Annotated in this window: 46 protein-coding genes and 8 pseudogenes (2 of these 54 cut by a window edge); 27 read left to right on the top strand and 27 right to left on the bottom strand. The window is 59.7% G+C overall.

Going from position 1 to position 57,671, the window contains the following annotated elements:
* The 4 genes in view from KI609_RS07310 to KI609_RS07295 are tightly spaced (each overlapping or abutting the next) and all read left to right on the top strand, a layout consistent with a single transcriptional unit that may run on beyond the window.
* Positions 1 to 1,287: the 3' portion of a DegT/DnrJ/EryC1/StrS family aminotransferase gene (locus KI609_RS07310; protein WP_226448588.1), read on the top strand. The gene continues 24 nt to the left of window position 1, outside the view; only the last 1,287 of its 1,311 coding nucleotides appear in the window; the start codon falls outside the window, past its left edge; it ends in the stop codon at positions 1,285 to 1,287.
* On the top strand, positions 1,284 to 2,255 hold the full coding sequence (locus tag KI609_RS07305; RefSeq protein ID WP_226448586.1) for a GNAT family N-acetyltransferase: 972 nt from the start codon (positions 1,284 to 1,286) through the stop codon (positions 2,253 to 2,255). The genes KI609_RS07310 and KI609_RS07305 overlap by 4 nt, the downstream gene beginning before the upstream one ends.
* Positions 2,252 to 3,166, top strand: coding sequence for a hypothetical protein (locus tag KI609_RS07300; protein WP_226448584.1), 915 nt, complete (start codon positions 2,252 to 2,254; stop codon positions 3,164 to 3,166). The genes KI609_RS07305 and KI609_RS07300 overlap by 4 nt, the downstream gene beginning before the upstream one ends.
* Complete coding sequence (locus KI609_RS07295; RefSeq protein WP_226448582.1) at positions 3,103 to 3,765, top strand: class I SAM-dependent methyltransferase; 663 nt, start codon at positions 3,103 to 3,105, stop codon at positions 3,763 to 3,765. The genes KI609_RS07300 and KI609_RS07295 overlap by 64 nt, the downstream gene beginning before the upstream one ends.
* 6 nt (positions 3,766 to 3,771) lie before the next feature.
* Here KI609_RS07295 and KI609_RS07290 read toward each other — a convergent pair whose 3' ends face one another.
* The 8 genes from KI609_RS07290 to KI609_RS07255 all read right to left on the bottom strand — a co-directional run bounded on the left by KI609_RS07290 (position 3,772) and on the right by KI609_RS07255 (position 14,025).
* A complete protein-coding gene (locus KI609_RS07290) occupies positions 3,772 to 5,028 on the bottom strand; it encodes a hypothetical protein (protein WP_226448580.1) in 1,257 nt (418 codons plus the stop codon).
* The gene (gene glnT, locus KI609_RS07285; protein ID WP_226448578.1) at positions 5,028 to 6,335 is read right to left on the bottom strand and encodes a type III glutamate--ammonia ligase; all 1,308 of its coding nucleotides are present in this window, start codon (positions 6,333 to 6,335) and stop codon (positions 5,028 to 5,030) included. Before glnT ends, KI609_RS07290 begins: the two co-directional genes overlap by 1 nt.
* Before the next feature lie 27 nt (positions 6,336 to 6,362).
* The gene (asnB, locus tag KI609_RS07280) at positions 6,363 to 8,117 is read right to left on the bottom strand and encodes an asparagine synthase (glutamine-hydrolyzing) (protein ID WP_226448576.1); all 1,755 of its coding nucleotides are present in this window, start codon (positions 8,115 to 8,117) and stop codon (positions 6,363 to 6,365) included.
* A 9-nt stretch (positions 8,118 to 8,126) separates the two neighbouring features.
* The gene (gene gcvPB / locus KI609_RS07275) at positions 8,127 to 9,551 is read right to left on the bottom strand and encodes an aminomethyl-transferring glycine dehydrogenase subunit GcvPB (protein WP_226448574.1); all 1,425 of its coding nucleotides are present in this window, start codon (positions 9,549 to 9,551) and stop codon (positions 8,127 to 8,129) included.
* A gap of 1 nt (position 9,552) precedes the next feature.
* Positions 9,553 to 10,953 (bottom strand): aminomethyl-transferring glycine dehydrogenase subunit GcvPA, encoded by a 1,401-nt coding sequence (gene gcvPA / locus KI609_RS07270; RefSeq protein ID WP_226448572.1) that lies wholly within the window; start codon positions 10,951 to 10,953, stop codon positions 9,553 to 9,555.
* A gap of 156 nt (positions 10,954 to 11,109) precedes the next feature.
* Positions 11,110 to 11,664, bottom strand: coding sequence for a sugar transferase (locus KI609_RS07265; RefSeq protein ID WP_226448570.1), 555 nt, complete (start codon positions 11,662 to 11,664; stop codon positions 11,110 to 11,112).
* Positions 11,661 to 12,494 (bottom strand): aldolase/citrate lyase family protein, encoded by an 834-nt coding sequence (locus KI609_RS07260; protein ID WP_226448567.1) that lies wholly within the window; start codon positions 12,492 to 12,494, stop codon positions 11,661 to 11,663. The genes KI609_RS07265 and KI609_RS07260 overlap by 4 nt, the downstream gene beginning before the upstream one ends.
* A 13-nt stretch (positions 12,495 to 12,507) precedes the next feature.
* Positions 12,508 to 14,025, bottom strand: coding sequence for a lipid II flippase MurJ (locus KI609_RS07255; protein WP_226448565.1), 1,518 nt, complete (start codon positions 14,023 to 14,025; stop codon positions 12,508 to 12,510).
* Positions 14,026 to 14,146: 121 nt separating this feature from the next.
* Here KI609_RS07255 and lysS point away from each other — a divergent pair, with 121 nt between their 5' ends.
* From lysS to KI609_RS07235, 4 genes and pseudogenes are all read left to right on the top strand, one after another.
* Positions 14,147 to 15,694, top strand: coding sequence for a lysine--tRNA ligase (gene lysS, locus KI609_RS07250; RefSeq protein ID WP_226448563.1), 1,548 nt, complete (start codon positions 14,147 to 14,149; stop codon positions 15,692 to 15,694).
* An 81-nt stretch (positions 15,695 to 15,775) separates the two neighbouring features.
* Entirely contained in the window at positions 15,776 to 16,810 is a 1,035-nt protein-coding gene (locus KI609_RS07245; RefSeq protein ID WP_226448561.1) for a diguanylate cyclase domain-containing protein, read from the top strand.
* Between the two features lie 83 nt (positions 16,811 to 16,893).
* Positions 16,894 to 17,172, top strand: a pseudogene (locus tag KI609_RS07240) (mechanosensitive ion channel family protein); the annotation flags it as partial.
* A gap of 69 nt (positions 17,173 to 17,241) precedes the next feature.
* A pseudogene (locus tag KI609_RS07235) lies at positions 17,242 to 18,780 on the top strand (IS3 family transposase).
* 88 nt (positions 18,781 to 18,868) lie between these two features.
* Here the strand turns inward: KI609_RS07235 and KI609_RS07230 are convergent.
* Positions 18,869 to 19,060, bottom strand: a pseudogene (locus KI609_RS07230) (DNA/RNA non-specific endonuclease); the annotation flags it as partial.
* A 773-nt stretch (positions 19,061 to 19,833) separates the two neighbouring features.
* On the opposite strand from KI609_RS07230, the pseudogene KI609_RS07225 reads away from it, so the two are divergent.
* Positions 19,834 to 19,992, top strand: a pseudogene (locus KI609_RS07225) (DUF932 domain-containing protein); the annotation flags it as partial.
* A gap of 14 nt (positions 19,993 to 20,006) precedes the next feature.
* Positions 20,007 to 20,246: a hypothetical protein gene (locus tag KI609_RS07220; protein ID WP_413463380.1), complete on the top strand. Its 240-nt coding sequence runs from the start codon at positions 20,007 to 20,009 to the stop codon at positions 20,244 to 20,246.
* Between the two features lie 159 nt (positions 20,247 to 20,405).
* Here KI609_RS07220 and KI609_RS07215 read toward each other — a convergent pair whose 3' ends face one another.
* The 4 genes from KI609_RS07215 to KI609_RS07200 form a co-directional block, all read right to left on the bottom strand.
* Positions 20,406 to 20,750 (bottom strand): H-NS family nucleoid-associated regulatory protein, encoded by a 345-nt coding sequence (locus KI609_RS07215; RefSeq protein ID WP_226448559.1) that lies wholly within the window; start codon positions 20,748 to 20,750, stop codon positions 20,406 to 20,408.
* Between the two features lie 175 nt (positions 20,751 to 20,925).
* Positions 20,926 to 21,213, bottom strand: coding sequence for a YciI family protein (locus KI609_RS07210; protein ID WP_226448557.1), 288 nt, complete (start codon positions 21,211 to 21,213; stop codon positions 20,926 to 20,928).
* A gap of 46 nt (positions 21,214 to 21,259) precedes the next feature.
* A complete protein-coding gene (locus KI609_RS07205) occupies positions 21,260 to 21,853 on the bottom strand; it encodes a TetR/AcrR family transcriptional regulator (protein ID WP_226448555.1) in 594 nt (197 codons plus the stop codon).
* A complete protein-coding gene (locus tag KI609_RS07200; protein ID WP_226448553.1) occupies positions 21,850 to 22,947 on the bottom strand; it encodes an alkene reductase in 1,098 nt (365 codons plus the stop codon). Before KI609_RS07200 ends, KI609_RS07205 begins: the two co-directional genes overlap by 4 nt.
* Positions 22,948 to 23,530: 583 nt before the next feature.
* Here KI609_RS07200 and KI609_RS07195 point away from each other — a divergent pair.
* A complete protein-coding gene (locus tag KI609_RS07195; RefSeq protein ID WP_226448551.1) occupies positions 23,531 to 23,698 on the top strand; it encodes a hypothetical protein in 168 nt (55 codons plus the stop codon).
* Positions 23,699 to 23,784: 86 nt separating this feature from the next.
* Positions 23,785 to 24,117 carry a BON domain-containing protein gene (locus KI609_RS07190; protein WP_226448549.1) on the top strand — a complete coding sequence of 111 codons (333 nt, stop codon included), beginning with the start codon at positions 23,785 to 23,787 and terminating at the stop codon, positions 24,115 to 24,117.
* A 106-nt stretch (positions 24,118 to 24,223) separates the two neighbouring features.
* On the opposite strand, the pseudogene KI609_RS07185 reads toward KI609_RS07190, so the two are convergent.
* Positions 24,224 to 24,355 (bottom strand): annotated as a pseudogene (locus KI609_RS07185) (IS3 family transposase); the annotation flags it as partial.
* On the opposite strand from KI609_RS07185, the pseudogene KI609_RS07180 reads away from it, so the two are divergent.
* The 3 genes and pseudogenes from KI609_RS07180 to KI609_RS07165 form a co-directional block, all read left to right on the top strand.
* Positions 24,351 to 24,818: pseudogene (locus KI609_RS07180) on the top strand (TolC family protein); the annotation flags it as partial. The pseudogenes KI609_RS07185 and KI609_RS07180 sit on opposite strands and share 5 nt — an antisense overlap.
* Positions 24,819 to 25,215: 397 nt before the next feature.
* Positions 25,216 to 25,932 (top strand): annotated as a pseudogene (locus tag KI609_RS07170) (IS5 family transposase); the annotation flags it as partial.
* A gap of 391 nt (positions 25,933 to 26,323) precedes the next feature.
* A complete protein-coding gene (locus KI609_RS07165) occupies positions 26,324 to 28,198 on the top strand; it encodes a potassium transporter Kup (RefSeq protein ID WP_226448547.1) in 1,875 nt (624 codons plus the stop codon).
* Between the two features lie 220 nt (positions 28,199 to 28,418).
* On the opposite strand, the gene KI609_RS07160 is transcribed toward KI609_RS07165, so the two are convergent.
* The gene (locus KI609_RS07160) at positions 28,419 to 29,129 is read right to left on the bottom strand and encodes a TorF family putative porin (protein WP_226448545.1); all 711 of its coding nucleotides are present in this window, start codon (positions 29,127 to 29,129) and stop codon (positions 28,419 to 28,421) included.
* A gap of 182 nt (positions 29,130 to 29,311) precedes the next feature.
* On the opposite strand from KI609_RS07160, the gene KI609_RS07155 reads away from it, so the two are divergent.
* From KI609_RS07155 to KI609_RS07105, 11 genes and pseudogenes are all read left to right on the top strand, one after another.
* A complete protein-coding gene (locus tag KI609_RS07155; RefSeq protein ID WP_226448543.1) occupies positions 29,312 to 30,286 on the top strand; it encodes a magnesium and cobalt transport protein CorA in 975 nt (324 codons plus the stop codon).
* A gap of 333 nt (positions 30,287 to 30,619) precedes the next feature.
* On the top strand, positions 30,620 to 30,718 hold the full coding sequence (gene kdpF, locus KI609_RS07150) for a K(+)-transporting ATPase subunit F (RefSeq protein ID WP_007858021.1): 99 nt from the start codon (positions 30,620 to 30,622) through the stop codon (positions 30,716 to 30,718).
* A 1-nt stretch (position 30,719) separates the two neighbouring features.
* Positions 30,720 to 32,525: a potassium-transporting ATPase subunit KdpA gene (kdpA, locus tag KI609_RS07145; RefSeq protein ID WP_226448541.1), complete on the top strand. Its 1,806-nt coding sequence runs from the start codon at positions 30,720 to 30,722 to the stop codon at positions 32,523 to 32,525.
* Between the two features lie 10 nt (positions 32,526 to 32,535).
* Entirely contained in the window at positions 32,536 to 34,629 is a 2,094-nt protein-coding gene (gene kdpB, locus KI609_RS07140; RefSeq protein ID WP_226448539.1) for a potassium-transporting ATPase subunit KdpB, read from the top strand.
* A gap of 10 nt (positions 34,630 to 34,639) precedes the next feature.
* On the top strand, positions 34,640 to 35,212 hold the full coding sequence (gene kdpC, locus KI609_RS07135; protein ID WP_226448537.1) for a potassium-transporting ATPase subunit KdpC: 573 nt from the start codon (positions 34,640 to 34,642) through the stop codon (positions 35,210 to 35,212).
* Between the two features lie 65 nt (positions 35,213 to 35,277).
* Positions 35,278 to 38,040 carry a DUF4118 domain-containing protein gene (locus KI609_RS07130; protein ID WP_226448535.1) on the top strand — a complete coding sequence of 921 codons (2,763 nt, stop codon included), beginning with the start codon at positions 35,278 to 35,280 and terminating at the stop codon, positions 38,038 to 38,040.
* A gap of 4 nt (positions 38,041 to 38,044) precedes the next feature.
* Positions 38,045 to 38,749 (top strand): two-component system response regulator KdpE, encoded by a 705-nt coding sequence (kdpE, locus tag KI609_RS07125; protein ID WP_319003132.1) that lies wholly within the window; start codon positions 38,045 to 38,047, stop codon positions 38,747 to 38,749.
* A gap of 728 nt (positions 38,750 to 39,477) precedes the next feature.
* Positions 39,478 to 40,590: a GNAT family N-acetyltransferase/peptidase C39 family protein gene (locus tag KI609_RS07120; protein WP_226448533.1), complete on the top strand. Its 1,113-nt coding sequence runs from the start codon at positions 39,478 to 39,480 to the stop codon at positions 40,588 to 40,590.
* Positions 40,541 to 42,121, top strand: coding sequence for a RimK family protein (locus KI609_RS07115; RefSeq protein WP_226448530.1), 1,581 nt, complete (start codon positions 40,541 to 40,543; stop codon positions 42,119 to 42,121). The genes KI609_RS07120 and KI609_RS07115 overlap by 50 nt, the downstream gene beginning before the upstream one ends.
* A gap of 688 nt (positions 42,122 to 42,809) precedes the next feature.
* A complete protein-coding gene (locus tag KI609_RS07110; protein ID WP_226448528.1) occupies positions 42,810 to 44,120 on the top strand; it encodes a hypothetical protein in 1,311 nt (436 codons plus the stop codon).
* Positions 44,012 to 45,550, top strand: a pseudogene (locus KI609_RS07105) (IS3 family transposase). Before KI609_RS07110 ends, KI609_RS07105 begins: the two are co-directional and overlap by 109 nt.
* A 118-nt stretch (positions 45,551 to 45,668) precedes the next feature.
* Here the strand turns inward: KI609_RS07105 and nagZ are convergent.
* The 9 genes from nagZ to lepA form a co-directional block, all read right to left on the bottom strand.
* Positions 45,669 to 46,760 carry a beta-N-acetylhexosaminidase gene (nagZ, locus tag KI609_RS07100; protein ID WP_226448526.1) on the bottom strand — a complete coding sequence of 364 codons (1,092 nt, stop codon included), beginning with the start codon at positions 46,758 to 46,760 and terminating at the stop codon, positions 45,669 to 45,671.
* Positions 46,761 to 46,836: 76 nt separating this feature from the next.
* Positions 46,837 to 47,229, bottom strand: a complete 393-nt coding sequence (gene acpS / locus KI609_RS07095; protein WP_226448524.1) for a holo-ACP synthase — start codon at positions 47,227 to 47,229, stop codon at positions 46,837 to 46,839.
* A 58-nt stretch (positions 47,230 to 47,287) separates the two neighbouring features.
* The gene (locus KI609_RS07090) at positions 47,288 to 48,076 is read right to left on the bottom strand and encodes a pyridoxine 5'-phosphate synthase (protein ID WP_226448522.1); all 789 of its coding nucleotides are present in this window, start codon (positions 48,074 to 48,076) and stop codon (positions 47,288 to 47,290) included.
* Positions 48,073 to 48,837: a DNA repair protein RecO gene (gene recO, locus KI609_RS07085; RefSeq protein ID WP_226448520.1), complete on the bottom strand. Its 765-nt coding sequence runs from the start codon at positions 48,835 to 48,837 to the stop codon at positions 48,073 to 48,075. The genes KI609_RS07090 and recO overlap by 4 nt, the downstream gene beginning before the upstream one ends.
* 91 nt (positions 48,838 to 48,928) lie before the next feature.
* The gene (era, locus tag KI609_RS07080) at positions 48,929 to 49,942 is read right to left on the bottom strand and encodes a GTPase Era (protein WP_226448518.1); all 1,014 of its coding nucleotides are present in this window, start codon (positions 49,940 to 49,942) and stop codon (positions 48,929 to 48,931) included.
* Positions 49,939 to 50,622 (bottom strand): ribonuclease III, encoded by a 684-nt coding sequence (gene rnc, locus KI609_RS07075; RefSeq protein ID WP_226448516.1) that lies wholly within the window; start codon positions 50,620 to 50,622, stop codon positions 49,939 to 49,941. Before rnc ends, era begins: the two co-directional genes overlap by 4 nt.
* Entirely contained in the window at positions 50,623 to 50,985 is a 363-nt protein-coding gene (locus KI609_RS07070; protein ID WP_226448514.1) for a DUF4845 domain-containing protein, read from the bottom strand.
* Positions 50,986 to 51,020: 35 nt separating this feature from the next.
* Entirely contained in the window at positions 51,021 to 51,995 is a 975-nt protein-coding gene (lepB, locus tag KI609_RS07065) for a signal peptidase I (RefSeq protein ID WP_226448511.1), read from the bottom strand.
* Positions 51,995 to 53,803, bottom strand: coding sequence for a translation elongation factor 4 (lepA, locus tag KI609_RS07060; RefSeq protein ID WP_226448510.1), 1,809 nt, complete (start codon positions 53,801 to 53,803; stop codon positions 51,995 to 51,997). Before lepA ends, lepB begins: the two co-directional genes overlap by 1 nt.
* 162 nt (positions 53,804 to 53,965) lie before the next feature.
* Between lepA and KI609_RS07055 the strand changes: the two genes are divergently transcribed.
* On the top strand, positions 53,966 to 54,130 hold the full coding sequence (locus KI609_RS07055) for a hypothetical protein (RefSeq protein WP_226448509.1): 165 nt from the start codon (positions 53,966 to 53,968) through the stop codon (positions 54,128 to 54,130).
* Positions 54,131 to 54,337: 207 nt separating this feature from the next.
* Here the strand turns inward: KI609_RS07055 and KI609_RS07050 are convergent, their stop codons facing one another.
* The 3 genes from KI609_RS07050 to KI609_RS07040 all read right to left on the bottom strand — a co-directional run.
* The gene (locus KI609_RS07050) at positions 54,338 to 55,810 is read right to left on the bottom strand and encodes a DegQ family serine endoprotease (protein ID WP_226448508.1); all 1,473 of its coding nucleotides are present in this window, start codon (positions 55,808 to 55,810) and stop codon (positions 54,338 to 54,340) included.
* A gap of 234 nt (positions 55,811 to 56,044) precedes the next feature.
* On the bottom strand, positions 56,045 to 56,995 hold the full coding sequence (locus KI609_RS07045; protein ID WP_226448507.1) for a MucB/RseB C-terminal domain-containing protein: 951 nt from the start codon (positions 56,993 to 56,995) through the stop codon (positions 56,045 to 56,047).
* A 186-nt stretch (positions 56,996 to 57,181) separates the two neighbouring features.
* Positions 57,182 to 57,671, bottom strand: partial view of a sigma-E factor negative regulatory protein gene (locus KI609_RS07040; protein ID WP_226448506.1) — the 3' portion only. It continues 131 nt past the right edge of the window; 490 of the gene's 621 nt are visible here — the last part of the coding sequence; the start codon falls outside the window, past its right edge — the gene reads right to left on this strand; the stop codon is at positions 57,182 to 57,184.

Raw genomic sequence — 57,671 nt, 5'->3', positions numbered from 1 at the left:
CTGGGCGGCCAGCCGGTCATCAGTAACCAACTCGCCCCGTTCCAGGCCATTGGCGAAGACGACATCGCAGCCGTCACCGACGTCATGCGCACCGGCGTGCTGTCGGCCTACATCGGTGCAGCAGGCGCGGCGTTCATGGGCGGGCCGAGGGTGCAACAGTTCGAAGCGGATGCCGCAGCCTACTTCGGCGTGCGTCACGCCATCGCAGTGAACTCTTGGACCTCGGGCCTTGAAGCCGCCGTCGGAGCAATCGGCATAGAACCAGGCGACGAAGTCATCACCACGCCCTGGACCATGGCTGCCACGGCGACCTGCATCCTGCACTGGAACGGCATCCCCGTGTTTGCGGACATCGACCGAGCCACCTTCAACATCGACCCCGCCAGCGTCGAGCGCTGCATCACGCCACGCACGCGCGCCGTGGTGGCTGTCGATATCTTCGGCCAGTCGGCCGACATGACGGCGCTACGCGCAGTGTGCAATCGGCATGATCTGAAACTCGTCGTCGACACAGCCCAGGCCCCAGGCGCCAAGATCGGAGAGTACTTCGCCGGCACACTGGGCGATATCGGCGGCTACAGCCTCAACTATCACAAGCACATCCACTGCGGCGAGGGCGGCGTCATCGTCACCCATGACGACGACTTGGCGCGCCGCATGCGCCTGATCCGCAACCACGCCGAGGCCGTCGTTAACAGCGATGATCCCGCCCAGCTGTGCAACATGCTGGGGCACAACTTCCGCATGGGCGAGATCGAGGCAGCCATCGCGTCTGGACAATTGCGCAAGCTCGCCGGCCGCGTCGCCAGCCGCCAACTGGCCGCCAAACAACTGAACGATGGCCTGCGCGGCCTGGCCCACCTGCAAACGCCGGTGGTATCGCCGGGCTGCACACATGCCTACTACGTTTATGGCATGACGCTGGACACCCAGGGCCTGGGCGTGGGCCGCGACCGCCTCGTGGAAGCCCTGCGCGCCGAGGGCGTGCCTGGCGTCATGGCGGGCTACCAGAACATCCACCTACTGCCCGCATTCCGCAACCGCATCGCCTACGGCACGCAAGGCTTTCCATGGACATCACCGCACGCATCCCGCCAAGTGACCTACGGCCCCGGTACCTGCCCGGTGGCCGAGGAACTGCATTCGCAGAGCTTTCTGGGGCTGGCGCTGTGCATTTGCGAGTTCACGCCGGCTGACATCGCGCAAGTGGTGATGGCGTTCCGCAAGGTGTGGTCGCAACTCGACACACTGAAGACCCTGGCACCTGCATCGTCCACGACAGCATGAAGGCCGGCGCGCTGCAACTCGCAGAAACCGACGATCTGACCGCGTGGGATGCCTGGGTCGAGCAGAGTCCTCAAGGAACGGTGTTTTGCAAGTCAACCTTTCTGCAATCGCTAAATGCCCGTTTCCGACTCTTCGCCGTGATGGCCAACACCCAGGTCGTAGCGCTGCTGCCGCTGCTCGAAGATGACGCAGGCCAAGTGGTCCGCTACCCCTTCACGCCTTATCAGGGCATCCTCTTTTTGCCAAAAATATCGACAGTACAGCATCGCCGCGTGGTCGATGAATTTCGCATCACCGAATTTCTTGTCAACGAACTGACGGCGCGCTACCAGCGCATCGATCTCCCGCTATCGTGGCAGTTTGCCGACCTTCGCCCCTTTCTTTGGCACAACCACGGCGTGGCCGATGCGCCGCACTTCGTAGCCCAGCCGCGCTACACGGCACTGCTCGACCTGCGCTCGCTGGATGCATCGAGCTACCCGCAGGCAATGCGCGCCTGCCGTCGGCAGGAGTTACGCAAGGCGGCCAGCCTGCAGGTCTCAGAGCACGCTGACCTAGACGCTTTCAGCGTGCTCTACGCCAGCACGTTCTCGCGCCAAGGCATCGACGTAGGGACGCAGCGCCTACAACTGGTTCGCAGCATCGCCACCAGCGCCATCCGCTACGGCTACGGCCGGCTGTCGGCGTGCACCACTGCAGACGGTGTCGGCGCGATGAACCTCTTCGTCTACGACAGCAAGCGCGCCTACTACCTTTTTGCGGCCAACGACCCGGCCTTGCGCAACACGGGCGCATCGACCCGATTGATGTTTGACAGCATCCTTGAGGCGAAGCGACGCGGCCTGGACGAGCTGGATTTCGTGGGCGTCAACTCCCCGGCACGCGGCGACTTCAAGCTCAGTTTCAACGCCCGGCTGCAGCTGTACTTCGAGTTGGGCTACGCGGCCAACGGAACCCGCGCGTCATGAGTGCCGAGTGCGTGGCCGTCGTGGCCCATGACGCCGGAGGTGCAGAAATTCTCAGCAGCTTGGTGCGCCGTGAACGCGCGGCCAATCTACACCAGCATGTTTTCGTGCTGGAAGGCCCGGCGCGGCAAATCTTCGCCGCCAAGCTCGGCATGACGGAAAACCTGCTGCTGGATGAAGCAATCGCCATGTCGTCGTCGGTGCTCTGTGGCACCGGCTGGCAGTCAACGCTGGAGACCGATGCAATCGCCCTAGCCCGTGCACAAGGCAAGCGCTCCGTGGCCTTCCTGGATCATTGGATCAACTACCGCGAGCGGTTCATCTGTCGGGGCGAGTTGGTTCTTCCTGACGAGATCTGGGTTGGTGACGAGATCGCCCGGGACCTGGCGAGCCAGGCTTTCCCTGGGCTACCCGTCACAGACGTTGGTAATGCCTATTTCGACGACATCCGCCAGGGGTTCGCCAAGCAACGCCCTCCCGGTGCCCCGCAGAGCCTCTCGGTACTGTTCGTCGGCGAGGCGATCCGCGAGCATGCGCTGCGCGCGCATGGGGACCCTTTGCATTGGGGCTACACCCAGCAGCAGGCGCTGGCCTACCTGCTCGATCACCTAGACACACTGGGCGCACCGGTAGCGCAGGTTGTCGTTCGCCAGCACCCAGCAGAAGACCCAGCCAACTACGACGAAGTCATGAAAAAACACCCGCACACAGTGCGCCTGTCACAAGGACATGACCTGTTCGACGACATCGCAGCCAGCGACTGGGTCGTCGGCTGCAACACCATGGCCATGATTGTGGGACTCATCGCAGGCCGGCAGGTGCTGTGCTGCATTCCACCTGGCGGACGACCGTGTATGCTGCCGCAGCCGCAGATCGTTCACTTGCAATCCATGGCCGCAGCGGGAGCAGTATGATCGAAAAACTAAAGCGTGCCTGGTTCTCGCTGGAAGATCGGCTGTTCGACCTGCGCCACGGAATCGACACCCGGCACCGCGCGGCCGACCGCGCGGCCGTGCCTGCGGAAACCGCCACCGTGGCCCATGCAACCAGCTATCAAGCCGTATGGACGCGCAACCTGCGCGTGCTAATTCGCGCCGCCCGCCGCCACGCTGAACTCCAGGTTTTCGTAGACGTGGGCGCAGGCAAAGGCAAAGCCTGCATCTACGCGTCGCCGCTTTTTGCAAAGGTGATCGGCGTGGAATATTCGGCCGATCTGGTGCACGAGGCGCGAATTAATTGCGAACGTGCAGGTCGTCGCAACATCATCTTGCTGTTGGCCGATGCCTGTGAATACGACCTGCCCGCGCAAGCGTGCCTCGTATTCCTATTCAACCCTTTCGACGCTGTGGTGCTGCGCCAATTTGCGCACCGCAACCTCGAGCGCCTGCGTGCGCATGGCAGCCTCATTGCCTACGCCAATGATGTGCAGCGCGACACGCTCGCGCAGCTCGGGCTCCAGTGCCTTTTTCGAGACCCGGCGCGCAACATTTCACTATGGCGCGTTGCGCCCTGATACCGCTCAGTCACGTCCGCGCGCAATGGCGAGTATCTCGTCCACTACGCGTGGTGTTGCTGCCCCTGCTGGCGGGCGACTCCCGATGTCTTCGAATTCCTGGTTCGGCTGATCGAGCTCAGCCTCCAAAGCATCCAGCGTGGGAACAGACTGCGCTAGACCCAGCTTGGAAAAGTCGTATTCAGTGTGAATGACCGTTGGCGAGAACGCGAGATTCAACACGCGTTTGCCAAGCAAGGCCGCTTCGAACCCCACGGTGCTGGTCTGCACCAGCACCGTGTCAGCGGCATGCAGTTGCGGGCCAAGACCATCCTGCGCTGAGTTACTCACGTACACCCGCTCTTGCGAACCTTGGTCGGGAAACAGGTGGTACTGCGTGGGGTGGTAGCGCACGATGAGGGCAACGTCCGGGCGTGAGCGCAACCACTGCCGCAGCCGCTGCTCCACCAGCACGCAAAGGCCCGGGCCGGCATACTCAGGCAAAGCTGGCGGCGAAGGCAACTCTAACGAACCGCACCACAGCACTATGTGTTTTCCTTCCCAGCCGTGCATCTGCCGAAAGGCCACACCCTCGGCCGGGCCTGCAGGATCCTGGAGATAGTCATAGGCCGGGCAGCCCGTCACCCGCACGCGCCCATGGTCTATACCGGCGTCGTGCAACTGGCGCGCCGCCAAGTGAGATGGCGCTGTGATGCGATCGGCATAGACCTTGTGACGCAGATAGGTGTCATGCGGGTTGGCGAATACGTCGAGCATGGTCAGGCTCGGCACCCGCCGCATCACCGCCGCCTCGATGGCCGCCTGCTCCGACCGTGGCGAGCTCGTGCTAACGACCACGGCGGGGTTCAGTGATCCGATAAGCCGCCCCATGAACAGCAGCGGCAAGAAGCTCCGCCGCCCCCCCTTCGCGTACAGCTGCTCCGCCTTTTTCTCACCGTACATTTCTACCCAGTCGAGGTAGTTAACGCCTAAATAACAGATGCTCTCGAACTCATCAACATCAGGGTGCTGGTTTTCGGGCCAGAGCTTGCGGCCGTAGTCAAGCGCCTTGCCAGCGTCGACGAGATGCATGAAATCCTTGTAACCCACGGGTTGAAGTCCTATCCTACGGGCCTGCATAAAGCCCAGCGTCAGCGCTAGGACCCAGCAGCGCACTCCGCACGCCTCCAGCGCCTTGACTACTGGAGCCACCTTGGCGATGTGGCCGTTGCCGTAAGTGACGAAAAGAACACCATCCCTATGCAAGGTTACAGGGAAGCCCATCAGAAGAAATCCACATAGCGCCGAAACTCCGCAGGCGGTACCGAGAGAAGCAGTTCATCGCACTCAGCACGCTTGATCTCGGTGAACGCTGCGACAAAGTCAGCGCCCAAGCCTTCACAAAGCGTTTGGTCAGCCTCCAGCGCGTCGAGTGCATCGGGCAAGCTTACGGGTAGGCGTTTGATGTCGCGTGCAGTAAGTTCGGCCAGACTGAGCTGGTAGAGGTTCTCATTGCATGGCTGGCCCGGGTCGAGCTTTCGCTGTATGCCATCCAGGCCGGCATGAAGAATGGCAGCAGTCAGCAAGTACGGGTTGGCCGATGCGTCCGGCACCCGCAACTCAAGTCGCCCCCCGGGGATGCGCACAAAGGCTGTGCGGTTGTTGTCTCCCCAAGCGATATTGATCGGAGCCCAGGTTGCGCCCGAGCGCGAGCCGCGCGATACCAAGCGACGGTAGGAATTAACACAAGGCGCGGCGATGGCGGTAAGGCCCGGCGCGTGCGCAATCAGCCCGCCCAGAAAGTGGTACGCCATTTGCGACAAGTCCATGCCGCGCGGGTCGGATGCATCCTCGAAAGCGTTATCACCAAACTGCTTGCCAGCCGACATGTGCATATGGAGGCCGCTGCCCGAGCGCTCGGCAAACGGCTTGGGCATGAAAGAGCACAGCAGGCCATGCTTCCTAGCGATCGCCTGCGACGCCATCTTGAAATAAATGAGGTTATCCGCCGTTCGCAGGCCATCAGCGTAGGTGAAGTTCATCTCGAACTGGCCGTTGGCGTCTTCATGGTCGATCTGGTAGACGTCGATACCAGCACTGCCCAATGCGGAACGCAGCTCCATGAGGAAGTCAGATACCGATGACAGATGACGGAAGTCATAGCATGGTTTGTCCAGCGACTCCGATTCAGTTGCAACAACCCAGCTACCAGCCATTGCCCCTGGTTTGAGCAGAAAGAACTCCGGCTCCAGGCCCGTGAAAAACTCTAATCCGGTCGCTTCACGAAAATCGGCCAAAGCCTTCTTGGCGATCACCCGTGAGTCGAATGCATGGGGCTTGCCATCCACATGCCCATCACAGGTGACGCTGGCCGTTGATGTCATCCAGGGCACGGGGCGAATCGAATCACGGTCGCCGATGGCCATAAACTCCCGCCCATGCGGCCCCATGCCCATGCCGGCAATCGCGAACCCAGCAAAACCTGCGCCTGCACCAAAAATCATCTCTTTGTGCTTGCCTGGCACCAGCTTTGCCTTGGGCCTGCCGTGGATATCCACGAACTGCGCGAGATAGTAATCAAATTCGGCCATGGTCCTGATGTCTCCGCCTGATGATTCTTAAACGTTTTCCCGGAAGAACTCTTGCAGCCAGAGCTTGGCCATAAGCACGGTGCGCAGTTGCTTGGTGTGGTTGTGCAGACCACTGCGGTGCTCCTCCAGCATGACCTGCAGTTCATTACGGTCAAAACGCCCGCCATCCGGCAGAGCAAGGACCTCCCGCGCCCATTGATAGAGTGGACCTTTGATCCATTCGCCGATGGGCAGCGTTGGCATGGTCTTGGGTCGGAACACAAAATCGCGGTCGTAGTAGCTCTCTGCCGCTTTCTTGAGGAAGTGTTTACCAGCACCTTGATAGAACTTGGAGGTGATGGGCAAGCGTGCGAACAACTCGCTCACCCGATGGTCCAGGAAAGGCGCCCGCCCTTCAATAGACCAGCAAGCGCCCATGCGATCACCCTTGACTGTGTTGTTACCGGGCATGAGCGACGTCAACTCATAGGCGGCCACTTGCTCCATCGGTTCCAGGTCACGAAATGGCTCGATGATGCTCATAAACTTTTCGAGCGCGCCTTCGGTATGGGGCAGAAAAGACGGGCTCATCATGCGCTTGCGGTCTTTTTCGGTGCTGTAACTGATAAGGTCGAAATAGCTACGCATCGAAAAATTGGCACGCGTCATCTCCAAGAAGAACTGCTCGTTATGGCGAAAGCCCAGCATGACCTCGTCGGGGCCATCTCCGGTGAACATGACAATCTTGCCCATCTCGTGCGCCTTGCGCGACAGCAGGTAGAACAGGAAGAAGGAAAAATCCCCGTGTGGTTGCTCCGCGTGCTTGACCACCGAGCGCGCAATCTCCGGAATGTCAGAAGGCTGGATATCCAGCGCGCTCAGGTTGATATTCAGGTCTGCCGCCACGCGTTCGGCGTAGGCGTACTCAGAAAACCCCTTGTCCTCGATGCGCAGGCCAAAGGCATCCAGCTGGGGCCGATTCCATTGAGGAACCAACCGGTTGGCAATGACCGCCGAATCCACCCCTCCCGATAAAAAGAGGCCTCCATCCACATCAAACCGCATCTGCAGTTTGACGGCTTCGTCCAGGGCACGTTCCAGATCGTCCTGCGACGCGTCAACCCGCTCGCCGTCGAGTGGCCAGCTCCAGTAGCGCACGGGCTCGGAACAACTTCCGTTGCTAAAGCGCATGAAGGTGCCAGGCATCAGGTGGCGGATACCTTCAAAGCAGGTCTCTGGTGGTGGACAGTAGTTGAAAGTGAACACGTTGCCCAAAGCCGCTTCATTCACCTTGCGCTCAAACTTCGGCAGCGCAAGGATGGCCTTCATCTCGCTGGCAAATGTAATACCACCTTGATACGGCGCATAAAAGCAGGGCTTGATACCCTGGCGATCGCGGGCCAACATGCCGGTCTGTGTTCGCTGGTCCCAGATGAAAAAGGCAAACATGCCGACAAGATCGTCGAGCATCTTTTCACCCTTTTCACACCACAAATGCACCAGCACCTCGGTGTCACAACGCGACTTGAACTTGTAACCCCTGGCCTTGAGCTGTTCGCGCAATTCGATGAAGTTGAAGATCTCGCCATTAAAGACGACCCATACCTTGCCATCAGTGCTCGACATGGGCTGCATGCCGTTTTCAGGATCTACCACCGCAAGGCGCACATGCCCCAGAACCGCACCGCCCAGATCTTCGACCCCCTGCTCGTCAACTCCGCGGTATTTGATGCAGTCGATCATCTTCCAGACGTCGTCTTTCGTCACCCCCGCAGCATTGACCACACCCGCAATTCCACACATGGTAAATCCTTAATCTTCTATATCGAGTCGTGCAATCTTGCGGCTCAAAGGGGCGCTTTCGACCAATGCCTCATCCGTAGCATCTTCATCAAAGACGCGCTGGAAGATCTCAACCTGGTAGTCAAGGCTGGCCTTCGTTTCGGTCTCGGTGGGTTCGATCAGCATGGCCGACTTGAGATCGCCCGGAAAGTACACGCAACCAGCACCCACCAGCGTGGGCGGATGGATGCCGTAATCAATAAGCCGCTTGGCAAACTGGCGCGCTGAGGTGTTGAGCCTTTCGCCAGACAACAAGGTTTCGTGCTTGCAGAACTGGTTGTACACCGGTGGCAACATGTGGGCCAGTTGGTGTTGCAAATAGTTGGCGTTGAGCACTGCATTTTCTGAAGCCTCGCGCAAACCCCGCGCGCCCATGGTGCGCAGGTAGCCATATGCGCGCAACAGCACGCCCACATGACCATGAAAGCTTTTCATTCGGCCAATGGACAGCGGGCGATCTCCATCAGGCTGTGCAACACCATTTTTCCGAATTACCACCGGACTAGGAAGGTACGGCGCCAGTGCAGCCTTCACGGCCACAGGGCCCGCCCCCGGGCCGCCGCCGCCATGTGGTGTAGAGAACGTCTTGTGCACATTCACATGCACCACATCAAAACCCATGTCACCAGGGCGCACGATACCCATCAACGCGTTTAGATTGGCGCCGTCGTAATACAACAGTGACCCATTGGCGTGTGCGGCATCGGCAATCTCCACGATCTGGTCTTCAAACAAACCCAGCGTGGACGGATTGGTCAGCATGAAGGCCGCCACATCGGACATCAGCATCTCCCGCAGGGACAACATGTCCACGCGGCCTTTGAGATCCGAAGGCACGATCCGGCACTCGAACCCAGCCATGGCCGCAGACGCGGGGTTCGTGCCATGGGCCGAATCCGGCACCAGCACTACCGAACGAGGGGTTCCCAACTGGGCAAAGTGCTTACGGATCACCAGCAAGCCAGCAAGCTCGCCATGCGCGCCAGCGGCCGGGGCCAGGCAGCAGGCATCCATGCCGGTGACTTCACTCACCATCGCCTGAAGCCGCTCGTACACCTCCCACACGCCGCGCAAAGTGTCTGCATCCTGCATCGGGTGGGCATTCGCAAAACCGGACAAGCGGGCCAACTCGTCGTTGCGCTTGGGGTTGTATTTCATCGTGCACGAACCCAGCGGGTAAGGCCCGTTGTCCACCCCATGGGATTCCTGGCTCAGTCGAGTGAAGTGGCGCACCACATCCACTTCGCTCACTTCGGGCAACCCAATTGCAGTGCGCTGACGGGCAAACGATGGCGGCGTCGGTGGGGCCATAGGAGCCTCACCCGCAAAAACGTCGCTGACAGCACCGGGGCGGTGCAAATCGACAATGGACTGAGAGGGAGACGTGGCAGACATATCAAGACTCCTGCAGGCACGCGCATGCATGTTTCACATACACCTGCAGATCGGCAAGGCTTTTTGTCTCTGTCACAGCGATCAGCAAGCCCCTCTCATGGCCGACCAGCGCCTTGTCGATCGGCACGCCAGCAAAAAAACCGAGATCGCGCATACGGGTACAGAACATGGCCGCATCCATTGGCAGCTCAACCGCAAACTCATTGAAATGGGTACCGCTGCGCAGTAGCTTGACGCCCACCAGCGCAGTGAGCGACTCCCGCAGCTGCGCCGCTTTAGCAGCATTCATTTGAGCGATACGCATGAAGTTGCGTTCGCCTAGACAAGCCAAATAAATTGCCACACGAATGGCATTGAGGGCCTGGTTGGAGCAGATGTGGCTGGTGGCCCGGTCACGCGCCACATGCTGCTCTCGGTCCTCCTTTACCAACGCATAACCGAGCTTCCCATTGAGGTCATGCACGCGGCCGACCAAACGGCCGGGCAGGTAACGCTCAAGGGGTTTGGCGCAGGCGATGATGCCAACGTAGGGCCCCCCGGCGCTCAACGGCAAACCCAGAGGCTGCCCCTCGCACACCACGATATCTGCCCCAAGCGTACCAGGCGCCTCCAGCCAACCGCACAGCAATGGGTTGACACACACGGCAAGCAGCGCATTGTTCGATTGACACACCTGTACAACCGCCTGCACATCCTCAATCACCCCCAGGGCATTCGGACTTTGCAAAACAACACCAGCCACATCCCCTGCCATGACCAGATCCGCAATCGCTGCAGTGTTTGCCATGCCGGTTTGTAAATCCTGCCCCACATAGACCAGCTGCAGGCCACGGGGCAACAGGTAGGTGTCCAGCACTTCACGGTATTGCTGCCAAACCGCTTGAGTAACCACCACACGACGTTTACCGCTGGCAGAGCACATCATCCAGCAAGATTCAGCCAACGCAGTGGCGCCGTCATAGACTGAGCAGTTCACGCACTCCTGCCCCAAAAGACGACCCACCAGCACCTGGAACTCAAACAGTACCTGCAGCAACCCCTGACTCATTTCGGGCTGGTAGGGGGTGTAGGCGGTCAGAAACTCCCCGCGAGAGACCATGGCATCCACCACTGCAGGAATGTAGTGCTCGTAGGCACCACAGCCGAGAAAACTGGAGTGGGTCAGCACCGTGGCGTTCATGTCAGCAATGGCCCGCACGTCGCGCATGAGTTCCCATTCACTGAGCGCAGAAGGTAGGCTGAGCGCACGGCGCAATCGCACCTGAGCGGGGATATCAGCAAACAACTGCTCTACCGAATGAAGGCCCATCGCTTCCAACATGGCCTGGACATCCAAGCCCGTGTGCACGTTAAAGCCGACGGGCGTTCGCTCCGTCACAGAGTCATTCTGTCTTTGGTTCACGGGGATGAAAGCGCCTGGTCAAGGCGCGAGGTTAGGCAACAAAACGGGTGAAAAGATTATAGGCAGGCAGCCATTTCGAAACCCTGAGAACAACAAATCCTGGCCCCTTGGTTTCCAGCGTAGCATGCCCAGCTTGCGTGTTGCCGCATGGCGCGACTAGTTTGCAGCCTTACCTCCAAGCCGCCTGATGGACCAGACCAGTATCCGTAGGTCCAGCCAAATGCTGACTTCGCGGGCGTAGCGTAAATCCGCATTGAGCCGCTGCTCATAGGTCGCCTCGGATCGGTACAGCGCCTGCGCCAGCCCCGTGATGCCGGGGCGCACGCTGCAGCGCAAGGCCCAGTCTGCGGTGGTATAGAGGCTGCGCTGCATCGGCACGTCGGGGCGCGGGCCGACCAGGCTCATGTCGCCGCGCAGCACGTTGATGAGCTGCGGCAGCTCGTCGATACTGGTGCGGCGGATGAAGCAGCCCACGCGGGTGATGCGCGGGTCATTGTCGCTGGTGAAATAGGGGCCGATGCTGGCGGCGTTCTTCACCATGCTGCGGAACTTGAACATGCCGAATTCGCGGCCGTTCAGGCCCACGCGGGTCTGGCGGAAAAGCACTGGCAAACCCGTTTCCACGGCAATCGCCAGCGCAGCAGCCAATAGCAGCGGGCTCAGGGCACACAGCACCACCAAAGACAGCACGATGTCCATGGCGCGCTTCAAGCCGCACCCTCCACGGCGCGCCGCGCCATCAACGCGGCCACCGAGCCGATCACACCGCTGATTCGCAGTCGGTCCGCCGCGACCTGACTGGGCGTGCGCGTAGCCAGGGCCTGCTCGGCCTGCCGCAGGGCGGCTACCTCGGCCTCGAAAGGCTGCACGGCAGCGCCCGGCGCGTCGGGCCGGTGAAAGGTGCGCGACAAGATCACCGCCTGCGAGCCCAGGCGCATATGCTCAGCCAGCACATCGCGCCCCGGCAGCAGCCCCTCATCCAACCGCGCAATGCCGCCAAAGCCAAAGCGCAAGCCGTGCGCCCTTGCCTGGTGGGCCACGCTGTCGAGCAGCTCCTGCGCCAAGGGCTCGAACATGAACTGGAAGCCCAGCGAGAGATGCAGGTCGTTCAGGCCCACAAACACTTCGCTCAGGCCGGGCGTGCCGATCCAGCCATTCACTGAGTGCAGCGCGCCCGCCGTCTCCAGCAGCGCCACGATGGGCGCCCGTCCCGCCACGATGCGGCTGAAGGCGTGCAATTCGTCGGGGGTTTGAAACATGGGCAGCATCACCGAATCGGCGCCCTGGGCCAGCACGGTGTCCAGCTCGGCCGACGTGCCGGGGTGCAAGGGATTCACCCGCACCATGAGGCGCGCGCGCTGCAGCTGCGCCTTGATGCGGCCCACATCCTCGGGCTGATGCGTGCTGATGAAGCTGTTGCGCCCGGCCTGACGCACCGCCTTGCCATGGGTTTCAAGATCGACAAACAGGCGCATGCCCGGCAGCGCATCGCAACGGCGTGCCAGCGCGGGGTCGTTGGTGATCTGCAGCAAATCCATCATGATGTGGCCGCCATTATGACCGCAGGGCCTGGCGCAAGCCGGGACCTGCAAGCCAGCCGATAGCTACCACAAAAATAGCAGAAAGCGCACACCAAACAAGGGCTACAACCTGTTTCAACCCAATAGTGCCGGCGGATGCTGCCAGGCCATCGATGGGGCCCAGCCATTGCGCCAGCGTAGCCAGGGCCAGCAACGCGGCCAGCGGCGCCAGCAGCGCCCGCACCGGCACCCAGCGCCGCACGGCAGACGCGCCCAGCGCCGCCCAGGCCACCAGCGCGGCCATCAGAAAGCCAGCGTTCAAGGCCCACATCAATGCATGCCCCGCCGTCAGGCCCCAAGCCCCCACGGCCAGCAGCAGCGCCAGCGCCAGCGCATAGGCCAGCACAGCAAAACGCATGCGCCCCACCGTGGCCAACACCGTCAAGGCCACGGCCAACAGCGCTTGCGGCAACAAGCCCCAGGCACCCGCACCGCCCCAGGTGGCAATCTGCGCCAGTGCGGGCGCCTGCATGCGGCCCCAGCCAAATAGCAGACTGGCGATTGCGGGAGCGCCCACCAGCAGCGCCGCAGCCGCTGCGCAGGCCAGTGTCCAAGCCAGCACCAGGGCGTTGCGTACGGCGGTCGCCATGGCGTCCATGCCCAGGTCACCCAGGTCCGCTTGCCTTGCATGGGCATGGGCGATGGCCGGGAACGCCAGCGACGCCACCAGCTGGATGGCCAGCACCAGGGGCAGTTCGACCAGCTTCCAGGCGTAGTTGAAGGTGGCTAAGGCCCCCTCGCCCGCCCCCGAGGCGAAGGTTCGGGCCACAAAAGGCAGGGTCAAAGGCAGACCCGCCCCCAGGGCCGCCCACAGCCAGATGCGCCAGTCGGGCAGCGCGGCAACGGCAGATTCTGGCGATAGGCTGCGGCGGCGAAGGTTCCGCAGACGCCACCCCTGCCAAAGCAGCCGCAAGGCCACCGCCGCCAGCAGAAAAACGCCCAGCGTCGGTCCTGCAGCGGCTCCCACCCCTTGCCAGCCCACAAGAGCCAGCGCGGCGATGAGCACGGCGTTGACCACCAGGTTGGCGCTGTACAGGCCGACAAAGTCGCGCTCATGCTGCAGCCGCGTCGCCCAGAGGCCTGCCAGCATGGCAGCCGGCAAGGCCAGCGCGCTCCAGACCATGGCCTGGCGCGCTACGCCCTGCAACGCGGGCGAGACCCCCGGCACCAGCAACGCAACCAGGGGCACCTGGGCGATGCACATCACAGCGGCCAGCACCAGCGCCCCCAGCAGCAAGCGCCTAGCCACGCGGTGTTGTGTGGCATTTTGTTGGGACACCGGCTGCTTCGCCCAATGCGGCAGCAGCACATACGCCAGCGCGCCACTGACTAGAACACCGGCCAGCCAGTCGGGAAGTGTCAGCATAACGATGACCACATCGGCCATGCCAGAGTTTCCAAACGCGGCAGCAAGTGCCGTCTCGCGCAGCACACCCAGCACACGGCTGGCGAGCAACAACATTAGCGAGAGCAGGCCAGCCTTGAGGAACATGCAGCAAATTATCAATGCTCAGGAAGACACAAACCCCACATGACACCAGCAAAAAAACTAAAATCACGGGTTTTGGTCCGAAACAACGCCTCTGAACGCCTCTATTTACGGGCGGCTTTCCATGTCTGACAACAATACATCTCACCCCGCCCCCCAAGACGAAAACCAACTCATCGCCGAGCGCCGTGAAAAGCTGCGTGCCCTGCGTGATGTGCAGGCCAACGGCGGTGGCGTTGCCTTTCCCAACAATTTCAAACCCGCACACAAGGCAGCACAACTGCATCTGGACCACAGCGAGGCCACCAACGAATCGCTGGAGGTGGCGCCCGTCACTGTCAGCGTTGCCGGCCGCATGATGCTCAAACGCGTCATGGGCAAGGCCAGTTTTGCCACAGTGCAGGATGGATCGCTGGGCGAGGTGGGGGGACGGATTCAGCTGTATGTCACCCGTGATGCGCTGGGTGAAGACCTGTATGCAGCTTTCAAGCACTGGGATCTGGGCGACATCGTGGGCGCCGAGGGTACGCTCATGAAGACCAAGACAGGCGAGCTGTCGGTCAAGGTGACCAGCCTGCGCCTGCTGACCAAGAGCCTGCGGCCCCTGCCCGACAAGTTCCACGGCATGGCCGACCAAGAGCAAAAGTACCGCCAGCGCTACGTGGACCTGATCACCGACGAGCAGGCCCGCAAGCGCTTTGTCGCGCGCAGCAAGGCCGTCAGTGGCCTGCGCGAGTTCATGGTCAGCCACGGCTTCCTCGAAGTCGAAACACCCATGCTGCACCCCATCCCGGGCGGTGCCAATGCCAAGCCGTTCGTCACACACCACAACGCGCTGGAGCAGGAGATGTACCTGCGCATCGCCCCCGAGCTGTACTTGAAGCGGCTGATTGTGGGCGGTTTCGAGCGCGTGTTCGAGATCAATCGCAGCTACCGCAATGAAGGCATCTCGGTGCGCCACAACCCCGAGTTCACCATGATGGAGTTCTACGCGGCGTACTGGAACTACCTGGATCTGATGGACTTCACTGAAACGCTGATCCGCGAAGTGGCACTCAAGGCCACTGGGTCGCTGCAAATGACCTACCAGGGTCGCGCTGTGGACCTGACACAACCGTTCGCGCGCCTGACCATTCGCGAAACGATCTTTCAGCACACCGAAGCCGGCGCCCATGTGGACGATGCAGCCTGGCTCATCAGCGCGCTCAAGAAGCTGGGCCTGAACGAAGAAAAGAACAAGCTATCCACCCGCACGCTGGCGAGCCTGCAAGTGCTGTATTTTGAAGAAACGGTGGAAGACAAGCTGTGGCAACCCACCTTCATCATGGAGCACCCCACCGAAATCTCGCCCCTGGCGCGTGCCAACGACACCCGCCCCGAGGTGACTGAGCGCTTCGAGCTTTACATCACCGGCCGCGAATTCGGCAATGGCTTCAGTGAACTGAACGACGCCGAAGACCAGGCCGCGCGCTTTCACGCCCAGGTGGCCGCCAAGGACAGCGGCGACGATGAGGCTATGTTCTTCGACCACGACTTCGTGCGCGCGCTGGAATACGGCATGCCTCCCACCGGGGGTTGCGGCATTGGCATTGACAGGCTCATGATGCTGCTGACCGACAGCCCCAGCATCCGCGACGTGATCCTGTTCCCGGCTCTGCGCCGCGAATCCTGAACAAGCATGGCCCCGCTGCTTATTGGCGGGGCAACAACCTGTCAGGCTGTGTCATTCGTTACACGGGTTCGAGGAGTCATCGTGCCATTCACTTCCAGCTCCACCCCATACCCTGCCGGTGAACCACTGCCCACGGGGGGTGGTTTCTCAGTGCTGATAGTTGAAGACATGGCTTCCGTTCGCGCCGCTCTGGTGGCAGAACTTAGGCGTGCGGGGTTATCGAGCATCTACGAAGCCCCCGATGGCAACACGGCCGTTGCCCTCTTCAAGGCCCACCGGCCTGACCTGGTGCTGCTGGACATCAAGCTGCCGGGCCACGATGGCTACTGGGTGGCCCAGCAAATGCGCGAAAGCGAAGCTGGCGACTGGACACCCATCATCTTCCTGTCGGGCCTCGACAACGAGCTCGATGTGTGGCGCGGCATTGAGGTGGGCGGTGACGACTACCTCGTCAAGCCCGTCAAACCCATCGTGCTCATGGCCAAGCTACGCGCCATGCGGCGCCTGCTGGACATGCGCCGCAGGCTGGTGTCGATGTCGGCAGAGCTGCATGCGGCCAACCAAAAGCTCAACGAGATGGTGGAGATCGATGCCCTGACCGGCCTCGTCAACCGCCGTGGTTTTGATCGCCTGCTTCACAACGAGATTGTTGCGGCACGCCGGGATGGAACGCCGCTCACGCTGATGCTGTGCGACCTCGATCACTTCAAGCTTTTCAACGATGCAAGCGGTCACCTGCAAGGCGACGCCTGCCTGAAAGAGGTGGGGCGATTACTGCGCGAAGTATGTGTGCGCCCGCGCGATGTGGCGTCGCGTTACGGAGGCGAAGAGTTTGCGCTGATTCTGCCCAACACCCCGCGCTCGGGCGCCATGACGTTTGCGCGGGCGCTGGGGCAATTGCTCAGGGTGCGCGCCATCGCCCATGCCGACTCGCCGCTGGGTAACAGCCTCACGCTGTCAGGCGGCATCACCACCTGCATACCCGATGGTGGCACCAACGCCGAAAGCATGATCATGCGGGCCGACCAGGCGCTGTATGCAGCCAAGGCGCAGGGTCGCAACCGATTCTTCAGTTTCGAGATGCAGATGGACACCGTGGAGCAACGGCGCGGGTGAGTTTTTTTGAAATGCTTCTTTTCTTCCTTTTCTTTCTTTTTTTTGCCGACATCTCGCACCGTGCACCCATGGCCACTGCCCACATGCAACTGCTGAAAAACCGCCTGCCCGAGTGGATGCAGGACTGGCTTGACGTCATCGTCCCCGGCGCACAAATCCTGTTAATCGTTGCGATTGCCTGGTTACTACAGCGCACCTTGCGCCGCCTTGTGAGCCGCGCCAGCGCGCACTACCAGCTGCCCAGCGAGCTGGTGAATCCCATCAAGGGCACCATCCGCTGGCTCATCATCGCCAGCGCGCTGCTGCTGGTGCTGGAGCGGATGGGTGTGTCGGCCACGGTGTTGTGGACCGCTTTCACCGGGTGTTAGAGCCGATCCAATCTTGACCAGCTGGGGGTGCGGACAAAAACTTGGACTACCAGGAGGTAGTTCATGTATTCCTACGAAGATCGAATCCGAGCGGTCGAGCTCTACATCAAACTGGGCAAGCGCACCGGTGCCACTATCCGCCAGTTGGGATATCCGACGAAGAACTCGTTGATGAGCTGGCATGAGGAGTACGAGCGGCGCCTGGACCTGCCGTCCGGCTACGCGCGCTCAAAGCCGAAGTATTCTCAAATTCAGAAGAAGAAGGCTGTCGAACACTACGCCGAGCACGGGCGCTGCATCGTCGCCACGGTCAAGGCGCTGGGCTATCCGTGCCGCGATTTGCTGCGTGCCTGGATTGATGAACTGGACCCTGACTCCCGCCAGCGCGTTGTCGGCAGAGCCGTCAGTGCGCCTCGGCTGCCGCAACTGAAGAAGCAGGCAGTCCTCGAGCTGTGCACTCGTGAGGGAAGTGCGCAGGCGGTTGCTCAGAAGCTTGGCGTGAGCAGGCCGACGTTGTACAACTAGAAGAACCAGCTTCTGGGACGTGAGGCACCCGCATCCATGAAACACACCAATCAGTCCCCGCGGGCTCAAGAGCGCGATGAGCTCGAGCGCGAGGTTGAGGCGTTGCGCCGCGAAGTCAGGCAACTGCGCCTTGAGCAGGACCTCTTGAACAAGGCCAATGAACTGCTAAAAAAAGGCCTGGGCGTCGATCTGCAGCTCCTGTCCAACCGGGAGAAGACACTGCTGATTGACGCCCTCAAGGAGCACTATGGTCTGCCAAAGCTCCTTGGACAGTTGGGTCTTGCACGCAGCTCGTACTTCTACCATCGGGTCCGAGCGGCCGCCGGCGACAAGTACCTTGAAGTAAGGCAGTCCATCACCGATATCTTCGAGTCGAACCATCGCTGCTACGGCTACCGCAGGCTGCAGGCCTCGCTGACTAGGCAAGACGTCACAATCTCCGAGAAGGTGGTGCAGCGCCTGATGAAGCAAGAGAGCCTAGTCGTGGCTAAGCCCAAGCGGCGCAGGTATGCGTCCTACCTTGGCGAGATCAGCCCCGCGCCTGAGAACATCATCGACCGAGACTTCCAGGCCGCGGCACCGAACAAGAAGTGGCTCACGGACATCACGGAGTTCCAGATCCCTGCAGGTAAGGTCTACCTGTCGCCGATCATCGACTGCTTCGATGGGATGGTGGTGAGCTGGACCATTGGCACGAGCCCGGATGCTGAGCTGGTCAATACCATGCTGGATGCAGCCATCGAGACGGTGACAGACACCGCTGACCGGCCTGTGGTTCACTTCGACCGCGGGGGGCACTACCGCTGGCCAGGCTGGATATCGAGGATGCGCGATGCCAACTTCACCCGCTCGATGTCTCGCAAGGCATGCTCCCCTGACAACGCAGCCTGCGAGGGGTTCTTCGGTCGGCTGAAGAACGAACTGTTCTATCCTCGGGACTGGAAGAGCGTCACCCTTGCGCAGTTCATTGAGGCAGTCGACGACTACATCCGCTGGTACAACGAGAAGCGGATCAAGATCTCCCTTGGCTCTCTCAGCCCTATTGAATACCGGGCAAGCATTGGACTTGCGACATAAACCAGTCCAATTTTTTGTCCGCACCCCCCAGCTGGTCAGTTTTGGGTTGGCACTAACACGCCAGCGCTGACAACGGGCTTGCAGTCACTCAATGCTGCAGTGCCCTTCTTGTCAAAAATTCCACGCCTGTGCGTTTGACCAACTCCTGGTAGCTGGTCGGCCGCCCCAACGTCTCGCCTTCGCGGTTCTCCTGCCAGTGCTCCCAGGCTCTTTGGGTGGTGGCGTCATAGACCAGCTTGTACAGATAGGTCGCCACCTTCACCCCGTTGGCCCCAATGCGAGGTCTCGCATCCGTGAGCAACTTAGCACGTTCGGCCGCAGGAAGGCTTAGTTACCATAGCCTCCATCGCTGTCGAGGCCCTTCGGGTAGTTCGCCAAGCTGATGTATTTTTTTGAGCGAGTGTTGAGCATCGGTCTTGGGATTGCCGAACCGCCTGCGCAATTCGCGTTCCAGCTCGCTCGTGCGCCATGCCGCGTGCTTCCTTCTCCCCGCGCAGCGCCCGCAGCCGCCATTCACGGGCCTGAGCCGTCAGTTCATCGTCCTGTAGTTCGTGGATTTCCATTACAGGTGCGATTGTGCCTAGGCGAAGAGCAAGTCGCTCTCATCGGGTTATGGCCCCATGCCGTAGGAGTCGGACGCGTGGTCTGTGCGTCTTCGGCCAAGAGGCATGGCCGACCGCGCTGTCGTGCTTGCGCATCGAGCCACCCTTGGCGTCTCGCCCCTTTGGGCTTCCATCGTCCCCTCGCCTTGCTCGGCTGACGCCTTCGGCCCGGTTCGCTGATCCTGGTCTGCGCGCTGCGCTTGCCTCCAGGGGATCGGCTTGCAGCCCATCCCCACCGCGCTGGGCTTGGCGCCCCTCAGATACCGTCGAACCGGCCGCGCCGGATCGGCCTTCGCGCCTGCGGCGCTGCGCGCTTTCGCTTGCGTAGGGTCGGCGTGTAACGGTCCGTTGCCTGTCCAGCCATCTTTCCTGAATCCATCACCTTGCTCGCGACTGTAGCCCGCGGCCGTATGCCGTCAAGGCGCGCAGGGCCGTGTCCTCGGCTGCGCCTGACGGGACCAGCAGCTACCAGATGCTGGCGGGCATGTTCCGCTTCGTCTGCCAGAACGGGCTGGTGTGCGGCGACACCCTGGCCGATGTGCGTGTGCCCCACAAGGGCGATGTGGCGGGGCAAGTCATCGAGGGCGCCTATGAAGTCCTGGTTGGCTTCGGTAAGCGGTACAGGTGTTTGCGCCCGATCAGGTGAACCGGCTCGGCAAGCTCAAGAAGGCCGAAATTGCGAGCGAGGCCGAGCGGCTGGCTGCGGGGACGGGGTGGCTGCCGGTGATGTTCCGGGGGCAGGAAGCGGCTGGCGAAGTCGAAACAGAGGCGGGGCGCGAGGTCGGGGTTGATGCCGATGTCAGCTCCGATGCCAGCGGCAGTGCCGATTCGGAGGTCCACGAGGACGTACACGCTGCAGTGTAAGCATGAAGCCCCGGCTGGTGTGCCGGGGATTTTTGAATGGGCGCGACACGCGCGGCAGGTCTGCCGCGCGCGTTTGGACTTCCGGCACACCAGGTCCGCCGAGCCCGGAGCGGCGCGTTACGCCAGAACTCGCTGCGGTGGGTGGCTTCGCTTTGCGCCTCAGGTCCGCTGCTTTGAAGATGCGGCCGCCATTTCCGCCAGAAATGGGCCCTCGTGAGACGGTCGGCACTCTATCAGGAAATCCGCACGATTCTTGCCTGCGATCCAGGCAGGAGGCTTCCCTCGACCTGTCCAAGTCGCACCACTTTTCTCGTCGCGGTACTTCGGGGTGACTTTTTTGATGGCGGGCTTCCAGGGAAAGACTTGCTGCGCAGTGAAGCCAAACTCGGCCACGAGCTCGTGCACCTTCTTCAACGCTTCTTGTGACTCCTCTTTTCTGGCCCGTGCGATCGCAGCATCCAGCTGCGTACGTTGCGCTAAAAGAGCATTGAGTGTGTTTGTCATTGCAATAGGGTCTAAACCGAACAACCGTGTTTCACGCGATTATCCAGGCGAGTTGCATGTCGGCACGGGAACCATCGCCTTCCACCATGATGTCCAGATCATTCACAGATCTTGCGCCACCTGGCAGTGAGTAGCCGTCGACAGTCCGGTTATCAGGGATGCGATCTAGTGGCCCTCACCCGATGATCTCAGCCAGACCCATAGCCGTGCGCGACGGCGCAATGCTGATGATCTCCGGCTCCACGACTTGGTGCTTCACAAACGGGTCTTTTTCCACCAAGGCTGTGACTTCGGCCTTGGTGAGCTTGACTGCCAGCAGCGCACCACCTTGCGCATTCTCAAGAGAGCCGGCAAGCAGGAACACCCCGTCGCTGATTCCCTTTTCGATCCACTCCTTGTGCCCGGCCATCCACTGCGCGGCTTGCGAACGATTGGGCCCAAACTTGAGCAAGACAATGTGCATGAGAACTCTCTCCTATTGATAGCGATTTCAGAGTTGGAATCCGGATCTACTTTTGCGCGCCTTGACCCGCTGCATCCAGCACCCAGGCCTCGATCTGCTTGACCTCATGGCGAATGAAGGCCTCGTCATGGAAGGCGTTGGCCAAGGAAGCAATGCCTTGGCTTCGCGCCAACAGGTGCATCGCCAGAACATCGGCATCCTTGATGCGTCCCAGTTCGACAAACTGCTGCGCCAGCCAGCGTCTGAACTGGCCAAAGATCATTCCCGCCTCGCCTTGTGAGGGGTGTCCGAGCTTTGCCAGTTCGGCGCACAGTGTTCCCACGGGGCAACCGAAGCGCTGAATGTCCTTGCGGTTGTCGATCAGCATCTGCGCAAAGCATTTCAGCCTCTCGATAGGCATGCGCCCCTTCAGCGCCCAGGCGTCCAGCATCCCCTGCGTCTTGGCCGCTCTGTGAGCGATGACTTCTTTGAGGATGTCGTCCTTGGTTTTGAAGTGGTAGTAGAAGTTGCCGCGTGAGATACCCACTGCATCGGCAATGTCGGCAAACGAGGTGTTCTCAAAGCCGCGCTGGTAGAACAGGAGATCCGCTTTTTCGACGATTTCCTGCCGTGTGCTGGGTTTGGGGACTGCGGATTTCATACTGTGGCCATTGTTGAAAGCGATTGCTCAGTGGCCGTTGGATAGTCCGTGTATCCACGCTCGTCTCCCCCATAGAACGTGGCCGGATCGGAGGGCGCGAGAGGAAGATCTCGACGCAGCCGTGTGACCAAGTCCGGATTGGCAATGAAGGGCTTGCCGAAGGCGATCAAGTCGGCAGAGCCTTGCTCGATCGCGGCCGTGGCTCGGGCTTTGCCGTAACCGTTGTTGGCAATGTAGGTACCGTCAAAGCGCCGCCGCAGTTCGCGATAGTCCACCGCAGGAACAGCGGCCGATATATCCCCCTCCAGCACGTGAAGATATGCCAAGTGCAGTTTGGCAAGCTCTTGGGCGTAGTACCCAAAATGCGCTGCCGGGTCGCTGTCGCGCATGTCGTTGAAGCTGTTTTCTGGACTGAATCGCACACCGATACGCCCCTTCGGCCAGATCTCGCTGACGGCAGCCACGATCTCCAGCAGAAACGTCAACCGACGTGCGGGTGATCCCCCATAACGGTCGCCCCGCTGATTGCTCACGTCTCGTAGAAACTGATCAATCAGGTAGCCATTGGCTGCGTGGATCTCGACACCGTCGAAGCCTGCGGCTTTCGCCACTGCGGCGGCCTTCTTGAACTGGTCCACCACTTGAGGGACCTCCCCAGTGGCCAGCTCTCTCGGCATCAAGAACGGCTGCATTCCACCGTATGTGACTGCCAGGCCTTCGGGCTTGATCGATGAAGGGGCGACAGGCAGTTCCTCGTCCAGCTGAAGACCGGGGTGTGAGATACGACCAAAGTGCTGTAGTTGGGCAAAGATGTGCCCGCCTTTTGCATGGACCGCGTCAGTGACCTTTCGCCATCCCTGTGCCTGTTTGTCCGTGTAAATCCCGGGCGTTCCAGGATATCCACCCCCCCGAGCCGAGACAGAAGCAGATTCGGAGATCACAAGCCCAGCGTCACCGCGCTGTCCGTAGTGAATCGCCATGAGAGAGGACGGCACGCCCGCTGGTGCAGCGCGGTTGCGCGTCATCGGCGCCATGACGATCCGGTTGCCGAGCAATATGTCGCTCAGCATGAAGGGGGCAAAAAGCTCATGCATTCAAGACTCCATAGAGTTAGGTCATTTGTCCTAATACTATAGGACAAATGACCTAATCGTGTCAACGTGCATCTTGGATGCTCGATCAGTTCAAGTCGGTAACCATCAGGGTCTGCAACGAATGCAGTGTTTTCTGGAACCTTGCGTTGCTGGCTTGAGTGCGTCAGGGGCCGGAAGTCAGACTAGCCACTGCCAAGTCGGCATTGAAGGCTTGAGGGCTGCTCCAGGCTGGTTGCGGCCGATGTATTAGCACGGCTGAATATCGGTAGCCGTGGTCACCTGTCATTTGAGGAGGGAAGGGGCGAACGACCGCTGCACCTCCGTCACCGGCAATTCAAAACAGGCCAGCGCTGGGAGCGCTTTGAGAACGAATCGTCGCGCACGGAGTGAGCAGTTGTACCCGCCCCCAATCGAACCAGTGGCACTTTTCGAATTGGACGAGCCACCGCTGACTCCAATGTGAACGTACCTTGTAGGGGCCGTTCAGCAAAGGTTCAGCCACGCGGTCGCAACATGGCTGCAAGGTCTAGAACAGACCCCTGGCCCACAGCCCCTGAAACCTTCAGCCCTCACAGGATCCACCATGAACGCCGATCTCAAGAATTTTCTCCAACCCATCGCACGGGTTGTCGCCGCCACACTATTTATCGTGTTTGCCGTGGCCTTCTTAACAGTGCCCTATGTGCTTCAGCAGCATCCGGGTGATCCCCTGGTTCCGTCGCAGCAGACCGGCGTTCGCCACATGACGTGAAGCCTTCTGCCCAAGTGCTTTTATTCATGCCGAGAAAAGCCGCAGAGCAATGCGGTTTTCTCTCCCACATCCCGCGAAACAAACCCATGAAATCCATCAACCAAGTCTTCCTGTTGGCCGCCTGCTGCACGATGCTGCTGACCGCCTGCAACAATGCAGATAACACGAGCCCGACTCAAGCTCCGACGACCACCGCAATTGCCAACGTCTCAGACGCCGACGTCACGACCCATGTCAAATCTGCACTGAGCAACGAAACTGGTTTGGCTGGGCTGGACATTACAGTCATCACCACCAAGGGTGACGTCCGGCTCACGGGTGTGGTATCAAGCCAAGCGCAGATCGACGCCGCCATCAGCGCCGCACGGTCTGCCGAGGGCGCTCATACCATCCACAACGAATTGACCGTCAAGCAGTGAAACACGGCTCTGTGTTCCGGTCACCATGTCTGACACTGTGGTGTTGAAACCACCTATCTGCCAAACCAATCCTTTTTGGACTTCCACCCGGTTCCGTAGACATATTTCAACTTCCGTTTCGGAGTTGTTCAAATGCCATCGGGCTCAACTGGTCGAGATGGCTGTGCCTGCGAACGCGATTGTAGAAACCCTCAATGTAGTCAAACACGTCTGACCTCGCATCGTCACGGGTTGGATATGCCAGCCCTGCGATGAGCGGACTGTTCGATGGTGGTCAGCGCGCGTGGAGCTTCGCACCGCAGCTCACCGTTCCGCTGTTCTCGGGTGGTCGGCTGCGGTCGGAGCTGCGGCTTGCCGAAGTGCGCAAATCCAGCGCCGTGGCCGAGTATGAGCGGGCCATCCAGACCGCCTTCCGGGAAGTGGCTGATGGGCTGGCTGGGCGTGAGACCTACGCCAGGCAGATTGAGGCGCAGACCCGTGCGGTAGCGAGCGCTGAGCGTCGTGCCGAACTGTCCAGCTTGCGCTATCGCGCTGGAGCCGAGGGTCGGCTGGAATTGCTCGATGCGCAGCGCCAGCTGTATGCGGCCCGGCAGACTCAGTTGGATCTGCGGCGCAGTGAGTTCGGTAGCGCGGTGGCGCTTTACAAGGCGTTGGGCGGAGGCCTGAAGGACACAGATGTCGGCGCAGATCGCACGCCCTGAGGCAGGACCAGGTGTCGGAGCGAGGTGGCAGCTGCGCTTTTGGACGGTTTTCAGCGGGCAGGCACTTTCGCTGGTGGGCTCTGCGCTGACCCAATTCGTGCTGCTCTGGTGGATCACCGATACCACCGGCAGCCTCTCGGCCCTGGCGACGGCCGGGATGGCAGCCTTGCTGCCGCAGGCATTGCTGTCACCTATCGGCGGCATTTTGGCTGATCGCTACAGCCGTCGGCTCCTGATGATCGCGGCCGATGCTGTCAGCGCGATGTGCATGCTGGTGCTCAGCCTTGCTTCCAGCGCTCCCACATCAGCGCCTTCTGGGTATCTGAATAGTAGATTCTTGGTCGCTGTTTCATCTGCAACACTCCTTGCGCCTACGCGGTGGTTAGTGTGTTGCATCGACCGGTTGAATCTGCCCCGCTTTGTGGGCATTGACCTGGGATGTGAGCCAGTCCCCGACGCCACCACGATGCTCAAGTTCCGCCACCTGCTCAATGACAACAAATTGGGTGAAGCGCTGTTTGCGCGTGTGGGCAAGGAGTTGCAGGCTCGCGGCATCAAGGTCAACACCGGCACCATCGTGGACGCCACCATCATCGGCGCGCCCAGCTCCACCAAGAACGCCGACAAGGCCCGAGACCCCGAAATGCACCAAACCAAGAAGGGCCAGCAGTGGTATTTCGGCATGAAGTTGCACATTGGCGTGGATAGCCAAACCGGGCTGACCCACAGTGCGGTGGTCACGGCGGCCAACGTACATGACAAACATCCACTGCCTGATTTGCTGCACGGCAACGAACAGCGAGTCTATGGCGACTCGGCCTATGCCAACCAGAAAGCACTGATAGCGAGCAAGGCACCCAGGGCCAAGGACTTCACCAACCAGCGTACCCGCCGTGCGGGTGAGGTGGACGAAGTACAGCGAGCCAAGAACCGCAACAAGTCACGGGTGCGTGCTCGGGTCGAGCATATCTTTGCGGTGGTCAAGCGCCTGTGGGGATTCAACAGGGTGCGCTACCGCGGGCTGCAAAAGAACGCCACGCGCGCATTCACGGCCTTGGCGCTGGTCAACATCTACCTGTGCCGGGGGCAAATGCTGGGATGGGTGCGTCCGTAACGGCGGGAATTGGGCCTCAAGGCCGCGCGAACTGCCCAAATGGGTAGCACGAGGAGCCAAAACGTCCGAAAAACTGCGTCTCCAGTGCCGCACGGCAAATCACGACGGCTTGTTCAGCGTAGCCTTAAAGGATTTCGCGCTGCTCGGCCATGCACTTGAATTCAGCCCTCGGCTACGGCAGCTCAAGCTTTAGGCGCTACGGCCTTTTGCTCAACTAGATCGTCTCAGACACTGAAATCGCTTGCAGGGATTTAAGATTCGAGCCCAAGTCACTTGCCTGATACTCGGGGTGAGGGCACCATAAGGCGTTGCTGTCCACGTTGCACGCAAGTTCATCGAAACATGATCAGTTAAGGCATCTACGCCTTCGTGATCAAAAAGGAAGTACAGAATGCAACCACCTCGGCAAGGCCTGGGAATTCTCACACTCAGTGCGCTGGGGGTCGTCTATGGCGATATCGGCACGAGCCCTCTCTACACGATGAAAGAGGTTTTCAACCCCGCCCATTCGCTCGCGATTGACGCTGCGAATATTGTTGGGGCGGTCTCAACCATCCTGTGGGCTCTGATGATTGTGGTGACGCTCAAGTACGTGGTGTTGATCCTGCGCGCCAACAACCGGGGTGAAGGTGGGATCATGGCACTGACTGCACTCGCTGCCAAGGCTGCAGGGAGTACGCCCAGGCGCCATACGCTTCTTTTGCTCGTCGGGGTACTTGGTGCTGCGCTCTTCTACGGGGACGCTGTTATCACTCCTGCCATATCCGTCCTGAGTGCCGTTGAGGGCTTGGAGACAATTACCCCCGCACTCAAACCCTATGTGCTGCCCATTTCCACTGCTGTGATCATCGGGCTGTTCCTGGGGCAGCGTTATGGCACCGCTGTCGTCGGCAAGCTGTTCGGCCCGATTGTTATCGTCTGGTTTGCGGTCCTGGCCATCACCGGCGTGGCGCAGATTGTTCAGAATCCAGCCATCCTGGCCGCCCTTAATCCGCTTCGAGCGATTGAATTCGTGCAGGCGCGTGGGTGGCACTTGTTTGTAGTCATGGGATCGATCGTCTTGGCGCTGACCGGTGCCGAGGCGTTGTATGCGGACATGGGGCATTTCGGCAAGAAACCAATTCGACTGGCTTGGAGCACCTTTGTTCTTCCCTCGCTGTCGTTGAACTATATGGGACAGGGGGCCCTGCTCATGAGCGATGCCAACGCGCTCGAGAACCCGTTCTTCCGGCTCTTCCCTCCGTACTGGTTGATTCCTGCCGTGGTGCTTGCGACCTTGGCTTCGGTAATCGCTTCACAGGCCACAATCTCCGGCGCATACTCGTTGACAAAACAGGCGGTTCAGTTGGGACTGCTTCCACGCATGCGAATTTTGCACACTTCAGAAAACGAGGTCGGGCAGATCTATGTTCCTCTCGTTAACTGGGCGGTGATGATTGCTGTGCTGCTGGCAATGGTGGGTTTCGGAAGTTCTTCGGCATTGGCATCTGCCTATGGCATCGCAGTCACGGTCACGATGCTTATCACCACCTTGCTGACTTTCTTCGTAGTTCGGAATGCCTGGGGTTATCCGCTACCCGTCGCCTTGGCAGCGACGGGCGCCTTCTTGTTGGTAGATGCCGTACTGGTGATTTCTTGCGCTCTCAAGTTTTGGCAGGGAGGGTGGTTCCCTATCGTCTTGGGCATCGCCATCTTCGCGGTGATGGCGACTTGGCGACGTGGCCGTGAATTACTGATCGAGCAGATTCGACGCGACGACCCTGAGTTGTTGCCTTTCATCAAGCAGTTGGTTGACGATGAGTATGTGCGACGCACATCCAGGACTGCAATCTATGCCGTCGCCAACCCTGACACGGTGCCCCAGGCGCTGCTGCACAACCTCAAGCACTATCAGGTGCTGCACGAGAAAAACGTGATCCTGACCGTGCGCTTCCATGAGGTGCCGTGGGTATCCGAACAAGAGCGACTGCAAGTGGAGCCTTTGGTGGAAGGCTTCTGGCGTGTCCAGGTGAACTTCGGCTTCAAGGATGAGCCCGACGTACCGCGTGCGCTTCGCTTATGCCAGCAAAAGGGTCTGTTGATCGATGAATCCGCGCTCTCCTATTTCCTGAGCCGGGAGATCGTGATCCCAACACGCGGAGCAGGAATGGCTCACTGGCGCGAGACGCTGTTTGCCACAATGGCGCGTAATGCCAGCAGCGTCGGGGATTTCTTAAGGCTTCCGCACAACGGTGTGGTGGAGTTGGGGACGCGTGTACAAATTTGACGCGATCTTTGGGACCCAAACTTTTGGAGTTCTTCATTCACGATTGCGGCGTCCCTTCTGTAAGTGGCGCATCTGGTGACTATCGGGGGCGCGTATTTGGCGATCACATGGGCATCGCCTACCCTGGATGCCCGGTTTTTCGTGCAATGCAAGTGGTGTGCGAGCGATCATTCTGCGATGCTTGCTCCCAGGTGATCGGCAAATCGCTGCCTGCTGACCTTTAAAGTGCCTTTATTAGCGTGACGATCACGCGAGATTTGTTGACAGGACCGAAAAAGTCCTTCTTGTTGGCGCCCACAACGGCACCACCCAGCGACAGGCCCGAGCCGAAGTCATAGGCCGCGCCCACGCTGTAATCCATGTAATTCGGCGCGGTGATGTCACTCGCAAACCGGGTGAAACCCACCGAGGCCTTCAGCGTGATGCTGGGCGCCACTTCCTGCGCAAACGCAAAGTTCAGATAGCCTGTGTTGCGCCCCTTGAAGCCTGGCCCCGCGTAGGCGAAGTAGTCTTTGGACAACGTGTGCGAATACTTGGCGGTCACGGGGCCGAAGGTGGCTGCGCCATAGGCCTCGGTGGTGTTGCCGTTGCTGTTGCCGGGGTAGATGTACGTCAGCAGACCGACATCCAGATCCGCCCCACCCGCCTTGAATTTGTAGCCGCCATACAGATCGGACTCGATGGAATTGCCCGACAGCCAGTCCACGCTGGAGTTCCAGTTGCCCACGTACCAGCCGGACTCTCCGAAGGCATAGTCAAACCCGCCTTGAATCGCTGGCTTGACGGTCTTGACCTTGGAAGTATCCTGGTCCTGGCCACGGAACTTGTAGTTCGTGGTCAGGCTGATGTTGCCAGTGAGCTGGGCGCTGGCCAGCAGGGGAAGAGCTGCGAAAAACGCAGTGGAAAGCACTTTGGAATAAGAGAATGTCATGAGATCAATCTTGCAAAAACGAGCGAAGGCTTGAGCGTAAAAAAACGAGCGTATAAAGTTCGTAAAGAATGCAGGCAGAGCCGTAAATGTTGCCGCGACCCGACAGACGCTACAGTTCTCCAACAACCCGCAGTTACGCACTGGCAACATCGCCAGCATTTTGTTTTGCTTGAGGTGCTGCGATGTTGATCAACTGCGTTGTGTACGAGGGTGGCACCAAGCTTGCCGATATTCCTGTCAGCGAGATTAGTGAGCACATATTGCTTCCTGGGTGCTTCGTGTGGGTGGCACTGCATGACGCCGCCACGGAGGAGCTTGACGAGTTGCAAACTGAATTCGGACTCCATCCGTTGGCGGTGGAGGATGCCCGCCATGGTCATCAGAGACCAAAGGTCGAGGAATACGGGTCCTCTCTTTTTGTTGTACTCCACCTCTTGGAGTCGAGTGAGGGCAATGAGTCCGTTACGAGCCTAGGTGAACTCAACGTGTTCGTGGGCAAGAACTATGTGGTGTCGGTACGCAATCGCAGTAAGCGAGGCTTTGTGGACGTGCGAGAACGTTGCGAGAGAGAGCCTGGACTCTTGCGTAATGGACCAGGATTCGTTCTCTATGCGCTGATGGACGCGGTAGTTGACCGTTACTTCCCGATCATCGATGCCCTCGAGGTGGAACTTGAAACGATCGAGCAACAGATTTTCACTAAGGGCGCAGCAAGAGCCAGTATCCGCCGGCTCTATGAACTCAAGCAGCGCCTTACCCTGCTCAAGCACGCAGTGGCTCCATTGTTGGAGGGGGCAACCAAACTACATGGCGGCCGGGTGCCTCAAATCTGTGCGGGATCTGAGGAGTACTTCCGAGATGTGGTGGACCACCTTAGCCGAATCAATACCTCCATCGACTCCATTCGCGATACGATCGGGACGGCGATACATGTCAATCTGTCCATGGTCACCATAGAGGATGGGGAGGTGGTCAAGCGTTTGGCGGCATGGGCCAGTTTGTTTGCCGTCTGCACCGCGTTCGCGGGAATCTGGGGCATGAATTTTGAACACATGCCAGAGCTCAAATGGCGCTACGGGTATGCGGGTGCGATCACACTCATCGCCACCACTTGTTGCTATCTCTACTATCGCTTCCGCAAGGCTGGCTGGTTATAGGCAGTACTCGCGTAAAAGACCCTGCGGTCGATCCACAACACATCAAGCCCACGGCTCGCTAGTCATTCTGAGCGGTGCTTCATTTGGTCTGTACAACTACTCCTGCCGATTTTTCAGACCACTATCCGATCAGAATTTTTACGGAATTTTTACGCTCCTCGCAGCAGTCTGTGCACACTTTTTACGGCGACATCTTGAGAATCAAACACACGTTTTGATGCAGGAGTTGTCGATGGACGTCGTATGGATCGCTGCAATTGCGGCAATGTGGATAGTCATGGCAGAGGCCGTGGTTCTGCTGGGCAAGTTTGGCCCGACCAAGGGGGAACGAGCATGATTGGCGTAGAAGTTCTTTATGGCTTTGGGGCACTCGTGGCCATCGCCTTGCTGGCCTACCTCGTGTTCGCGCTGATCTGCGCGGAGGAGTTCTGATATGGACACCTTTGCGTGGGGCCTCCTTGGGCTCTTTCTGGCCGTGCTGGGCCTCTTGGCATGGCCCCTTGGTAAGTTTCTTGCAGCGTTGTGCGACGGCAGGCTTCCGAGGTGGATGCACGCTGTCGAAAAGCCGCTGTACAAGTTGGCCGGCGTAGCTCCGGACCAGTCGATGCACTGGCGTGCCTATGCGCTGGCACTGCTCGCATTCAACGCCATTGGAGCGTTCGTGGTGTATGGCCTGCAGCGCGTTCAACACCTGCTGCCGTTCAACCCTCAGGGGATGGCGGCAGTGACCGCCGACTCCTCGTTCAATACGGCGGTGAGTTTCGTGACCAATACCAATTGGCAGGGCTATGGCGGTGAGTCCACCATGAGCTATCTCACGCAGATGCTGGGCTTGTCGGTACAGAACTTCTTCTCGGCTGCAACCGGCATCGCCGTGGCGTTTGCATTGGCCCGTGGCTTTGCAGCGCGACGCACGGATGGCCAGGGCTTTGTCGGAAACTTTTGGACCGACGTCACGCGCATCACGGCCTGGGTCCTGGTGCCGATCTCCTTTGTGATCGCCGTGGTACTGGTCGGACAAGGTGTCATCCAGAACTTCGACGCCTACAAGGACGTTACGACGCTGGAGCCAACGGCCTACTCCATTCCTAAGCTTGATGAAGCAGGCCAGCCAGTCAATGGTGCTGACGGGACCCCGATCATGGAGGACAAGACCACCACGATCCAGACACTCGCGATGGGACCCGTGGCTTCTCAGGAGGCCATCAAGATGCTGGGTACGAATGGCGGCGGGTTCTTCAACGCCAATTCCGCACACCCCTACGAGAATCCCACAGCACTGACCAACTTCGTGCAGATGCTGGCGATCTTCTTGATCCCTGCTGCTCTGTGTTTCGCGTTTGGGCGAGTTGTTGGCGACAAGCGCCAAGGCATCGCGATCTTGGCTGCGATGACGATCTTGTTTGTCGTTGCTGTCATCGCTGTCGTTTCTGCAGAGCAAGCAGGAAATCCTCAGTGGACGTCACTCGGAGTGAACCAGGCAGCCAGCTCCTTGCAATCGGGCGGCAACATGGAAGGCAAAGAAGTTCGATTTGGTATCACCGCGTCGGCACTTTTTGCTGCGGTCACGACAGCTGCGTCTTGCGGCGCCGTGAACTCTATGCACGACTCATTCACGCCCCTGGGAGGCATGGTCCCGATGGTACTGATGCAACTCGGCGAAGTGGTCTTCGGCGGCGTAGGTACCGGTCTGTATGGGATGCTGGTGTTTGCCATCCTCGCGGTCTTCATGGCAGGCCTCATGATTGGTCGCACGCCCGAGTACCTGGGCAAGAAGATCGAAGTGCGTGAAATGAAGCTCACCTCCGTCGCGATCTTGGTGACTCCGATTCTGGTGCTGGTCGGTACGGCCATCGCCGTCAGTGCGGGTGCCGGCAAGGCGGGTATTGCCAACCCCGGCGCCCACGGGTTCTCCGAAATTCTGTACGCGCTGACATCGGCTGGTAATAACAACGGCAGTGCCTTTGCTGGCTTATCCGCCAACACGCCGTTCTACAACGTACTGCTTGCCTTAGCTATGTGGTTTGGACGCTTCGGTGTGATCGTGCCTGTGCTGGCCATTGCCGGTTCGTTGGCTGCCAAAAAACGGCTGCCGGTCACCGCGGGCACTATGCCCACCCATGGGCCACTGTTTGTGGTCCTGTTGATCGGTACCGTGCTGCTTGTAGGTCTTCTCAACTACGTGCCTTCCCTGGCTCTCGGCCCGGTAATCGAGCATTTGATGCTCTGGGCAAAGTGAGGGTTTTCTGATGATTAGTAAAAAATCTTCTATTTCGTTGCTGGATCCCGCGCTGATAAAAACTGCGCTGTGGGGTGCCCTGGCCAAACTCAGTCCGATGGTGCAGTGGCGCAACCCGGTGATGTTCATCGTCTACATCGGCAGCATCTTCACGACACTGCTGTGGGTGCATGCTCTCAATTCGCCTGAGGATGCGAGCATGCGGCCAGCGTTCGTGCTGGCGATCACTGTGTGGCTGTGGTTCACTGTTCTATTTGCGAACTTCGCAGAAGCCCTGGCCGAAGGTCGCAGCAAGGCGCAAGCCGCATCGCTGCGGGGGTTGCGCAAGGAAACCTGGGCCAAGAAGCTCAAGGAGCCAGTCTATGGCTCCACCTTCCTGCCTGAGCAGGCCACCAATCTGCGCCGCGGCGACGTGGTGCTGGTGGAGACCGGAGACGTCATTCCTTTGGACGGCGAAGTGATCGAGGGCGTAGCCTCCGTCGACGAAAGCGCTATCACCGGCGAATCGGCACCTGTGGTGCGTGAGTCCGGTGGTGACTTCTCCGCGGTCACCGGAGGTACCCGTGTGCTTTCCGACTGGCTGGTGGTGCGCATCTCCGTGAATCCTGGCGAGTCGTTCCTGGACCGGATGATTGGTATGGTCGAAGCTGCCAAGCGCCAGAAGACGCCCAACGAGGTGGCGCTGACCATCTTGCTGGTGGCGTTGACGATAGTGTTCCTTGTCGTCACCGTCACTCTGTTGCCGTTCTCGCTGTTCAGCGTCCAGGCATCGCAGGCGGGCACTGTGGTTTCGTTGACCGCATTGGTTGCCTTGCTGGTATGCCTGATCCCCACCACGATCGGTGGCCTGCTGTCCGCGGTGGGCGTGGCAGGCATGAGCCGCATGATGCAGGCCAACGTCATCGCAACGTCTGGCCGCGCGGTGGAAGCTGCAGGCGACGTGGATGTGTTGTTGCTCGACAAGACCGGGACGATCACTCACGGCAATCGCCAAGCCAGCGCGTTCCTTCCTGCTCCGGGCGTCACTCCGGGCCGCCTGGCTCGCGCAGCACTGCTGGCGTCCCTCGCAGATGAGACGCCTGAAGGTCGCAGCATCGTCGAACTCGCTCGCCGCTCTGGCACTGACGAGAAGAACCCCGAAGGCGTGGTGCTCGTCCCCTTCACTGCGCAAACTCGCATGAGTGGTGTTGACGTGCCTGCAGATGCCGGCTCGGGAAAGCCTGTAACTATGCTGCGCAAAGGTGCGGTGCAAGCGATTGCTCGGCACGTGGAGGCTTTGGGTGGCGCAATGCCCAAAGAAGTTGGCGCAGCTGCCGATCAGGTGGCCCAACGCGGAAGCACGCCATTGGTTGTGACTGAAGGCAATCAAGTCTTGGGCGTCGTGGAGCTCAAGGACGTGGTCAAGGCGGGTATCAAGGAACGTTTCATTGAGCTGCGCCGCATGGGTATCCGTACCGTGATGATCACGGGTGATAACAAACTCACCGCCGCCTACATCGCTGCAGAAGCCGGAGTCGATGACTTTCTGGCCGAAGCAACCCCGGAAGACAAACTGGTACTCATCCGCAAGTACCAGTCCGAAGGGCGCCTGGTCGCCATGACCGGAGATGGCACCAACGATGCTCCTGCGCTGGCCCAGGCCGACGTTGCGGTGGCAATGGGTAGCGGAACCCAGGCCGCCAAGGAAGCAGGCAACATGGTCGACCTTGACTCCAACCCAACCAAGCTTCTGGAGGTTGTCGAAACGGGCAAGGCACTTTTGATGACCCGGGGATCCCTGACGACTTTTTCGATCGCGAACGATGTGGCGAAATACTTCGCCATCATTCCTGCCATATTCGTGTCGACCTACCCGCAATTGTCGGCTCTCAACGTGATGCATTTGGCAAGCCCATCGTCTGCCATCCTCTCGGCCGTGATCTTTAATGCGCTGGTGATCGTTTTCCTGATCCCCCTGGCCCTGCGAGGTGTGCGCTATCGCCCAGTAGGCGCGGCAGCGCTACTGCGTCGCAACCTCGCGATCTATGGCCTGGGAGGTCTTCTTGTGCCCTTCGTCGGTATCAAGTTGATCGATTTGATTCTTGTCGCTGTTGGCCTGATTTGAGGAGCTTGTGATGAAAGACATTCTTCGCCCCGCTATCGTGGTGTTCGCCGCCCTGAGCGTGCTCACCGGGTTGCTTTATCCCCTGGTCGTCACGGGCGCGGCCAAGGCCGTGTTTCCGAACGAAGCTGCTGGTAGCCTAGTGCAACGTAACGGCCAAACAGTAGGATCGTCGTTGATCGGCCAGAATTTCTCCGATCCTGGCCACTTCTGGGGCCGACCATCGGCCACGGCACCCATGCCATACAACGCAACTGCCTCGGGTGGATCCAACCAGGGGCCGCTGAATCCCGCGCTGAATGAAGCCATCAAGGCCCGTGTGGACGCACTGCGCGCAGCAGACCCTGGTAACACTGCCATGGTGCCGGTGGACCTGATCACGACTTCCGCCAGTGGCCTGGACCCCCACATCAGCCCTGCGGCAGCTCAGTACCAAGTGGCACGCGTGGCACTTGTGCGCAATCTGCAGGCAGAGAAATTGACAGCGCTTGTCGAAAAACATACGGAGCGCCCGCTTCTCGGGTTGCTTGGAGAAGCGAGGGTCAATGTTTTGGCATTGAACCTTGCCTTGGAAGATGTGCGTTAGGACGATGCTCTCCCGCAACGGCCTCACACCGGGGCATGAGCTCATTGCAATAAAGAGGGGCTCTCGTGGCTGACGCTCATCGTCCAAATCCCGATGCGTTGATTGCTCAGTTGCGAGCGCAGGAAGAGCAGACCAGCCGTGGCAAGCTTCGCATTTACTTTGGCGCCAATGCCGGCGTAGGGAAGACCTGGGCCATGCTGAGCGCGGCCCAGCGCGAGCGCAGCGCCGGCCGCGATATCCTGATTGGTGTGGTGGAAACACATGGCCGAGCGGAGACGGCGGCGCTGTTGAGTGGGCTGGAGGCATTACCTCTCAGGGAGGTGGAGTACCGTGGCCGGCTCCTTCCTGAATTTGACCTAGATGCGGCCCTTGCACGTAAGCCGGCCATTCTCCTGGTGGATGAGCTCGCTCACTCCAACGTGCAAGGTTCCCGCCATGCTAAGCGCTGGCAGGATGTCCAGGAACTGCTCGCCGCCGGCATCGATGTCTGGACCGCTCTCAACGTGCAGCACCTTGAAAGCCTCAATGGGACCGTGGGTGCGATCACGGGAATCCGAGTGCATGAGACAGTGCCCGACACGGTGCTGGACGATGCGGACGAGGTGGTGCTGGTCGATGCGACACCGGATGAGTTGATCGCCCGGCTGAGTGCCGGCAAGGTCTACGTGCCTCAGCAGGCGGATCGTGCCGCGAGGAGCTTCTTTCGCAAGGGCAACCTGATAGCTCTGCGAGAAATCGCTCTGCGCCGCACGGCCGAGCATGTGGAAGATGACGTGCTCGGCTGGAGAGTCGAGCAATCGGGTGGTGGCGGAGGCGGTGTGGCCGGGGCCTGGAACACTTCGGGCAGCATTCTGGCGTGTGTGGGACCCCATGAAGATGCGGCCCAGACAGTCCGAACGGCTGCACGCCTTGCTGGCCAGCTCAATGTAAAGTGGCATGCAGCGTACGTGGAGACACCTCGACTACAGCGATTGCCTGCGAAACGTCGAGACAAGATTCTGGCGGTGCTGCAGCTAGCTCAAGAGCTTGGGGCCGCGACGGCGGTGCTCACCGGGGACCGGGTGGCACCAGTGCTGGCAGCCCAAGCGCTCCAGCTGAACTGTGCGACAGTAGTGTTGGGGCGGCCCGCCACTCCCGACAACTGGACAAAATGGATTCCTGCAAAGCCTGTGGGAAGAGAGCTTGCCCAGCTGGCGCCCTCGCTTGATATTGTGGAGACCGCGCACGCCAGAAGTTCCAGGCGATTGCCTGAGGCGCTGCGCAGTTCAAGATCAGGCGTGGATGCGCTGGAAACGGATGAAGTTGCCCACGCGCGTTGGCCAGGATTTATGTGGGCTCTGGGGGCGAGCATTGCAGTTACTTTGATTGCGACTCCCTTACACGGGTTACTAGAGCTGACGAACATTGTCATGCTCTACCTCCTTGCCGTCGTCGCGGTGGCCATGCGCTTCGGGAGAGGGCCTGCGGCAATGGCAGCACTACTCAATGTGCTGGCATTCGATTTCTTCTTCGTATCGCCGCGCCTGTCTTTCGCCGTGAGCGATGTGCAGTACGTCGTCACGTTCGCCGTCATGCTGGGAGTCGGCCTGCTGGTGGGGCAACTCACTGCGGGTCTTCGGTTCGCTGCAGGAGTGTCGAACAGCCGGGAGCGGCGGGCTCAATCCCTGTTCGAACTCACACGAGAGCTGTCTGCGGCACTTGAGACAAGCCAAGTCATCAGCATTGGCGCTTCGGCAGTTCAAGAACATTTTGGCGGGCGGGCGGTGGTGGTGGCAATGGACGAGGCGGACAACCTCCACTATCCTGAAGATCTTCCGGTAGGTTTTGACAAAAGCGTGGCTGACTGGACGCTGCGGCAAGGCCAGAGTGCAGGGCTTGCAACAAATACCCTTGCCGCCCATTCTTGGCGCTATGTGCCCTTGAAGGCGCCCATGCGGGTTCGAGGCGTTCTTGCATTGGAGCCGTCGAATCCGAGGTGGCTACTCATTCCTGAACAGGCTCAGCAGCTCGATACTCTGGCCCGGCAGATTGCCATCGCGCTCGAACGTGTGCACTACGTCGACATTGCGCAAAAAGCGGTCCTGGACGTTGAATCCGAACGACTGCGTAATGCATTGCTAGGGGCCGTATCCCACGATGTGCGTACGCCTCTTACTGCGCTCATCACACTGGCCGAATCGCTCAGGGCGGTGCCGCTACACGAGCGTGATTCTGTAGCGCAAGCTATCGTGCACCAGGCGCATCAACTCAACGCGCTCGTTAGCAACCTGCTGGACATGGCTCGGTTGGAAAGCGATGTATCTGGTGAGAGTGTCAGTTTGCGGTGCGACTGGCAATCGGTGGAGGAGGTCGTTGGTGCATCCATTCGGGCGGCTCAAGCCGCGCTTGGCGGCAAGACCGTGCGTACAGACATCCCTACAGATTTGCCCCTGGTGGAGTTTGACGCAGTGCTGATCGAGCGCGTGCTGGTCAACCTCCTGGAGAATGCTGCCAAGTATGGAGCACCACCTATTGTCGTGAAGGCCTCCACAACCAAGAGCAACCTGGTGCTGGAAGTGATGGATCATGGGGCCGGTTTGCCTCTATCTGTTCGAGGGAAAGAGCACACCTTGTTTGATAAGTTCACGCGCGGGCAGGCTGAATCCGCAACACCAGGTGTGGGGCTGGGCCTGGCCATCTGCAAGGCAGTTGTGCACGCCCATGGCGGAACGATATCAGCGGCCAGCGCGCCGGGAGGTGGTGCCCTGTTTACCATCACCATTCCACGCCGAGAGCCCCCACCCGAGCCTGATTTTGATGACATGGAGCGGGGCCCAACTGCCCCCTGATGCAATGCAAATACGTACAGTTTTAGTGGTGGAGGACGAGCCCCAAATTCGGCGTTTCGTTCGCAGTGCGCTGGAGGCAGAAGGCTGGCAGGTAAATGAAGCGGCGACGCTTCGTGAGGGCTTGTCCGCTGCAGGAACGCGCCAGCCGGATCTTCTTGTCCTCGATCTGGGTTTGCCGGATGGAGATGGTATCGATCTGATCCGTGACGTGCGAGGCTGGTCCGCCGTGCCGATCATCGTCTTGTCTGCGCGCACCGATGAGGCGGACAAGATCAACGCGCTGGATGCTGGAGCCGATGACTACCTCACCAAGCCCTTCGGAACCGGAGAACTTCTTGCGCGGGTGCGTGCGAACTTACGCCGTCCGCGTGTGGCTACAGGGAATGGACTGGTAGCCGACGTGGTGGAGCCAGTGTTTCAATTCGGAGACGTTGAGGTAGATCGCGCAGCGCGCGTGGTGCGCAAAGCTGGATTGGAGGTCCACCTGACGCCGACCGAGTACCGCATGCTATCGGTACTCATCACCAATGCGGGACGCGTCATTACCCAGAAGCAGTTGCTTCGCGAGGTTTGGGGGCCGATGCGATCAGACCAGAGCCACTACCTGCGCATCTATATGGGCCACCTACGACAGAAGCTGGAGGCGGATCCTGCTCAGCCTCGCCATTTGCTGACCGAGTCGGGGGTGGGCTACCGATTGTCGGTTTGATGATAGCCGCATTGGGTCAAGTGTGTACACGCCCTTTGTGGGCCCGTCCGAGCAGAGGCCCAGAAATTTATGATGATTTAACGGCAAGGTCATCAGTTTTTACGAAGGATTTACGCCAAACTTTCTAGACTGAATGCATGTTCAAAACCTACCAGTCAAGCCTCCAAAGTAAGGCTCATTCTGGCGAAAAGCATGTTGCAGAGATGCCCGAGCACCTGCCTGCATCGGATACCGGCGCTCCCCCTTTGCGAAGCGGGCACCGATCCGAAGTCATTGGTGGAGCTACCTCTCGTCACGTTTTGCGCCAATGCGCAAAGCTTGCGAATAACACTACATGCAGTGCTCGGATCGTTACTGCGCGGCTACGGATTGGCCTTGGATCCAATTCACCAACTAGCAACTGTCACTCTGCATGTCCATATTGGCGATGTCGAGCAGACGATACGCTGTCTGATGGCCGCACTACCTTCCGCCCGAATTGGACGCATTGTCAAATTCTCTGGGAGCGAGACGCACCGATGCCATTGAAAGCCTGCTTTGCAGGCAGTGAGCCAGCCATTGAGGCTGGTTCCCCTGCATGGCTGCAAGGCGACTTCTCAAGGCATTTCCATGGATGACTGGCTGCACATACTGGTTGCCCTTCTCGTGCTGGTGGTGCCGATTGCAACGGGATGGCTGGTCTTGAAATGGTCTGACCGCAGGGGACGAAAGTCCCGCCAGGGTTTTCGATGAATCGAGAGATCCTGGGCAGAAAGGTCGAATTGGCCAGCATCGAAGACCTGACTAAGCTGGACAACCTAGAGCGCTCTACGTTCGAAAGCGATCGGATTTCGCTGCGAAGCTGGCAGCGGATGCTATCCAGTCCCTCGGCCCGTGTATTGGTCTGCGGGTCCAGGGATGCATTGGACGGTGCCTGCGTGGTGTTGCGCCGCAAAGGCTCTTCGGTGGCGCGCTTGTACTCCATCGCCGTTGCGCCTGCGGCGCGCGGATCAGGTGTCGCTGCGAAATTGTTGACTGCGGCGCTGGGCGATGCGCGAGAAGCAGGCTGTGCGGTTCTCCGGCTCGAAAGCAGACTGGACAATACCGCCGCGCACCGCCTCTTCAAGCGTTATGGGTTTGCACAGTCAGGGCGCAAGGCTACCTACTATGAGGATGGTGAAGATGCCTTGTGCTTTCAGCGAGATCTGTTTGACGGTTCATTGACGCAAGGACCCGTTGCACATCTGGTGCGCCACTATGCGCAAACGCTCGATTTCACCTGCGGCCCTTGCGCCTTGCTGATGGCAATGTCTGCAATGGACCCATCCATTCCCGTGAACCAGGCCGCAGAAATCCGGCTGTGGCGGGAGGCCACAACCGTCTTCATGGCCGCCGGCCACGGAGGGTGCGGCCCATTCGGGTTGGCGCGTTCTGCACTGAAGCGCGGCTTTGATGTGTCGGTGTATGCGGCCGCAGGCGCATCCCTGTTCATGGACAGCGTGCGCGACCAGCACAAGAAGGACGTGATCCAGTTGGTGGAAGACGACTTCCGGTCCGAACTGGTGGAACATGAAGTTCCCATCTACGCGCGGCCTGTGTCGCCCGAGAGCCTGATTGATCACCTGCGCGCGGGGCGTCTGCCCATCGTGCTCATCAGCCTATGGCGACTCCACCGCGAGAAAACGCCCCATTGGGTGGTGATTGTTGGCTTCGATGGAGCCGTGTTCCGCATCCTCGACCCCATGGCGCGCTCCAGCGAGCCGGATGGAGGTATGTCCATCAGCCTGGGTGAATTCAAGAAGATCGCCAGATATGGGCGCCGAAGGCGCACGGCGGCGGTCATCATCTCTGGAAAGAAATAAATTGTCTTCAGAACACGTTATTGTGGTAGAAAAGATTGCCGACTTCCGATGGGAAGATTCGGAACTCAAGGTCATCACCGCTGACCAGTTCGTTGCAGAGGAGCCTGGCGCCCGTGGCCAGCTACGCAAAGTCACGAACCTTTGCCGTACCTATGGCTACCTGAGCATGGGGTACTACTGCTCCCTGCTCGCGGAGGCCCGAGGCGATCGCGTGACCCCGAGCGTGGACACGATACTCAGTCTCCAACGCAAACGCATGCAGCCAGCCGCGCTTGCGCAACTCAACAGGTTGATTGGACCGTTGAAGGAAATTCCACGGTCGGTGAACACCCTGACCCTACATGTGTTCTTCGGCGTTATAGAGGATCCTGCCCTGGCAGCGCTTGCGCGCAAGAGCTTTGAGCTGTTCCGCTGTCCATTGATGGAGATCACACTGGAGCGGCAGGAGCAGTCCCTTAGCTGGCAGATCGGCGACATGCAGGCTTTGGACCTTCGTGATGTGGACATTGCGCGTGATGAGGTGTTCGTGCAGGCGCTGCGCCACTACACACGGCGCAGCTGGCGCCCTATGATCACCATGCCCTTGCCCAGAATGGATCTGGCCGTCCTGTACGACCCAACCGACCCGCTTCCTCCGTCTAACCTCAAGACGCTTAAAAAGCTGGTTGACATTGGGCTGGACATGGGCATCGCTGTCGAGCTCATCGAGAAGAAGGATTTCTCGCGGCTGACCCAGTTCGACGCGCTTTTCATCCGTGAGACCACGGCCGTAACGCACCACACGTTCCAGTTTGCGAAGAAGGCTGTTGCCGAAGGCATGCCGGTCATTGACGACCCGGTGTCCATCCTGCGTTGCACCAACAAGGCCTTCCTTGCCGAGATCCTGCGTGAGAACTCCATCGCGACACCCCTGACTCACATGGCTAGCAGGCGCACCATTGCAGATATGCACAATCGGCTGACCTATCCCCTGGTCGTAAAAGTGCCAGACGGAGCCTTCAGCCGCAGCGTCAAGAAGGCAGACAGCTTTGAGCACCTTCAGGAGATTGCAAAAGACATGCTCAGGGAATCTGAAATCATTCTTCTGCAGGAGTACATGTATACAGACTTCGACTGGCGCATTGGTGTGCTCGCCGGCCAACCAGTTTTTGCTGCAAAGTATTTCATGTGTGACGGCCACTGGCAGATACTCCAGCACACCGACAACGGAAAGTACACCGAGGGCCGGGTACAGGCAGTGCCCCTTGATGAGGTACCGCCCGAGGTGCTGCATGCGGCTGTCAACTCGACGCGCTTGGTGGGCAACAGCTTCTACGGGGTTGATCTGAAGTCCACTGCGTCCGGCGTTTTTGTCATTGAGATCAACGACAATCCCAACCTTGATGTGGGTGTGGAGGACGCTGCCTTGGGTGATGCACTCTACGTGATGCTGCTATCGCACTTTTTGAAGCAGGTGGAGCTTCGATTCAACTCAAGTACGGCACGGCCGATCACCCAAGGCTCACCTTTTCTTGCATTGGCGACTGGGTAGTATCGTCGGGTAGAGCAGCCAGCTGGGCTATACACGCTATGCCCCAAGCCCCAAGCCCCAAGCCCCAAGCCCCAAGCCCCAAGCCCCAAGCCCCAAGCCCCAAGCCCCAATGCTGCCCCGCATCCATCCATCGCCAGGATGGTGATGGATGCCGAATCTCTTCACCATGGCCACGTGCCCTGCTGTACGGAGCGACGGGGCCCAACCACGGTTGCTACTGCGTGCATCATGCATGCAGTCGTGAATGCGCCAAGCCCTCCGTCCAGCCTCGGAACTAGGCGGATGTCTATGCCAAAAAGAACCGCCACCAGCAGGGCGAGCAGTACACCGCGCGAGGTTGAGAAGCGCAAGGGGTCGCACTTCATGGTACGGGCGCTCTCATCATGAACCATCAAGGTGGCTACATCTTCTTCCATGATGAACCCCAGAGCTCGCCAAGGCCAGAGGTTCCAAGACTGGTGTAGGCTGCTCGACTAAGCGTAGGAGGGCCGCTTTCGGAGAGCGCGGTCATCGAGCTTTTCAAACTAAGCGACCGCAACCAGCCTGAACCGGACCGTGATTGATCTCTGTGCGAGCCAATGGTTTGTCGGCTGGAATCCGATCCAGCCAACGGGGACGCTGGTTCGTTACGCCAATATTTGTTGTCCAAATCCGTATTCCGCCTACAGTGCGAGGCAAGGAGGGGCAGATGCAGGTCACAGACAACAAGACGAGGCGCCGTCTTCAGAAATCGTCGCTTTCCATCCGCGCTGTTGCACGCAGCGTCACGCTGGTCGCAGGCGTTTTGGCACTTTCCAGCGCCGCCATTGCCTTCCAGATCGCCCCCATGGGCTCAGCCTTTGAATTCAAGCTGACCAATGAAACAGAAAACTCTCTGGCGACGGTGGCGGGAAAACTGGGCGTTCTGATCAAGGGCCGCGTCCATGAAGAGATTACCCAGATCGGCATGGGTTGTCCGATGGAGCCAGGCGCCCTGGTCCAAGACGTCAGCTGCAGCTCTCAGGATCTGCCCTTTGCCACGTCCTACGTCATCTACGGTGTGCGTTGGAACGATCTGCCTCCATTTAAGCTATCCCCTGACGAGGGCAACTGCACCTACCTCGGCAAGTCTTGCAATGTGTCGCAGACCATCCGGTTTTCAACGCAGCCGTTGTGTTGGTACTGTCTCTTCAAGGATGCAGAGAAGAAGGCTCAGACCCAACAGATCGTTGGGTGCAACAAGACCAAGGGCAGCCTTCACGGCAATGTAATGACCCGATCGCACTTCGGCGACTTACAATTCCTGCATGCCATGGCCAGTGAAGAGGGTGTTCACCCTGGCGCAACCCGGGCCAAAGTGCTGGACTGGCTGGAGTTCGCCTGGAAGGTGTCCTCGCGCGAAATCAAGCCTGACACCTTTCTTCGAGACATCGACAACGCCACGCTGAAGGAGCACTTCGGGTGCACACAGTGGCGGGTCTCGGACCTCTACATCCTCGGGCGTCAGGACAAGCTGCTCCCGTATTTGCACCACGTGGCATTCGGCTCTGTACTCCACACGGTCCAGGATTCGTTTGCCGGAGCCCATGCCTCACGGGAGACCTCACCTCCGGTTGGCATGTGTCAAGACACTCGCCTTGCCCGGCCCAGGCGGATTGCGGAATTCCATACCTATGGCGCGCAGGACGGAAGCCTGCACGACGAACAAGACAGCCGGGAGGCTATGACTCGTGTGAGTGCTGCAGACCGGTGGCCAGATGCCGTGGAGGCCACGCGCAATCTGTCGCGCTTCTATGAAGACCGCGCTCGATGGAGCGAAGTCCAGCCCTACATGCAGTGCCTGTTCGAACTGGCGGACGAACGCAATGACTGGGGGTGCGGACAAAAACTTGGACTACCAGGAGGTAGTTCATGTATTCCTACGAAGATCGAATCCGAGCGGTCGAGCTCTACATCAAACTGGGCAAGCGCACCGGTGCCACTATCCGCCAGTTGGGATATCCGACGAAGAACTCGTTGATGAGCTGGCATGAGGAGTACGAGCGGCGCCTGGACCTGCCGTCCGGCTACGCGCGCTCAAAGCCGAAGTATTCTCAAATTCAGAAGAAGAAGGCTGTCGAACACTACGCCGAGCACGGGCGCTGCATCGTCGCCACGGTCAAGGCGCTGGGCTATCCGTGCCGCGATTTGCTGCGTGCCTGGATTGATGAACTGGACCCTGACTCCCGCCAGCGCGTTGTCGGCAGAGCCGTCAGTGCGCCTCGGCTGCCGCAACTGAAGAAGCAGGCAGTCCTCGAGCTGTGCACTCGTGAGGGAAGTGCGCAGGCGGTTGCTCAGAAGCTTGGCGTGAGCAGGCCGACGTTGTACAACTAGAAGAACCAGCTTCTGGGACGTGAGGCACCCGCATCCATGAAACACACCAATCAGTCCCCGCGGGCTCAAGAGCGCGATGAGCTCGAGCGCGAGGTTGAGGCGTTGCGCCGCGAAGTCAGGCAACTGCGCCTTGAGCAGGACCTCTTGAACAAGGCCAATGAACTGCTAAAAAAAGGCCTGGGCGTCGATCTGCAGCTCCTGTCCAACCGGGAGAAGACACTGCTGATTGACGCCCTCAAGGAGCACTATGGTCTGCCAAAGCTCCTTGGACAGTTGGGTCTTGCACGCAGCTCGTACTTCTACCATCGGGTCCGAGCGGCCGCCGGCGACAAGTACCTTGAAGTAAGGCAGTCCATCACCGATATCTTCGAGTCGAACCATCGCTGCTACGGCTACCGCAGGCTGCAGGCCTCGCTGACTAGGCAAGACGTCACAATCTCCGAGAAGGTGGTGCAGCGCCTGATGAAGCAAGAGAGCCTAGTCGTGGCTAAGCCCAAGCGGCGCAGGTATGCGTCCTACCTTGGCGAGATCAGCCCCGCGCCTGAGAACATCATCGACCGAGACTTCCAGGCCGCGGCACCGAACAAGAAGTGGCTCACGGACATCACGGAGTTCCAGATCCCTGCAGGTAAGGTCTACCTGTCGCCGATCATCGACTGCTTCGATGGGATGGTGGTGAGCTGGACCATTGGCACGAGCCCGGATGCTGAGCTGGTCAATACCATGCTGGATGCAGCCATCGAGACGGTGACAGACACCGCTGACCGGCCTGTGGTTCACTTCGACCGCGGGGGGCACTACCGCTGGCCAGGCTGGATATCGAGGATGCGCGATGCCAACTTCACCCGCTCGATGTCTCGCAAGGCATGCTCCCCTGACAACGCAGCCTGCGAGGGGTTCTTCGGTCGGCTGAAGAACGAACTGTTCTATCCTCGGGACTGGAAGAGCGTCACCCTTGCGCAGTTCATTGAGGCAGTCGACGACTACATCCGCTGGTACAACGAGAAGCGGATCAAGATCTCCCTTGGCTCTCTCAGCCCTATTGAATACCGGGCAAGCATTGGACTTGCGACATAAACCAGTCCAATTTTTTGTCCGCACCCCCCAGCTGGTCAGTTTTGGGTTGGCACTAACACCACGCCACAGTAGCTGAAAAGTTGCCCCGGCGGTGATCCGTAGGGCAACAGGCTCTCAATCAGGGCAACAGATCCAGCGCCTGCAAATAAGCGGGTTGATACATCAGATCGTCCCACGGCTGGGGCAAGGTTTCTGGCAGCAGTGCCAGCCGGCGCGATTCGCTGTCCACGCTGGGTGCCCAGCGGCCTTGGTTGCGGGCGGTGGCCAGGCCGTCGATCAACTCGTCCACCGCCTTGCCGTCGCCCACGCTCTGGTTGCACAGCAGCACCAGGTCGCAACCGGCAGCCAGTGCGGTGATCGCGGCATCGGTGTAGCTGACCAGTGCACCGTCCAGGCGGCGCGCGCCTTCCATGCTGAGGTCGTCGCTGAAGATCGCGCCATCAAAACGCATCTGGCGGCGCAGGATGTCCTGCAGCCAGCGCTGCGAGAAGCCCGCGGGGCGGCTATCGACCTTGGGGTAGATCACATGGGCCGGCATCACGCTGGTGAGCGTGCTGCTGAGCCAGGGGTATGGCGCAGCGTCGTCAGCCAGGATGGCCTTGAGGCTGCGTGTATCCACGGGCACCTCGGTGTGCGAGTCGGCCTTGACAAAACCATGTCCCGGAAAGTGCTTGCCGCAGTTGGCCATGCCCGCCTGCAACAGGCCATGCATGAGGCTCTTGGCCAGCAGCGCCACCACACGCGGGTCGCGGTGGAAGGCGCGGTCGCCAATGACACCACTTTCGCCCCAGTCCAGGTCCAGCACCGGGGTGAAGCTGAAGTCCACACCGCAGGCCCGCAGCTCACTGCCCAACACATAGCCCGCCGCCGTGGCCGCATTGGTGGCCCGCATGGCGCCACTGCCCGGCACGGCCTTGGCACCTTTGCCGTCGTCCATCCACATGTCACCCAGCGCACGCATGGGCGGCAGGTGGGTAAAGCCATCGGTACGAAAGCGCTGCACGCGGCCGCCTTCGTGGTCCACGCAGATCAGCAGGTCATCGCGCACGGCCTTGATGCTGCTGGTGAGCTGCAGCAATTGCGCCCGGTTTTCCCAGTTGCGGGCGAACAGGATGACGCCGCCGGTCAGCGGATGGGCTAGGCGGCGGCGGTCTGCTGCGGTGAGCGCTTTGCCAGCCACGTCAAGGATGATGGGTGCGTGTTCGGTCATGGGTATTCCGTCAGAAATTGCTACACAAATAATAGCTGCTTGTGCTTATGAATAAAGCGCCAGAGGCTTATTTTGCTTATATTTTCTCCACCACACAGAAGCTGGCGGCGTAGTCGGTTTCGTCTGTCACGCTCAGGTGTGCCGACAGGCCCCGGGCCTCGAACCAGTCCTTGATGTCGCCGTGCAACACGATCACCGGCTGGCCTGTGGGCAGTTTGGCCACTTCGCAGTGGCGCCACGTCATGGGCATGCGCATCCCCAGGCCAATCGCTTTGCTGAAGGCTTCCTTGGCGGAAAACCGCGTGGCCAAATAGCGAAGGCCCCGGTCAGGCCAGCGTGTGCTGCGCTCGCGCCACGTCACCAGCTCGCCCTGCGCCAGCACCTTCTCGGCAAAGCGATCGCCATGGCGGTCCAGGCTGGCCGCGATGCGGCGCACGTCGCAGATGTCGGTGCCGATGCCGTAGATCATGGAATTTGAATAAAAATGGCCTCTAGCGCTTTATGGATAAGCGCCAGCAGCTATCAAATCAGGAATTATGTGCCCGAGCGGCCGAATGCCCGTCGTTGATGCACGCCAGATACGCCTGCACGGTGGCGGCATACCCCAGCTCCAGCGCATCGGCAATCAACGCGTGGCCGATCGACACCTCCAGCACACAGGGCACTTCGCGCACAAAGGTCGCGAGGTTGTCGCGGTTGAGATCATGGCCGGCGTTCACACCCAGGCCCGCATCGAGTGCCGCCTGCGCGGCAGCGGCATAGCGCTTGATCTCAGCGGATTGCTGTGGCATGCCCCAGGCTGCAGCGTAGGGCTCGGTGTAAAGCTCGACCCGGTCAGCCCCCACGGCGCGCGCTGCGGCCATCTGCTCAGGCACCGGGTCCATGAACAGGCTCACGCGCACGCCCAGCGCCCTGCACTCGGCCACCAGGGGTGCCAGGCGCTCGGCGTCCTGCGGAAAACTCCAGCCATGGTCGCTGGTGAACTGGTCTTCGCTGTCGGGCACAAACGTCGCCTGGTGGGGGCGCACCTGGCGGATGAAGTCCATCAGGTTCTGAGACGGGTTGCCCTCGATGTTGTATTCGCGGTCGGGCCAGGCCTTCATCAGCGTCGCCAGCTCATAAACGTCCTGACCTCGGATATGCCGCTCATCGGGCCGGGGGTGCACTGTGATGCCCTGCGCACCCGCTTGCAGGCACAACTCGGCCGCGCGGGTGACGCTGGGTATGCCCAGGTGGCGCGTGTTGCGCACCAGGGCCACTTTGTTGACGTTGACCGACAAGGCGGTGCGATTCGGTAGAGATAGTGGAGGGGTCATAGAGCCTGGAGATCGATCATGAGCTGGCGGGTGCGCAGCGTCGGGCTTCCGCAATGGTATTGCAGCAATGTCCTCAACTGGGGTTTGAGTTCACCGGAAACCGGCACACACGCGCGCAGCGTGGCGGTATAGCTGGCGGCATCGTCGAGCGCCCGCTGCAAGGTCTGCCACTGCCCGCCCAGCAACGCAGCCCGGTCCGCCGCCGATGCAGCGCGCAAGCCGCCCTCGGGCACGAGGGTATAGCGTGCATGGGCCTGCAATGGCGCGAGGGTCATGGTTTGTGCATCAAGGCTCGGCAGCAGGCCGATCTCGCGCAGCAACAGCAACTCGAAGCTGCGCAGCACCGGCTCAAGCGCATCGCCATGCTCACTGGCCAGCACGCGCACCACGCCAGCGTAGGCATCAAACAGCGCCGGGTGAGGATCTGCGCGGGCCAGCAGGCGCAGCAGCAATTCGTTGAGGTACATGCCCGACAGCAGGGCATCACCAGTGGGCATGACATGGCCACCGACCCACTCAGCGCCCTTGAGCGTGTGGATATCGGCGCTGCCATCTCCAGCCAGGGTGTAGGTCACCAGCAGGGGCTGCAGCGGCAGCAGCACCGGGCGAAAGTTGGAGCTGGGCTTCTTGGCCCCCTTGGCCACCAAGGCTATGCGTCCCTGACGCCGGCACAACACCTCCAGGATCAGGCTCGACTCGCTCCAGTCGTAGCTGTGCAACACGAAGGCGGGTTCGTCAGAAATGCGCTTGGCGGCAGCCATGTGGCATCACATCCAGATCGGCGTAAAAAAGGCAGCGCGGCCCTCGAACCCACACGGCCAGCGCCGTGCAGATAAGCGCCCCACCACGCAATTATTCGTAGCCAAACGAGCGCACACGCGCTTCATCATCGGCCCAGCCCGAACGCACCTTCACCCACAGCTCCAGGAACACTTTGGCATCCATGAGCTTCTCAAGCTCCTGACGGGCTTCGGTGCCGATGCGCTTGAGACGCTCACCCTTGTCGCCAATGACCATCATCTTGTGATTGTCACGCTCGACCACGATGGTGGCGGCGATCTTGACCATGCGCTTGTGCGCCTTGCTCGCCTCTTCGTCGAACTTGTCGATGACCACCGTGGAGGTGTAGGGCAACTCGTCGCCGGTAAAACGGAACAACTTTTCGCGCACGGTCTCCGACGCCAAAAACTTCTCGCTGCGGTCGGTCAGCTCATCTTCGGCATACCACCAGCCCTGCTCGGGCAGGTATTTAGCGCATATACCAAACAAGCGCTCGATATCGCCCTTGTTCTTGGCCGACATGGGCACAAACTCGGCGAAAGGATGGCGCTCCTGCATGCTCTTGAGCCAGGGAGCCAGTTCCGCACGGCGGTGCACCATGTCAAGCTTGTTGGCCAGCAGCAATGTGGGAATGCCCGGCTTGAACAGCGAAAGCACCTTGGCATCGGCCAGCTTGAAATTGCCCGCCTCCACCACGAAGAGGATCAGGTCCACGTCGCCGATCGCGCCCATCACGGTCTTGTTGAGCGATTTGTTGAGTGCCGTGGCATGGCGTGTCTGAAAACCAGGGGTGTCCACAAAAATGAACTGCGTCTGTTCACGCGTGCGAATGCCGGTGATACGGTGCCGTGTCGTCTGCGCCTTGCGCGAGGTAATGCTGATTTTTTGCCCCACCAGCGCATTGAGCAGGGTGGACTTGCCCACATTGGGTTTGCCGACGATGGCAATCACGCCGCAGCGTTGGCCCGGTACAGCGGCAGGGGCGCTGGCGGCAGCCAGCATGGCTTCCAGATCATTCTGGACCGGGGTGGCGACTGGGCGCTCGGCGCCTTCGTCACCAGCTACATCTTTGGTAGCATCATTCATAAATTCTTTGCTTTCAATGTGGCAACCATGGCGGCCGCAGCCGCCTGCTCGCCCGCCCGGCGCGAGCCGCCGATGCCACGCTCGGTCAGGCCCAGTTCGGGAATATCGCACTCGACATCAAAGGTCTGTCGGTGCGCAGCCCCCACAGTCGCCACCACACGGTACTGCGGAAGCTTCATTTTGCGACCCTGGAGCCACTCCTGCAATGCGGTCTTTGGGTCTTTGGACGCCGCCTGCATCTGGGGATTGATCTCAACGCCCTCAAACAGGCGATGCACCAACGCCTCTGCGCTGCCATAACCGGCATCGAGATACACGGCACCAATCAGCGCCTCCAGGGCGTCGGCCAAGATGGAAGGGCGTTGCTGCCCTCCCGACCTGGCCTCGCCCTCGCCCAACCGCAGCACCTCGGACACCTTCAGGCGCAGCGCCAACTGGTGCAAGGTGTCCTGCTTGACGAGGTTGGCACGCACCCGCGAAAGGTCCCCCTCTGGCAGCGCCGACAGCCGCTGGTACAGCAAGCTGGCCACGGCCAGGTTCAGGACAGCATCGCCCAAAAACTCCAGCCGCTCATTGTGGTCGGCAGAAAAGCTACGGTGCGTAGTAGCCCGCTGGAGCAAAGACGGATCAGAAAAAACGTGCTGCAGGCGATCCTGCAGCGCTATCAGACCGGACTGCACCTAGTTGGTCTGCGCTTCAAAGCGGTAAACCAGATAGGCCGGCCCCGCCAATGGAATTTCGCGCGAATACTTGAACGAGACGATCACCTTGTCGCCACGCTTGGTCACATCAAGGTCCGAGCCTTTAAGAGAGGTAATGTCATCAATGGCGGCAGCGCGGTCAAACGCGGCCCGCACGCCAGGCACGGTGGTTTCCACCTTGGCCTTTTCAATGGCCTTTTTCGCAGAGGTGTACTCCAGGAAAATAGGCACGGACTGCCCGCCAATGGCAAACACAGCCACGGCGATCAAGCCCACAAAGACGAGTCCGAAAAAAGACAATCCGCGCTGGCGCGCCCGGCTTGCCGTGCGATGCATCTTCATAAATCACCCCTCATTATTTTTACCAAGGTCATTGCTCAATGAAATGAGCCAATGCGCTTGAGATTACCGAAATTCATCCAGACAAAAAAGGCCTTGCCCACGATATTGGCGTCGGGCACAAAACCCCAATAGCGGGAATCCAGCGAGTTGTCGCGGTTGTCCCCCATCATGAAGTAATGGCCTTCAGGGACCTTGCACACAACGCCTTCAACACTGTAGCGGCAGTTTTCGCGATAAGCAAAATTGCTGGCACCCTGAACGAAGGCTGGGACGTCCGGATTATTCAGGAGGCGATGAGGCTGTTCGCTCAACTGCTCTTCAAACTGCTTGAAGTAGCGCATCGCGTCTTCTTCAAAGAAGTCCGGCATCGCCTTGGTATCGATGGCCTTGCCATTGATCGTGAGGCGCTTGTTGATGTAAGCCACTTCGTCACCGGGCACACCCACCACCCGCTTGATGTAATCCAGGCTCGGCTGAGGAGGGTAGCGAAACACCATCACATCCCCGCGTGCTGGTGGCGTACCCTGGGTGATTTTGGTGTTGAGCACAGGCAGCCGTATACCGTATGTGAATTTGTTCACCAAAATCAGGTCGCCCACCAACAGCGTGGGGATCATGGAGCCAGAGGGGATCTTGAAAGGCTCGAACAGAAACGAGCGCAATAGGAAAACCGCAGCGATGACCGGGAACAAACCCGCCGTCCAGTCCAGCCACCAGGGTTGCATGAGGATGCGACCCTTGGCCTCCCCCACATCCACATCGTTCTTCTGGATGCCCATGCGATCGAGCTCGGCACGCCGCGCCACCGCAGCGTCTTCAATCGCCTGCGCAGCGCGGCGGCGACGTGGCAAAAAATACACACGCTCGGCCAACCAGTATGCGCCCGTCACCACCGCAGCGAGGAACAAGAGCAGCGCAAAGTTACCTTCGATGGCACCAAAGTACCAGGCACCCACATAGCCAGCGAACGCCGCCAGGATCAGGGACGTGAAAACTTGCATGAACTGCATCAGTCTTCCACCTGCAAAATGGCCAGGAACGCCTCTTGAGGCACCTCAACCGATCCGATTTGTTTCATGCGTTTTTTACCTGCTTTCTGCTTCTCAAGAAGCTTGCGCTTGCGGGATATATCACCCCCATAACATTTGGCCAGCACGTTCTTGCGCAAGGCCTTGATGGTTTCACGCGCAATGATGTTGGCACCAATGGCCGCCTGGATGGCCACGTCATACATCTGACGGCTGATGATTTCGCGCATTTTCCCTACCACCGCACGGCCTCGATAAAGCGACTGCGAGCGGTGCACGATGATGGACAACGCATCCACTTTCTCGCCGTTCAGCAGGATATCGACTTTCACCACATCAGACGCGCGGTACTCCTTGAACTCGTAGTCCATCGACGCATAGCCGCGTGATACCGACTTGAGCTTGTCGAAGAAGTCGAGCACGATCTCACCAAGTGGCATTTCATAGGTGAGCATGACCTGGCGACCGTGGTACGCCATGTTGATCTGTACGCCCCGCTTTTGGTTGGCCAGCGTCATCACCGGGCCCACATAGTCTTGGGGCATGTACAGGTGCACGGTCACGATGGGCTCGCGGATCTCCTCCAGGCGTCCCTGGTCGGGCATCTTGGAGGGGTTCTCGACCATGATGATTTCACCGTCGGCCCTGACCACTTGGTACACCACGCTCGGTGCCGTCGTGATCAGGTCTTGATCGAACTCGCGCTCCAGACGCTCCTGCACGATCTCCATATGCAACAAACCGAGGAAGCCGCAGCGAAAACCGAAACCCAGCGCCTGACTTACTTCAGGCTCGTAGTGCAGCGATGCATCATTGAGTTTGAGCTTCTCCAGCGCATCGCGCAGCGAGTCATATTCACTGGCTTCCGTGGGGTACAGCCCGGCAAACACCTGCGGCTGAATTTCCTTGAACCCAGGCAGCGCTTCTGTGGCCGGCCCGGCGTTGTTGGGCAGCTTCTTTTCCAGCGTGATGGTGTCGCCAACCTTCGCGGCCTGCAACTCCTTGATGCCCGCAATGATGTAACCCACCTGTCCCGCATCCAGTGAATTGCGTGGCTCGTTGGCCGGAGTAAAAACACCCAGATTGTCCGCGTTGTAGACCGCGCCACTCGCCATCATCTTGAAACGCTCGCCCTTGAGCAAGCGGCCATCCACCACCCGCACCAGCATCACAACGCCCACGTAGCTGTCGAACCAGCTGTCGATGATCATGGCGCGCAGCGGGCCATCGGGATTACCGCGTGGTGCAGGCACCTTGGCCACAATCGCTTCAAGGATCTCATCAATGCCCATGCCCGTCTTGGCAGAGCAAGGAATGGCGTCGGTGGCATCGATGCCAATCACATCCTCGATCTCGGACTTTGCGTTTTCAGGATCTGCGTTGGGTAGATCCATCTTGTTGAGCACCGGCACCACCTCTACACCGAGGTCCAGGGCGGTGTAGCAGTTAGCCACCGTTTGCGCCTCCACACCTTGCGACGCGTCGACGACCAACAAGGCCCCTTCACAGGCGGACAACGAACGACTCACTTCATAGGAGAAGTCCACATGCCCCGGCGTATCAATCAGGTTGAGGTTGTAGATCTGCCCATCCTGCGCCTTGTACTGCAGTGCTGCCGTCTGTGCCTTGATGGTTATCCCACGCTCTTTCTCGATGTCCATCGAGTCCAGAACCTGGGCCTGCATGTCGCGGTCCGCCAGACCTCCGCAGCGCTGAATCAGGCGGTCAGCGAGGGTCGACTTGCCATGGTCGATGTGCGCAATGATGGAAAAATTTCTGATGTGATTCATCAACGGAAAACGTCAAGTGATTGAATTAAAACGACGCACACAAGAAAAAAGGGCGCGTCGAGTGGCGACGCGCCCTGAACCAACAATCATGGGCAACTGCGATAGTTGGAGCTTTATTGTAGGCAAAAAGGCCATCCGAAAAAGCCCGCTGGACTGCACCCAATGGAAGTTGCCGAGGTGCAACAAGAATTTTATACACAGCTTATTCACAATCCACACAACAACAACGCTGGACAACTTGTGGGTGAGTGGCGGATCCGCTGTGTGCGGCCTAAAAACATCCGCATCGTGCGTCTTGAAACCGCACGATATGCAGATATGCATTGAACAGGACCTTCTATTCTATCGAATATGGTTGATAGGGCCTAAAAAAGTTAGCAAAAGCTAACATCCCTGTTTTTGAGACAAGCAATCCAAGCATCTAAAAAATAGAGGTTCGCAACGAAAAAAGGCCTCTATCCCGCGATCAGGGCGGGGGATTCAAGGAGCCTTGGCCCCGCCCCCAGACCTGAACTAAACCTGATGACCCGCCGCTTAACGGACGGGTCTGATCAGCGCATATTGGGACCACTCCCCACGCCGGTAGAGTACGTTGATCGATTTGTTCTTGTCGACCTTGCTCAATACGGCTTCAAACTCTTTGACGCCCGCTATCTGGGTATTGGCGACGGACAGGATGATATCGCCCTCACGCAAGCCGGCACGTGCGGCTGCTTCCGTGGCAGCCACCACCGCCACACCGCCCTTGAGCTTGAGCTCCTTCTTTTGTGCATCAGTGAGCTCCGTCACCGACAAACCAATTTGCTGAGCGGCAGCTGATGCTTTGGATTTTTCCTCACGTTCGCTCACCTTCGCAGCGGGCTTATTGTCGGGCTCGATCTCCGCAATCGTCACGCCCAAGTCACGCGAGGCGCCGCGACGGAACACCGTCAACACGCTCTTGCTCCCTGGCTTGGTATTTCCCACCAGGCGTGGCAGATCAGCCACCTTGTCGATCTGCTTGCCGTCAAACCGCGTGATGATGTCGCCCGCTTCCACTCCCGCTTTGTCTGCTGGCGAGCCGGTCTCGACCCCCGTCACCAAAGCGCCCTGCGCCTTGCCAAGCCCAATCGACTCTGCAACGTCCTTGGTAACCTGGCCGATCTGCACGCCGATACGGCCGCGGGTGACACGCCCCGACGCACGCAACTGGTCACTCACTCGGATCGCCTCATCCATGGGAATCGCAAACGAAATGCCCATAAACCCGCCGGAACGGGAATAGATCTGACTATTGATACCCACCACCTCACCGCGCATGTTGATGAGCGGCCCCCCTGAATTGCCAGGATTGATCGCCACATCGGTCTGGATAAAAGGCAGGTAATCCCCGGTGTCGCGTTGCTTCGCGCTCACGATACCCGCTGTCACCGTGTTCTCCAGCCCGAAGGGGGAGCCAATGGCCATGACCCATTCGCCCACACGCAACCGATTCAAGTCGCCCACCTTCACAGCCGGAAGACCCGTGGCGTCGATCTTGACCACGGCAACGTCCGTGCGTTTGTCAGCACCGATTATTTTTGCCTTGAACTCGCGCTTGTCGGTAAGCGTCACAATGACTTCGTCTGCACCCTCCACCACATGGGCATTGGTCATGACAAACCCATCTGCCGTCAGAATAAAGCCAGACCCCACGCCTCGTGGTTGCGACTCTTCTTCTTGTTGTGGGCGCTGGGGACGCTGCTGGCGAGGCATATTGGGGATGGGCACACCAAACCGACGAAAGAACTCAAGCATCTCTTCGTCCATGCCGTTGGCGTTGGCCCGGCTGGATGCTTTTTCGACCGTACGGATATTGACCACGGAGGGACCGACCTGGTCCACCAGATCCGTGAAATCAGGCAACCCGCGCGCTGCGGCTACCGGTTGCGCCCATGCTGCGTGAGGCAAAGCCGCGACGCCAGCGATCCCAGAAAACAGGCACCCCAGCGCCATTGTGCGCAACATCTTCCCATCAAACTTGGGCATCTTCGACCTTTCGTGAATTGCGGCGAACGCCATCTGTCAATTGAATGCAGCCCGGCACAAATCCCGTACAACTTGCATACGGGCGATGCGCCAAGAACTGACTTGCTGCCATTGAGAAGGGCCGGCGGCTATTGGTTCCCTGGAGGCTTTGCCCATGTGAGGGATAGCCACATCAAGCGATCCTGCACCCTGCATCACCGGACAGCGCATTAAGGGTACAAGTGATCAACGCATCTAGCGCGCACGCTCCAACTGGCCAACAAAAAGTCGCAGTGTTTGCAGGGGAACCTCACCCACCGCGGTGACCCAGACATCGGGCTGCACATGCTGCGCAAGCAGCTGCGTAGCACCCATGCCAGAAACCTGGGGCTTGGAAGGGTGGCGCTTGGCATCAAACGGTTCGACGAACAACGAAACCGAAGCCAATCCATCGGAATAAAGACACTGCAAGACGCTGGGGGCGTCCTCTGCATCCGAAACCGAACGCCGATGGCAGCTGACCGGCACAAACCCAGCGACTGGTTGGCGCAGCGTCCAACCCTCCGCATGGGCCGACGTTTTCACAACCACTGGCGCAACGATCTTGTAACCCACTGTCGCATCCATCATGCGAGAAAGTTGCTCTACCCGCACGGATGCGTTCAGATCAAGCTCTGAAAAGGCGGCCTGTTCAAGCACCCGGCCATCCGCCCCCAAAGTCTGAAGCTTCACGATCAACCCGGTTTCCCTCTCGCTCCACAAACGATAGCCAAATCGCAAGCTGTCCACAGGTTTGAACCACACCACGTCGGTGACAAACCCTGCAACCCTCTCCTGACCCAACAGGCGGGCGGTGTAGAACTGCGCGATGGAGGTACCACTGACCACGGGCACGCGCGGAAACAATCCAGCATCTTCACGGCGATCGGCCCGCACGATGCGTGCCTGGGGCAAAAACGTCCTTACTTCATCGTTGCGCCGAAAGATGGTTCGAGGCGTGCCACTCAGAGATTCGACGCGCTCCATCTGCTGCTGCCCATCACAGGCATGCCATATGCGAGAACTCGACATGGCGCCATTGGCCGCCAACACCACAAAAGTCCCGGCATACGGGCGCAGGCAGGGCGCGCTGTGCATGCGTTCGATCCACTGCGCCACATCGCGGACCACGTCCACCGAAACCAAGGCAGCATCAGCAGGGGGCATAGCAATGGCACCGACATTGGATGTGCCGGCATCCGCACTAAAGGACGGAGATAGCCATGCGCTGCAAACAACCGCAATCACAAACGCCTTGGCGCACCGATACCGCAAGAATTCCACCGTTTTTGCAGTGCCGGACATGTCCATCAGAGGATTCAACGCAGAGAATCTGAATCTGGGTTCAGGCACTTAACGGCCGGGCGTCTCGAACGTGGCATTACGCAGAAAACCCGCAGGCATCTGCAGTGCAGAAGTGCTGCCAAATTGTTTGTGAGCAGCCAGCAGTTCATCCAGACGAGGGTCCCGAATCATGACCTGCTGCCCATCCGCATCGGCAACGGCCACTACGGGGGCAGCCTGAGAACCCGCCCCGACGGGCGCAATGGCCATTTGAGAGCCCACAGCCCCCCCGTCCTGCAAGCTGGACAGAGAAGTCCAGCCAATGGCTGCCACCGCCGCCAACGAGGCAACACCTGCGACCATTTTCCAGCGAAAAACTGAAGCGTTGGCAGCCTCTTGCCGCACCGGCGCAACCACCTCTGTGTGAATAGGAATCTGGAGCTGCGTGGGCAAAGAACGCAATGGCTCTTGCGCAAGCTGGTCACGCAAACGCGACATGAAGGCAGGATTCGCTGGCCGCGCCAGATCGGACGAACGCAACACATCGCCCACCAGATGG

Source organism: Acidovorax radicis (assembly GCF_020510705.1).
GTDB lineage: Bacteria > Pseudomonadota > Gammaproteobacteria > Burkholderiales > Burkholderiaceae_C > Acidovorax > Acidovorax radicis_A.
The sequence above is the reverse complement of the archived record's forward strand: the minus strand, read 5'-3'. Positions and strand labels throughout refer to the sequence as shown.

What these genes read in the sequence shown, in the direction of transcription:
- KI609_RS07305 (WP_226448586.1), top strand. Translation starts at nt 1,284, where the DNA reads ATGAAGGCCGGCGCGCTGCAACTCGCAGAAACCGACGATCTGACCGCG.
- KI609_RS07300 (WP_226448584.1), top strand. Translation starts at nt 2,252, where the DNA reads ATGAGTGCCGAGTGCGTGGCCGTCGTGGCCCATGACGCCGGAGGTGCA.
- KI609_RS07290 (WP_226448580.1), bottom strand. Translation starts at nt 5,028, where the DNA reads ATGGGCTTCCCTGTAACCTTGCATAGGGATGGTGTTCTTTTCGTCACT.
- glnT (WP_226448578.1), bottom strand. Translation starts at nt 6,335, where the DNA reads ATGGCCGAATTTGATTACTATCTCGCGCAGTTCGTGGATATCCACGGC.
- asnB (WP_226448576.1), bottom strand. Translation starts at nt 8,117, where the DNA reads ATGTGTGGAATTGCGGGTGTGGTCAATGCTGCGGGGGTGACGAAAGAC.
- gcvPB (WP_226448574.1), bottom strand. Translation starts at nt 9,551, where the DNA reads ATGTCTGCCACGTCTCCCTCTCAGTCCATTGTCGATTTGCACCGCCCC.
- KI609_RS07260 (WP_226448567.1), bottom strand. Translation starts at nt 12,494, where the DNA reads ATGATGGATTTGCTGCAGATCACCAACGACCCCGCGCTGGCACGCCGT.
- KI609_RS07255 (WP_226448565.1), bottom strand. Translation starts at nt 14,025, where the DNA reads ATGTTCCTCAAGGCTGGCCTGCTCTCGCTAATGTTGTTGCTCGCCAGC.
- lysS (WP_226448563.1), top strand. Translation starts at nt 14,147, where the DNA reads ATGTCTGACAACAATACATCTCACCCCGCCCCCCAAGACGAAAACCAA.
- KI609_RS07215 (WP_226448559.1), bottom strand. Translation starts at nt 20,750, where the DNA reads ATGACAAACACACTCAATGCTCTTTTAGCGCAACGTACGCAGCTGGAT.
- KI609_RS07210 (WP_226448557.1), bottom strand. Translation starts at nt 21,213, where the DNA reads ATGCACATTGTCTTGCTCAAGTTTGGGCCCAATCGTTCGCAAGCCGCG.
- KI609_RS07205 (WP_226448555.1), bottom strand. Translation starts at nt 21,853, where the DNA reads ATGAAATCCGCAGTCCCCAAACCCAGCACACGGCAGGAAATCGTCGAA.
- KI609_RS07200 (WP_226448553.1), bottom strand. Translation starts at nt 22,947, where the DNA reads ATGCATGAGCTTTTTGCCCCCTTCATGCTGAGCGACATATTGCTCGGC.
- KI609_RS07195 (WP_226448551.1), top strand. Translation starts at nt 23,531, where the DNA reads ATGAACGCCGATCTCAAGAATTTTCTCCAACCCATCGCACGGGTTGTC.
- KI609_RS07190 (WP_226448549.1), top strand. Translation starts at nt 23,785, where the DNA reads ATGAAATCCATCAACCAAGTCTTCCTGTTGGCCGCCTGCTGCACGATG.
- KI609_RS07165 (WP_226448547.1), top strand. Translation starts at nt 26,324, where the DNA reads ATGCAACCACCTCGGCAAGGCCTGGGAATTCTCACACTCAGTGCGCTG.
- KI609_RS07160 (WP_226448545.1), bottom strand. Translation starts at nt 29,129, where the DNA reads ATGACATTCTCTTATTCCAAAGTGCTTTCCACTGCGTTTTTCGCAGCT.
- KI609_RS07155 (WP_226448543.1), top strand. Translation starts at nt 29,312, where the DNA reads ATGTTGATCAACTGCGTTGTGTACGAGGGTGGCACCAAGCTTGCCGAT.
- kdpF (WP_007858021.1), top strand. Translation starts at nt 30,620, where the DNA reads ATGATTGGCGTAGAAGTTCTTTATGGCTTTGGGGCACTCGTGGCCATC.
- kdpA (WP_226448541.1), top strand. Translation starts at nt 30,720, where the DNA reads ATGGACACCTTTGCGTGGGGCCTCCTTGGGCTCTTTCTGGCCGTGCTG.
- kdpB (WP_226448539.1), top strand. Translation starts at nt 32,536, where the DNA reads ATGATTAGTAAAAAATCTTCTATTTCGTTGCTGGATCCCGCGCTGATA.
- kdpC (WP_226448537.1), top strand. Translation starts at nt 34,640, where the DNA reads ATGAAAGACATTCTTCGCCCCGCTATCGTGGTGTTCGCCGCCCTGAGC.
- kdpE (WP_319003132.1), top strand. Translation starts at nt 38,045, where the DNA reads ATGCAAATACGTACAGTTTTAGTGGTGGAGGACGAGCCCCAAATTCGG.
- KI609_RS07120 (WP_226448533.1), top strand. Translation starts at nt 39,478, where the DNA reads ATGAATCGAGAGATCCTGGGCAGAAAGGTCGAATTGGCCAGCATCGAA.
- KI609_RS07115 (WP_226448530.1), top strand. Translation starts at nt 40,541, where the DNA reads ATGGGCGCCGAAGGCGCACGGCGGCGGTCATCATCTCTGGAAAGAAAT.
- KI609_RS07110 (WP_226448528.1), top strand. Translation starts at nt 42,810, where the DNA reads ATGCAGGTCACAGACAACAAGACGAGGCGCCGTCTTCAGAAATCGTCG.
- nagZ (WP_226448526.1), bottom strand. Translation starts at nt 46,760, where the DNA reads ATGACCGAACACGCACCCATCATCCTTGACGTGGCTGGCAAAGCGCTC.
- acpS (WP_226448524.1), bottom strand. Translation starts at nt 47,229, where the DNA reads ATGATCTACGGCATCGGCACCGACATCTGCGACGTGCGCCGCATCGCG.
- KI609_RS07090 (WP_226448522.1), bottom strand. Translation starts at nt 48,076, where the DNA reads ATGACCCCTCCACTATCTCTACCGAATCGCACCGCCTTGTCGGTCAAC.
- recO (WP_226448520.1), bottom strand. Translation starts at nt 48,837, where the DNA reads ATGGCTGCCGCCAAGCGCATTTCTGACGAACCCGCCTTCGTGTTGCAC.
- era (WP_226448518.1), bottom strand. Translation starts at nt 49,942, where the DNA reads ATGAATGATGCTACCAAAGATGTAGCTGGTGACGAAGGCGCCGAGCGC.
- KI609_RS07070 (WP_226448514.1), bottom strand. Translation starts at nt 50,985, where the DNA reads ATGAAGATGCATCGCACGGCAAGCCGGGCGCGCCAGCGCGGATTGTCT.
- lepB (WP_226448511.1), bottom strand. Translation starts at nt 51,995, where the DNA reads ATGCAGTTCATGCAAGTTTTCACGTCCCTGATCCTGGCGGCGTTCGCT.
- lepA (WP_226448510.1), bottom strand. Translation starts at nt 53,803, where the DNA reads ATGAATCACATCAGAAATTTTTCCATCATTGCGCACATCGACCATGGC.
- KI609_RS07055 (WP_226448509.1), top strand. Translation starts at nt 53,966, where the DNA reads ATGGAAGTTGCCGAGGTGCAACAAGAATTTTATACACAGCTTATTCAC.
- KI609_RS07050 (WP_226448508.1), bottom strand. Translation starts at nt 55,810, where the DNA reads ATGCCCAAGTTTGATGGGAAGATGTTGCGCACAATGGCGCTGGGGTGC.
- KI609_RS07045 (WP_226448507.1), bottom strand. Translation starts at nt 56,995, where the DNA reads ATGCCCCCTGCTGATGCTGCCTTGGTTTCGGTGGACGTGGTCCGCGAT.